Source organism: Bacteroides sp. MSB163 (assembly GCF_036416795.1).
Classification (GTDB): domain Bacteria; phylum Bacteroidota; class Bacteroidia; order Bacteroidales; family Bacteroidaceae; genus Bacteroides; species Bacteroides maternus.
In genome coordinates this window covers 5,350,025-5,407,695 of record NZ_CP143867.1, presented here as the reverse complement: position 1 = coordinate 5,407,695, position 57,671 = coordinate 5,350,025, and the positions used below count along the sequence as shown (strand labels likewise).

Here is a 57,671-nt window from a genome sequence, read left to right as displayed (position 1 = left end):
AAGAAACATATGGCGATGGCTGAAATTTTGGGTATTAGTAGTACAACTGCTACAATTGCAGCAATGGTAGCAACTATGGCTAACGCTTTTAAGTAATTTGGATTATGGGTGAAGAAAACAAACTGAATACACTTCCTCAACAACCAGAGGAACAGGAAATAGACTTGATTGAACTTGCCAAGAAAGTTTGGGCAGAGCGAAAATTGGTTTTTAAAGCGTGTGGATATGCTGCGTTAGTAGGATTGATTGTTGCATTTAGCATTCCCAGAGAATATTCCACTAGCGTAACGTTAGCCCCAGAAAGCACTGGGAAAACTTCAGGAGGTAGCATGGGGGCTTTGGCTGCTATGGCTGGAATCAATATGGGTTCTTCTGTTGGAGAGGATGCTCTTTATCCGGATCTTTATCCGGATATCGTAAGTTCTACTCCGTTTCTGACTGAGTTGTTTGATGTAAGGGTCAAAGATGATAAAGAAAAGGTAGATACTACGCTGTATGTTTACTTGGACGAACATCAGCGTGCTCCTTGGTGGGGCGCTATTATTTCTGCTCCTTTTAAAGTTTTGGGTTGGACCATCTCTTTATTTAAGGATGATGAAGTAGAAGGAACTGGCACACTGGATCCTTTTAGATTAACAAAAGACGAAGCAGACATTGCCGAAGCGCTAAGTAAACGTATTGCTGTCTCTGTTGATAAGAAGACAGGTGTTACTACCTTGACGGTAACAATGCAGGATCCTTTAATTTCTGCTTCATTAACCGATACAGTAATGCACCGTCTTCAGAATTATATAACTGAATATCGGACTAATAAAGCTCGTCATGATTTGGCTTTTACCGAGAAATTATATACAGAAGCAAAAGCTAATTATACGGATGCCCAAAGTAAGTATGCATCTTTTGTAGATGCCAATCAAAATATTATTTTGTTAAGTTACCGTGCTGAGCAGGAGCGTTTGCAGAATGAGATGAGTTTAGCATATAATGTATATACTCAAGTAGCCCAACAGTTACAGATGGCAAAAGCTAAAGTACAAGAAATTACTCCGGTATATACTGTTGTTCAGCCAGCGACGGTTCCTTTGCGTCCGTCTAAGCCTAGCAAGCCCATGATTCTGATAGGTTTCGTATTTTTGGCTGGTGTCGGTAGTGTTGGATGGATATTGTTTATAAAGGATTTATTAAAAGGATGGAAAAAGCAAACAACGATATGATGATGGATGAAAATTCGCGTAGCTGGTATGTATTGTACACAGCGCCAAGATTGGAACGTAAATTGATGCAACACCTTACTGTTGCCGGATATAAGACTTATTGTCCTATGCAAACAATTTATGTGAACTGGAATGGAAAGGCAAAGGAAATTATTGTTCCTTTTTTCTCCGGTTGTGTTTTTGTAGAGGGAGATCTTAAGGATATGACCCCTGTTGTAGCTTCTCAAAAAGCGGCATTTTTAGTGAATACTGATGGCAAAGAGCTTACCATAGTATCTGATAAGGCAAACCTTCCAGGAAAGTTTGCCCAATTATTGAAGTAATGATGAAGTTGATTTCAGAAGAACTGTTGGATAGTGTGTCCCATGAAGCACGAGAGAATTCTCGTTTGCGTATGAATTATAATTTTCATGAATCATTGGATGCACCTATTCATCGCTTGCTTAATGCATTAGAGCCGGGAACGTATCTTCCTCCTCATCGTCACACTGATAAAGAGGAGACTTATGTAGTATTACGTGGAAGTCTGTTGACTTTCTTTTATGATGATTTAGGTAATGTCATAGAAAAAGTTAACCTAAATCCATCGGTTGGAGTTTATGGGGTGGAGATTTCTTCCGCTACTTGGCATAGTATTATTGCTTTAGAGCCAGGCACTGTGATTTTTGAAATCAAAAGTGGCCCTTATAAACCACTTCCTCCCGAAGATATTGCGCCATGGGCGCCTGCACCCTCCGACTTGGAAGGTGCGGCTGTGTTTATGAAACGAATGTTGGAGGTCTAATTAGCACCTTCAAACATTCGGCTTCGTGCCAGCATGCATGCACCTACAATGCCGGCTTTATCTTTTAACTTGGATGTTGTGATAACTGAGTCTTTATTCACGAGGTTTAAGGAGTATTTTCGTACTGATGTTTTTATAGGTTGCGTAATGTAGTCTCCGGTTAGAGATAATGTTCCCCCGATTATTACTAACTCGGGATTAAAGATATTTATAAGACCGGCAATTTGTTTACCTAATTTTTGCCCGATTTCTTCAACAATTTCAATGCATAGCACATCTTCTTTGTTTACTGCTGCTATAATCTCATCTAATGTCAATGGGTTTTCCATATTAATCCGTTCGGATAAAATAGAATTTTCTCCTTTCTTTATTCGTTCCAGCAGAGTACGGTGTAATGCTGAGCCGGAAGCTTCTGTTTCCAGACAGCCTTTCTTTCCACAGTGGCAGATGATTTCATTATCAAATGTGCTGATATGCCCAAATTCTCCTGAGAATCCAGATTTTCCTTTGTAGATTTTTCCATCTATAATAATTCCGATTCCTAATCCCCAGCTGACATTTACGAAAATAATATCCTTTTCTCCTTTAACGCATCCTTGCATATATTCTCCGTAGGTCATTGCTCGTGTATCATTGTCGATTGTGACAGTATATCCTAGTCTTTCACTTAATACATCTGCAAGAGGACGTTCCTCAAAATTGAACTGGCTGAAACTATATCCGGATTCTGGGTTTACCCGACCTGATACATTGACATTGATATTAAGAATCTTTTCAGTGTCAATTGAAAGTTTCTTGATGAAATTGAGAATAAGACTACAAAGCTCGTTCATTCCTTCCAAAGAGTTCTCAAAATTATAAGGAATATCCATTTTGAGATCTACCATATCTCCTTTGAAATTGATTAATCCGATGTTGATGGAGAATTTTTTTATATCTACTCCAATAAAGTAACCGGATTGAGGATTCAAGCCGTATAGATGCGGGTGGCGTCCTCCACTTGTTTCCAGTTTCCCATAATCATTTATATAACCTTCATCGAACATTTCACCTATTAATTTAGTGACAGTAGGGATACTCAGATCTAACTCTTTAGAGAGATCAGGAATTGTAGAACTACCATTATATATATAATAGGTGATAATCCTTTTTTTTATAAGGGCGTTTTTAGACCCCATTTCTATTTCTTTTAGGAATTGCTGATACATACTCTTTGTTAATTTCATTATTGTCAACAAAGATACTTAATAATTTTATTAACATCAACCTTTCTGTGTGAAAAAGAATATTATTTCTTCTTTTTATCTAGTTGATAATTGCTGAACTCTCCTTTTTCTTATTTCTTTTTTGTCTTTAGTTAGCGTTTCTTTTCTTTTTTCTCGTTATTATCAATTAATAATATGACTGTATTTAATTAAATGTATAGGATAATGAGAATTTAATAATAAAATTATTTATTATCTATTGTTTATTTAATAAATATATCTATATTTGCACTGTGTTATAAGTATAATAACCTCTATAATAATAAAGGTTAAACTTAGAATTCAATAGGTTAACATATATATTATACAGAAGAAAGCTATGAAAACAAGCAGTCGCAGAGATTTTCTGAAAAAGGCCGCACTGGCAGGAGCTTCCGCCTTAGTAGCTCCTGGATTGCTGGCAACTGAAGAGAAAGAAGTGATATCTTTCTCTTCATCGCCCGGTGGTGAGACTGATGAATTTATTATTCCTAAGAATAATGGATTGAAAATAACAGGAACCTTCTTAGATGAGATTTCTCATGATATTCCTCATCAGAATTGGAGTGAAAGAGAGTGGGAGCAGGATTTTCGTCACATGAAAAATATTGGGATTGATACTGTTATTATGATTCGTTCCGGTTATTGCAAGTTTATTACTTATCCTTCTAAATATTTGCTTGGTAAAGGATGCTATATGCCATCTTTCGACTTAGTCGATATGTATCTCCGTTTGGCGGAGAAATATCAGATGAAATTTTATTTCGGTTTGTATGATTCTGGGAAGTATTGGGATACGGGTGATTTATCTTGGGAGATTGAAGATAATAAATACGTTATTGATGAAGTTTGGAAGCAATACGGTGAAAAATACAAGAGTTTTGGCGGGTGGTATATCAGTGGTGAGATCAGCCGTAAGACTAAAGGGGCTATTGATGCTTTCAGGGCAATGGGAAAACAATGCAAGGATGTCTCTGCAGGTCTTCCTACTTTTATTTCTCCTTGGATTGACGGAAAAAAGGCTGTGATGGGAACTGACAAGTTAACTAAAGAAGATGCAGTTTCAGTTCAGGAACATGAAAGAGAGTGGAATGAGATTTTTGATGGGATTCACGAAGTAGTTGATGCTTGTGCTTTTCAGGATGGGCACATTGACTATGATGAATTGGATGCTTTTTTTACAGTGAATAAAAAGCTGGCGGATAAATATGGTATGAAATGTTGGACGAATGCAGAAACATTTGACCGTGATATGCCAATCAACTTCTTACCGATAAAGTTTGATAAACTCCGGATGAAGTTGGAAGCTGCAAAACGGGCTGACTATGATAAGGCCATAACTTTTGAATTCTCTCACTTTATGAGTCCACAATCAGCTTACTTACAGGCGGGACACTTGTATGATAGATATAAAGAATACTTTAATATAAAATAAATATGAAGTCGACAATTAATTTTGGTTATTTAGTTTTCCTTTCGGTAGTAGCGGCTTTGGGCGGTTTTCTGTTTGGATATGATACTGCCGTAATTTCCGGTACCATTGCGCAGGTAACAGAACAGTTCGGGTTGGATGCTTTGCAACAAGGATGGTATGTAGGATGTGCATTGATCGGTTCTATCGTTGGGGTGCTTTTTGCCGGTATTTTGAGTGATAGGTTTGGGCGAAAATCTACTATGATCCTTTCAGCTGTTTTATTCTCTACATCGGCTATTGGTTGTGCCGTATCTGCAGACTTTAATCAACTGGTTATCTATCGGATTATAGGTGGTGTTGGGATAGGGGTTGTTTCTATCATTTCTCCACTTTATATTTCAGAAGTGGCTGTAGCGCAATATCGCGGACGTTTGGTTTCTCTGTATCAATTGGCGGTTACAATCGGTTTCTTAGGAGCTTATCTCGTTAATTACCAGCTTTTAGGCTATTCTATGAGTAATCCGGATGCTGGTACAGGATGGTGGAACCTAGTATTTGTATCGGAGGTGTGGAGAGGTATGTTAGGTATGGAAGCATTGCCTGCAATCATGTTTTTCATTATAATCTTTTTCATACCTGAGAGTCCTCGCTGGCTGATACTGAAAGGGAAAGAAGAAAAAGCTACAAATATTTTTGAGAGAATTTACACCTCTTCTAAGGAAGCTTTATTTCAATTGACAGAGACTAAGTCTGTATTATCATCCGAGTCTAAATCGGAATGGAAGCTCTTGTTGCAACCTGGTATAAGGAAAGCTGTTATTATCGGTGTATGTATTGCTATGTTGGGACAGTTTATGGGTGTGAATGCCGTTTTATATTATGGACCTTCTATTTTTGAAAATGCAGGTTTATCCGGAGGTGATTCTTTATTCTATCAGGTTTTAGTGGGATTGGTGAATACATTGACTACTGTATTGGCTCTTGTTATTATTGATAAAATAGGACGTAAAAAGTTGGTTTATTATGGCGTATCAGGTATGGTAATTTCTTTAATACTGATTGCAACTTACTTTATTTATGGTGAGTCCTGGGGTATCTCCAGCATTTTCCTTTTAGTATTTTTCCTTTTCTATGTATTTTGTTGTGCCGTGTCTATATGTGCTGTGGTATTTGTGCTTCTTTCTGAAATGTATCCGACCCGGGTACGCGGGCTTGCCATGTCTATTGCCGGCTTTGCTTTATGGATAGGTACATACTTGATTGGACAGTTAACCCCCTGGATGCTCCAGAATCTTACCCCCGCCGGAACATTCATTCTGTTCGCAATCATGTGTGTACCCTATATGCTGATTGTTTGGAAACTTGTTCCCGAGACCACAGGAAAGTCTTTGGAAGAGATTGAACGCCATTGGATGAAAAAATAAAAATTGACCTTAATATTATATATAATGAAGATTAGAAATTATTTATTGAGTAGCTGTCTTATAGCAGCATTGTGTTCGTGCGGTACTTCTCAAAAGGAGAACCTGAACCTCACCCTATCGAAAGACACGCTATTCGATAAGGTAAAAGGAGCTTGGGCCGGACAAATCTTAGGATGTACCTATGGGGGGGCAACAGAGTTTCAGTATTTGTCAACCATAATTCCTGATTCTGTGGTTATGCCATGGGGAAATGGGGAAATTAAGAAATGGTTTGATGGTGGAGGTGGTCTTTATGATGATGTTTACGTAGATCTGACATTTGTAGAGACTTTTGAAAGGTGTGGATTGGATGCTCCTGTCGATTCTTTTGCGGCAGCATTCTTAGCTAAAGAATATCCATTGTGTCATGCAAACCAGCAGGCTCGTTATAACCTGTTGCAAGGTTTGTCTCCCCATGCCAGTGGATATTGGAAAAACAATCCTCATGCCAATTGCTTGGATTTTCAGATTGAAGCTGACTTTGCAGGTATTATGTCGCCGGGTATGGTGAATAGTGCAGTGGATTTTTGTGACCGTATCGGACATATCATGGCTTACGGTGATGGATGGTATGGCGGAGTATACGTAGCTGCCATGTATTCTTTGGCTTATGTAAGCGATGATATTGAATACATCGTGACGGAAGGTTTGAAAGCGATCCCCCAGCAAAGTCGCTTCTATGCATGCATGACTGATGTTATAAACTGGCACAAGCAATATCCGGATGATTGGAAAAAGTGCTGGGAAGAGATTGAGAAAAAATGGGGAACTAATGATATTGCCTGCCCAGATGGTGTTGAAGTACCTTTTAATATTGAAACCTATGTAAACGGGGCCTATATCATTTTGGGATTGCTTTACGGTCAGGGCGACTTTGAAAAAACAATTGATATTTCTACACGTGCAGGACAAGATTCCGATTGTAATCCGGCTTCTTCCGGAGGCATTTTGGGGACCATGCTTGGTTATAATCGCCTTCCGGAGAAATATAAGGTCGAAATAGCAATTGTTGAAGATATGCCTTTCAATAATACTGTGAGCTTTAATAAAGGTTCTGAGTTGAGTTATGGACAGGCTTTGCAGATGATAGAAAGAGAAGGTGGAAAAGTTGGTGAGAATGAAGTTAAGATCAACTTTCAGAAACCAGTTCCTGCAAAATTGGAAATCAGCTTTGAAGGTTTAAAACTTGATAAGAAGGTGACTGTGGATAATTGGATTGCTAACTTTCCGACTGTAGAGTTCGACGGTATAGGAACTGTTATTAAAGGGGAACTCAAGGGTGATAATGTTCCTGAAGATTATGTTGCAGAATTAGAGGTCTATTTTAATGATAAACTAGTAGAAATCTGCAAGTTACCGTTGAAGTATAACCATCGCAAACATGAGCTGTTTTTTAATTACGAACAGCCTTACGGAAAATACAAAGTGACTTGCAAATGGACTAATCCAGTGAAAGGAGCAGATATTTGGGTAAGAGACGTCATTACTTATACAACAGATAAATAGGTATAAATATATTGAGGAACTGGTTTATATGCATGCCGGATAAAAAACGTTTCCAGTTTCTCATCTAAAAAATTAATGGAATTATGGATTTGAAGAAATTAGCGGATCAGTATAAGGATGAACTGTTGGATAATGTTCTTCCTTTCTGGTTAGAGCACTCCCAGGATCACGAGCATGGTGGGTATTTTACCTGTCTGGACCGGAAAGGGAATGTTTTTGACACAGACAAATTTATTTGGTTACAGGGTCGTGAAGTATGGTTGTTTTCAATGCTTTATAATAAGGTAGAGAAACGCCAGGAATGGTTGGACTGTGCTATTCAGGGAGGTGAGTTTCTGAAAAAATATGGTCATGATGGAAATTATAACTGGTATTTTTCTCTTGATCGTACAGGACGTCCCTTGGTGGAACCTTATAACATTTTCTCATATACCTTTGCTGTAATGGCATTTGGACAACTCAGCCTGGCTACGGGAAACCAAGAGTATGCGGATATAGCGATGAAGACTTTCGATATTGTACTATCGAAGACCAACAATCCTAAGGGAAAATGGAATAAACTTTATCCGGGTACACGTGAGTTGAAGAATTTTGCTTTGCCGATGATCCTATGTAATTTGGCTATGGAAATAGAGCATTTGCTGGATAAGGGTTGTCTGGAAAAGACGATGGAAGTATGCATCCATGAAGTTATGGAAGTTTTTTATCGTCCGGAACTTGGAGGCATTATTGTAGAGAATGTTCTGGCAAATGGAGAACTTTCCGATTCTTTCGAAGGACGCCAGGTTACTCCGGGCCATGATATTGAGGCAATGTGGTTCATTATGGATCTTGGGAAACGTCTGAACCGTCCGGATTTGATTGAAAAGGCGAAGAATATAACTTTGACGATGCTTGATTATGGTTGGGACAAAGAATTTGGCGGTATCTATTATTTCATGGATCGTAAAGGATGTCCACCCCAACAATTAGAATGGGATCAGAAATTGTGGTGGGTTCATATTGAAACTCTGATTTCATTGCTCAAAGGTTATCAACTGACCGGAGATAAGCAATGTCTCGATTGGTTTGAAAAGGTACATGAATATACATGGAGCCATTTCAAAGATAATGAATATCCGGAATGGTATGGTTATCTGAATAGAAGAGGTGAGGTGTTATTGCCCCTGAAAGGTGGAAAGTGGAAAGGTTGTTTCCATGTTCCCAGAGGACTTTACCAGTGCTGGCAAATTTTAGAAGATATAACTAAGGTCGTATGAAACGAGAATAACAATTCCTAATTTTAAATTTTGGTAATATGAAAAACAAGTATCTTTGTTTGCTATTTTTATTGTTCTCTCTAGTAAGTATGAGTGCACATGCTCAGATAAAGGTAGAGGGTAATGTGTTTGATGAGAATGACACTCCGTTGATTGGTGTATCAGTTGTTGCCGAAGGAGGGACAAATGGTGCTATTACTGATTTAAATGGTCATTTTTCACTTATGGTATCTAATGCGAATTCGCATTTGACTTTCTCTTATGTAGGTTACATCACTCAGAAAGTGCAGTTGAAAGGAAGAAAACTTCTGAAGATCATTCTGAGGGAAGATGCTAATTTGTTGGATGAAGTTGTAGTAGTAGGCTACGGTACACAGAAGAAAATAAATGTGACCGGCGCTATTGCACAAGTGGATAACAAGGAACTGAAGATGGCACCAAGCGGAAGTCTTTCCGGTATGCTGGCCGGCCGTTTGCCCGGTTTGATTTCCAAACAGAGCAGTGGACAGCCAGGTGCCGATGGTGCTAACTTGTACATCCGTGGTAATGGTGCCGGAGATGGTAGCCCATTGATTGTAATTGATGGTGTTATTACTGATTACTTTCCATCATTTTCTCCTGATGAAGTAGAATCTATCACTATTTTGAAAGATGCGACTGCAGCTGCTGTTTATGGTGTGCGTGCTGCTGCTGGTGTAATCTTGATTACGACGAAGCGTGGTGCTGTTCAGAAGCCTACCGTAACGTATAACGGATCACTTACATTGAGTCAGAATACTGATTTTCCGAAGTTCCTGAATGGACCGGATTATGCTTATTGGTATAATAAGGCTCAACTCTTGGATGGAGTTGCAGAGGAAAACCTGAGATTCTCACCTGAAGAAATAGACCGTATTACTAATCCGGGAGAGAATGAGCACATTTATGGAAATACAGACTGGTTTGATTTGTTATTCCGTAATACAGCTCCTACTTATACGAATAATGTTTCAGTTTCCGGTGGTACGGAAAAAATTAAGTTCTTTGCTTCAGTCGGTGCATACAATCAGGAGGGTATTATTAAACGTACTTCTTATGATAAGTATAATTTCCGCTCTAATATGGATGCAAAGATTACTGATAACTTTGATTTGTCTCTTGACTTGTCGGGTTATGTTTCTGAGCAAGATGAGCCAGGGGCTTCTGCAGGGGTTGGTTCTTATGCTTCTATTTTCCAGCAAGCGTTGTTATCGTATCCTTACTTGAAGCCTTATACGGCTGATGGAATGCCTATAGCCAGTATAAATACGGCTGGTAATGGAAATAACAATCCTATTGCGGCAAGAGATTTGTCTGGTAATAATAATGTTAAGAAGACATATTTCCAAGGCAATATTGCTATGAAATATCAGCTGCCTTTTGTGAAAGGACTATCTGTTAAGTTGAATGCTTCTTATCTGAAGAATTATACTATGCAGAAGAAGTACTTCTTGACTTATGATGTATACGGTTGGAATCAGACTACCCGGCAAGGTAATGTAGAGACTGGTCGAATTGCTAATAAAGTTTCTTTGAATCAGTGGTTCACGGAAAGTGAGGGTTATACGATTCAACCTGCTCTTGAGTACTCAAATAAATTTGGTAAACATGCCGTATCCGGATTATTCTTATATGAATTTTCCAGAACAGACGAGTCCAGTATGTCTGCCGGTAGAACGGATTTTCCTATAACTGATATCATGGATTTGAACTATGGTCTTGAGGTGAATAAAGACTTGGTAAAAGGCGGACACAGTCAGGCTAAACGTGCCGGCTATGTAATTCGTCTGAACTATTCTTATGATGATAAGTATTTGTTGGAGTTCACCAGTAGAATTGATGCTTCTACAGCACTTCCCAAAAAGTACAGATGGGGTGTATTCCCAGGTGTTTCAGTAGGATGGAGACTTTCTCAAGAAGATTTCTTTAAGGAAGCCGTTCCTTTTATGGAAAACCTGAAGATTCGCGCATCTGTAGGACGTTTAGGTAGCGATCGTGCCATTAGCAATACGATGACTTATTTCTCTACAGCCACTTTATCGGCTGATCCGACAGTATTATTCGGTACCAGTCCTCAGAAATATTTGGGATTGAGCAGCCCGGTAAATCCTTTTTTGAAGTGGCAGTTGACTGATACTTATAATGTTGGTATCGAATCTAGTATGTGGAATGGTTTATTGGGTGTTGAATTAGATGTGTTCTATATGAAGACCACCCGTTCATTGGAGTCTCAGTCAGCAAACTTCCCACCATCGTTGGGATCTTACTATCCAACGTATATCAATTATGGTTCTCATGATAACCGTGGTTTTGAGCTCGTATTGTCTCATAATAATCAGATAAGAGATTTTACTTATCGCGTAAGAGGTAATCTTTCTTGGGCTCGTAACAAAGTGTTGAAAATGACAGAAGATGCCAATGTGCCTGATTATAAACGTGCTACTGGTGGCCCGATGGGAAGATACTGGGGATTTGTTGCAGATGGTTTATTCCAGTCGGAAGAAGAAATAGCCCATAGCGCTGTTTTCGGTCCGACATTACCCGGTGATATCAAACTGAAAGATATTAATGGTGATGGTAAGATTACCTGGGATCAGGATATGGTTCCAATTGGTCGTAGCAATACACCGGAAATGATGTTTGGTTTGAATCTGGGTGCTGAATGGAAAGGTTTTGATTTCAATATGTTGTTGCAAGGTGCCGCTCTGTTTGATGTAAATTTATGCGGATTGTATAGTAGTGGAATTCGTGATGATACATTCTATACACGTCCTTTCTATGCTGATGGAAATACTCCTTATTATTTGGTGGAAGGTGCTTGGCGTCCCGATCATACCGATGCTAAATATCCTCGTTTAGGAATTGAGTCAAGATCAAATGGTGGAAAATTCTCTTCCTGGTGGGTAGTAGATGGTTCTTATGTACGTCTGAAATCTATTCAGTTGGGATATACCATACCAAAGAAATGGAGTAAAAAGGCTGGCTTTGAAAGAATTCGTGCTTATGTAGCCGGTGGTAACCTGTTTACTTTATCTCATCTGGAGCATATGGATCCTGAAATGCCAAGTGTAAATCAGGGATACTATCCTCAACAGCGTACGTATGAATTTGGATTAAATGTAACTTTCTAAAAAACTAATACAATGAAATCAGTAAATAAGATATTAACAGTATTTGCTTCTGCTTGCTTCACGCTGAGTAGTTGTGATATTGATCCTGTTCTGACAAGTAGTTATCCTGACGATATCACTTGGTCAAATGAAACGAATCTGCAATTGTATATTAATGGCTTTTATTCTTTGATCGGAGGATATTATTCAATCACTGATGATGCATGTGCTGATCTTTTGAAAGCCAACAATCCGGCTGCCAATACTAATTTGTTTGTATTCGGTTCTACTCCTATTACTTCTGCCAGTAATCTTTTTGACAACTGGAATAATAGGCATTCCTGGCAATTGACTTGTTGCCGTGCCTTGGAAGGATTGGAAAAACATCGTGAAAATTTTACCGATGATGTTGCCAAACGTGCAGAGGCGGAATTTCGTTTTTTCCGTGCAGTGGCTAATTTTGATTTGGCGAAGCGGTATGGAGCCAGTTTTATTCTGTACAAGCAGTTACCTGAACTTGGACAAAAGGAGCATGCGCGTTGTACGCCGGATGAATGTTGGGATTTCATAGCAGAGGACTTGGACTTTGCAGCTAAAAATTTGCCTCTGAGAGGTACTGTAGAGGCCGGTAAGTTGACAAGTGGTGCGGCTTATGGAATGAAAGCTCGTGCTATGCTCTATGCTGAGCGTTGGAAAGATGCTTCCGATGCAGCTGCCGAATTGAAAAAGCAAGGGTATGAACTGTATGAGGATTATGGAAAGTTGTTTCTGAATAGAAGAGCGAAACCGGTTGCAAATAATGAAAGTGTCATAGAGTTTGGCTATGTTTACGAGACGTTGGATTATTCTTTTGATTATTTCAATTGTCCGCCCAGTGATGGTGGTTATGCTGAAATCAGTCCGACAGAGACGTTGGTATCGGCTTATCAGATGGCTGATGGTAAAGAGTTTGACTGGAACAATCCTGAAATGGCTGCCAACCCTTATGAAGGCCGTGAACCACGTTTCTATGCTTCCATACTTTATAACGGTTGTCAATGGAAAGGAGAAACACTTTACACATACGAAGGTAGTGTGGATGGCTATGGTTTAGGTGGTGGTACTACTTGCACAGGTTACTATATGCGTAAGTTGTTTGATCCGGAAATTAGTAAGAGCCAAATGCGTAGAACTGACTTGACCTTCTATTACATGCGTTATGCTGAAGTCTTATTGATCTATGCGGAAGCAATGGCAATGCAAGATAAACTTACTGAAGCATTGGAAGCATTGAATGAAGTAAGAGACAGAGTTGATTTGCCGGCAGTATCAGCCAGTACAAAAACTGAATTCATGAAACTTCTTCGCCACGAAAGAATGGTAGAGTTAGCTTTTGAAGGACATCGTTTTTGGGATCTCCGTCGTTGGGGACTGGCAACTACAGTTCTGAATGGTACTCACATGGAAGGAGTGAAGCCGACAAAAGTAGGTGACGGATATGAATACGATGTTGTGGATTGTGATGCTGGTAAAACGCGTGTTTATCTGGAAAAATACAACCGTTTTCCTATTCCTATTGCAGAAATTCAGCAGAACTCTGCTTGTGAACAGTTTGACGAATGGAAATAATTAAAAAATGAAGCTATGAAAATACTTAATAGAATTGCAGCAACAGCGTGTTTGTTTGGGGCAGTGCTCTTGGTTTCCTGTGAGTCTCCTGACTTGAGCACAGCACATGAAAGCCAAGTGAATGGTCTACTTAATGTAACCATTCAGATACCTGATAATCCGACGGAGTTTTATGCTACCAAGAAAGGCCCTTATGAAGAGGGAGAAGAAATTACGGTGAAAGTGCCTACCACGGATGAAGACCCGCTCGATGTAAGCCGTCTGATTTGTACCGTAAGTGTGGAGCATAATTGTTATGTTGTTCCGGGAGTTGAGGGTGAAATGGATTTCACTGAACCTTATAAAATAACAGTAATCGATGCATTGGGAAATCGTCATAACAACACGATTCGTGTGGTACCGACACCGCCTAAAACCAAGTTTTCCAAAGTGTGGGAAAAGAACTGTACCGATCTGGGATTGGCAAGCCGCAATAATACAGGCTTAGCAATATACGGTCAATATCTGGCAGTTCAGGAATATAATGGTCCTATTTATCTGTATGACATGAAGACGGGAGCAGCGGTTAAGACTATAGATGCAGCAAGATCGTTTATGATGAAGGCTCGTACGGATGATGCCGGTCACTTGATTACTTCCCGTGAAAATATTTACGGTGCAGGTTTCATGGTCTTCTATTATTCTGAAGCAGATCAGGAACATAAGTTGTTGCTTGACTATACTGCCGGTGATGGTTGCCCGGGGGATTTGGGATATAACATGAGCGTGGCAGGTGATGTAACCAGCGGTACAGCTTATATTTATGGTACAGGTCCTAATGATATGACTATTTATTATTGGAAATTACAGGATGGTCAGTTAGTAACTCCTGCCAATCAGCCTAATAAATTGCGTTACGGACCGGCCGGAAGTTCTTGGACTGCCGCACCTGCTATACAGCGTGTTTCATTGGCCGACGATTCGGATCATTACATCAGTTACACGAAGTGGGTAAACGGAAACAGTGATGAGGCTTTGAAGAGTCGCTTCAATATCTTTACGACATCCATGGAAGTTACAGCTTTGAATGCGGATGCTCACGAATACCGCTTGCTTGGCTTCAATGTATTTAAGGTGGAAAATGATACCTATTTGGCACTCAATGACCAAGGTGCTGACCAATGGGCCGGTGGTGGTGCTACCCTCAAGGTATTCGACATTACCAATACCTCTAAGATGGAACTGGGACCGGACGATGACGGATATGGTGACTTCTGTGTATTTACAAGCGATATGTCCGCATGGGGTCAGAATTACTTTAGCTGGGGGGACGTTGCTGTCTACAAAGAAGCAACCTCAACCGGATATGATGTGTACATTGCAACCTCTGTTGTTGGCTTTGATTTATCACAGTCTATTGTAAGAATGTATAAGATGAGTTATTTCTGTCAATAATACACATTGATTAATTCAAATCGGGAGTGCCGCTAATCCGGCGGCACTCTTTTTTAAAACTAATGCCTTATGAAAACAACTGCTATATTGGTAAGTCTGTTCTGTTTTATTTTGGCTTCCTGTGGAAGTGATGATCATAACGGAGGAGGAAACGGTCAGGATGGTGACTATAACCTGCAAGAAGAGATACGTAAAATATTGAATAGCACGAAAGCTACTAAAAATATTAACCCTTTCGATGAATTGGGGTGCGAAATTTATCGTACTGGTCCTACCAGTGCCGAAGAACCTACCAAAGCCACTATTGACTATGATTTAGGTGATGACTATAAAGAAGGAGTGGGAAGTTTTAAGCTGAAATACAGTTTTTCCGGTAAGCCTATGACTTCAAACCCTGAGTATGTCTATTTCGAAGAAACATGGGGAGATTATCGCCCCGACCTGTCTTTCTATCCTTTGGGACTTTCCATTTGGGTGAAAGGTCAAAAAGCTAACAAAGGTGTTTTCCGCTTCATCATTATGGAAGATGAGAAGCAGTTCAGCGCCGACAAACCACATGACAGTACACGTAAGAGATGGCAATATTATGCTTTTGAAGACGAAGAAATATTATCCAAAGAAGGCTGGAACCGTCTGGTTATGCCCTACAGTGCGTTCAAATTGTATAAAAAGGGGCAGGGGACTACGGCTGACGGCTTATTGCTAAACCGTTTTGAAGGATTCAGGATTGAAATCGTAAATACAAAACATGAAGTCTGCACCGGCGAGGTAAGTATCGACGCATTGGAGCAATTGACCTCTTATGAACTGAAAAGCGGAAAGCCTAAGTTCTCCAGTATTTTTGTACAATTGAATACCGCTTATGTCAATGAAGACTGGGATAAACAGTTTCAGGATAGCCGTGCCATCGGCATTGACACTTGGATTATTCAGTATGCGGAGCAGTTTACAGACGGAGAAAACACCAGTATTTCGTTCTATAAGAATACCAACATGCCTTGGATTACCGAGAAGTATGACTTTGTCGACCAAATGTTCGAGGCTGCCGAGCGCAATGGCATAAAACTGATTGTAGGTCTTTATCCCGGTGATTACAGTAAAACGAATACGGCATCACCGGAGAAATATAATCTCAATTTAGAGAGAAATAAGATGGTGTTCGATGAGCTGTATGAGCAATTTGGCAATCACCCTTGCCTTGAAGGCTGGTATATAACAGAAGAATTTCATGATGGTTCTTATCCTGTAGGCTGGCAGCAAGAACCCTCTTTATCCATGTTGGCTAAATATCTTGAAGGAGTGGCCTCTTATATCAAGACAAAATCGGATAAGCCCGTTTCTATTGCTCCTGCTTTATGGCGAGGTATGCCAGCTGATCTTTGTGGCCAATGGTTCGGACGGATTTTCGCCCAGACGCCCAATATTGATTATTTATACATTCAGGATCTTGGCGGACGCTGCTTGGTGGATGTGGATGTAGACCTGCCCAATTGGTTTGCTGAGATTAAAAAAGCATGTGATGCCAACGGCGTACATTTTGGTGTTGATATAGAATCATTCCAGAGTTGCTGGTGTCCGAATGTCCCTTATCGGGAAAAGAACTGGAGTGAACTAAAGGAGCAATTATTCGTAGCTGGGTTGTTTACCGAATATATCACGAATTTCAGTTGGGTTACTTTTAAGAAGGGTACAAACAATTATACAAGTTATAAAAAGTATCTGGAAGACAATGGACTTTTGTAAATAATGAAGACTCTAATACCCGAAGGTGTAGTGGTAAACAGAAAAGGGCTACACCATAAGGGCGAAAGGGTGTAGCTATCCGAACAAAAGGGTGTAGCCTTAACACTGAAAGGGTGTAGCCCGTTTAAATAACCGCTACGACTATGTGTGAACGGGATAAGTAGACGGGATTTTTTATTCGGATATAAATAACGATTTTATGGATGTGTATATTTGTTATTGATAGAATAGGATGAAAAATGCAATCTTTATAGCAGGAATGCTTCTTAGCACCTTCGTCATGAGGGCCGGAGATATTTCGAAGTATGTGTTGGATAATTATCTGATTTCCGTGGGGCAGTCGGGGAGTGTAGTGGGGCGGATATATCCCACACCCTCCAATGTTCGTTTGTTGAGTGATACTTCTTCTCTCTTCCGGATTGATCTTAAAGAGAAATCAATCTGTCTGAAAAAGAATAGAGCGTTATCAGCTGGGCAGACGAGTTACAGATACGGCATAACTCTTTTGATTGACGGGCAGCAGTGTGAGTTTGAATTATTGAAAGACGGCTTCAGTAAGAACAGAGTGGTGGCTCATCGGGGTGCTTGGAGACAGAAAGGGGTGTTGCAAAATTCAGTTCGTTCTTTTCAGAATGCGGTAGAATTGGGATGTCAGGGATCTGAATTGGATGTTTGGTTAACTGCTGACAATAAAGTTGTTCTTTCTCATGATCCGCATGTATATGGATTGGAAGTTGAAAATATCACTTCATTGCAGTTATTTCAACAAACGATTCATGAGAAAGACCCGGTACCTTCACTTCAGGAGCTCTTGATAGCTGCAAGGGCGCAGAATAGTACCCATCCTATTATTGAAATAAAAGATTCCCAGAAAGGGTTGGAACGTACGTTGCAGTTGACAGACTCTGTGGTGAATATTGTTCATCGCATGAAAATGCAGGGGTATGTGGAATATATCAGTTTCAATTATGAGGTATTGAAACATATCCGCGAACTGGACCCTACAGCCAGAACTCTTTACTTATGGGAAGGTAAGAAGGAACTGAAGGACCTTGTGAACGACCGCATCTCAGGAATTGATTATTCTTACTATGCATACAGGCAAGATAAGAATCTGACTCAAAAAGCCAGGGAAGCCGGTTTGCTTACCAATGTCTGGACGGTGAATAATGCGGAAGAGCTGCAACAATATTATTTATTGGGAGTAGACTATATTACTACAGATGAACCTGAATTATTATTGAAGATTATAGATAGTTTAAAATAAAAGATATGATGTGTAAGAAAATAGCTTTATGCTTAATGGTATTATTCAATGCTCTTACGGTTTTGGGCCAGAAAGAAGTATTGAAGTTCAATCGTGACGGTAAGTTTAAGATTGTACAGTTTACGGATGTTCATTATAAATATGATGATCAGGCGAATTCACAAATATCTCTGGATCGTATTAACGAAGTATTGGATGCCGAACGTCCTGATTTCGTCATGTTTACGGGAGATGTGGTCGTTTCCAATGAAGTTTTCAAAGGGCTGGACATTGTTTTGGAGCCTTGCATTAGACGCAATATTCCGTTTGGAGTGGTATTTGGCAATCATGATGATGAGTATGATCGCACCCGGGTGGAATTGTATGATTATCTCTCGCAAAAGAAAAACAGTATGATGCCTGCCCGTGGGGGCGAAGTCGCTTCCGATTATGTTTTGACGGTGAAGTCGTCAAAGGATAAGAATAAAAATGCGGCTCTTCTATATTGCATCGATTCTCATGCATACACGCAGATAAAGTCAGTACCCGGATATGACTGGATTAAGTTTGATCAGATTGCCTGGTACAGAAATCAAAGCAAGGAATTTACGAAGCAGAATAATGATATCCCTCTTCCTGCATTGGCTTTCTTCCACATTCCCATACCCGAATACAAAGATGCTGTGATGGAAGATAAGAACAGATTGTTTGGAGTGAGAGGTGAAGGAGTTGCTTGCCCTACCACTAATTCAGGTCTGTTTACTTCTATCAAGGAGTGCGGAGATGTTATGGGGACATTTGTCGGTCACGATCATAACAATGATTATGCAGTTATGTATAAGGAGGTGTTATTGGCCTACGGGCGTTATACAGGTGGAAATACGGTGTACAATAATTTGGCTAACGGTGCCCGTGTAATCATATTGCAGGAGGGAGAACGCAAGTTCGATTCCTATATTCGTCTGGCTGGTGGCGAGATTGAATCACGGATTTCTTATCCGGGTAGTTTTAACTAATTCTAATTTAAAAAGATGATTATGAAACGTACTTTTTTACTTCTTTTTTCTTTGTTCAGTCTGGTAAGTTTGCAGGCAGAGAATAAAGTGAGCTTAACTTTAATACCTCCGGGAAAGATCACCAATAAGGTCGATCTGGATATCCGCGGTGGTATTGTGAACGAAAGTGCTTCACAACAGACTTATCAGGTAGCTTTGTATTGGAATAAAGAGAATAAGGATGCACTGTTATACGAAACGGTTGTGACAATCCCTGCCGGAAAGGCCGAAACGGTTAAGGTGGTTATACCTACCAAGGACCGGGTGGGGAAGAATAAAGTGATCTTCAAAGTGGCTAATGAAGGCAAGGCCTATCGGAAGACAAAAGATATAGAAGTGATTGAATCGGACATTCGCTCTATCCAACAGATATCCGGTGCCTGGACGGGCATCTATCACTGGAGCGAAATCGAAGGAAAACATTGGAATCAGGATATCAAGAAGATGACCGATGATCAATGGAGAGAGTTAATCCGTTCCATGAATAAGCTGGAAATGAATATGGTGGTCATTCAGGAAGTTTTCCGCAATGAAGAATATGTAGGCAAACATACTACCAATGTGGATAACTATGTAGGTAAAGCCTTCTATCCTTCCAAACTGTATCCCGGTCGTATGGAACTTACAGCCAAAGATCCGATTGAGGCCATCCTGACGGAAGCCGATAAACAGGGCATGAACGTACTGATGGGAGTGGGTATGTTTGCTTGGTTCGACTTTACCCCCGAATCTTTGGAATGGCACAAGCGGGTGGCTAAAGAACTGTGGGATATGTATGGTCACCATGAATCCTTTTATGCTTTCTATGTGTCCGAAGAGAGTGGCGGTGGTCTGGATAACTGGGAACAACGCCCCGAAATGCGTAAAAAGAGAAAAGACGATATTGTGAATTTCTTCAAAGAGTTTAAGGCTTACTGTAACGGATTTGCACCGGACAAACCGATCATGTTGGCTACCAACAGTTTTGAAGTTCCCAACGGAATGGATACGTATCCGGCACTCATGGAACATCTGGATATCTTGTGTCCATTCGGATTTGCCCGTATGCCGGATGGTGATCTGACCGGTAAGGAAGCGGCTAACATGTTGCAGAAAGTTTGTGATGAGGCTAAAGCTCATTTGTGGTTCGACCTGGAAGTATTTCTGTTCAATCCGGATAACTCCCTCTATCCCCGTCCGGTAGAAGAAATCATCCGTGACCTGAACCTGTTTGATAACTTCGAGAAGATTCTTTGCTATCAGTTCCCGGGTGTATTCAATGATCCGAAGATGTCTATCCGTGTGGGCGAAGCACGCACTATCGACTTGTTCAACGGATACATGAAATACCTGAAAGAATTGAAAGCTAAAAATAAGAAACGTAAATAAGGAAAATGATGAAACGTTATTGTCTATATCTGTTTATCCTGATAGGGATAAGTTGTTCTGCGGAACTGAAAGCTCAAAGAAACGGAACTGTTTACAAAGGGAATGATCCTGCCGTGCGGTATACCGGCAGAACATTGGTCTCTTCCGATGGTTCGGTAGCTTTCGACTGGGTAGGTACTTATCTGGAAACCCGTTTTACTGGTGGAAGGCTGTCAGTGAAAGTTTCTGAAACAGGAACGAGTTATTATAATGTATTTGTTGATGGCAACCTGCATAAAGTCGTGAAAGTATGCGGAACGGATACATTGATCCATCTGGTATCGGGCATAGATAAGCGCATTCATAGTTTGAAGATACAGAAACGTTCCGAAGGTGAATTCGGCAAGACAACTATCCATCAGTTTGTCTTGTCCGGTTCGGGACGCCTGGCGGAAGAGCCGGCAGTACGCACACGGCATATCGAGTTTATCGGAAACTCGCTTACCTGCGGATATGGCACAGACGGGAAACATCGCGATGAGCCTTTCCTGGTGGAGACGGAAAATTGTAATCTCACATTTGCCTCTATGGTAGCCCGTTATTATGATGCGGACTATACACTGATTGCCCATTCCGGTAGAGGAGCCGCTCGCAATTATGGTGATTCGGTACGCGTGTCGAAGGTTACGATGAAAGACCGGATGCTGAATACCTTTGACGAAGACCTTACTCATAAATGGAATTTTAAGGGATATCTTCCGGATCTGGTAGTTATCAATTTAGGTTCCAATGATTTCTCAACGGAGCCCCATCCTTACAAAAGCGAATTCACCAAAGCATACAAACAGATCCTTGCACAACTGCGTGAGCATTATGGAGATATTCCCATATTGTGCATTTACCCTGTAGCTATGCAAGCTCCTGTATTCAGTTATTATGAAGCGATAATAAACGAAGTGAATGATCCGAAAGTCTTTCTACTGAAACTGGATAAGAACCTCTATAACCGGACTACCGACCTGGGGGCTGCATGGCATCCCGGATATTCGGGACATAAGAAGATGGCGATGTGGATAATTCCTTATATCTCAACGATTATGGGCTGGGATCTGACGGATAAAGTGATTGAGTAAAGCCCGAAAGTAAAAACAAGAAATGAGTATGTCGAAAAGAAATCTAATATGGCTCCTGATGGCTTTCTTCTTTATAGCCGATCTGGCTGCCGCCGTTCATAAAGGAAATAAAGAAGTTGTTCTGTCCGAGCAGAGCCTGCGTGATAAAGTGAAGGGCGCATGGGCGGGGCAGACCCTGGGATGCAGTTACGGGGGACCTACTGAGTTTAAATTCTTGGGAACTATCATTCAGGATTATATTCCCATTCCCTGGGATAAGCATACGGTCAAGAATTGGTATGATACCTTTCCCGGTTTGTATGATGATGTTTATGTGGATCTGACTTTTGTGGAAGTCTTCGAAAGATGCGGGCTGGATGCTCCGATTGATTCTTTTGCGACGGCTTTCGGGCGGACAGAATATCCATTGTGGCATGCCAACCAGGTAGCCCGCTACAATCTGTTGCAGGGGATGAAAGCACCCCAGAGTGGTTACTGGAAGAATAACCCTCATGCACATTGCATCGACTTCCAGATTGAAGCGGATTTTGCCGGGATTATGTCACCGGGAATGCCTAATCAGGCCGCTGAAATCTGCGATAGGGTGGGGCATATCATGTCCTATGGTGAAGGATGGTATGGCGGAGTTTATGTGGCAGCCATGTACTCTCTGGCTTATGTCAGCAATGATATAGAATATATCGTAAAAGAAGCGTTGAAGGTGATACCGGAAGAAAGCGATTTCCACAAATGTATGTCGGACGTAATTCGCTGGCACAGGAAATATCCGAAAGACTGGAAACGAACCTGGTTCGAGTTGCAGAACAAGTGGAGCGAAGAAATCAGTTGTCCCGAAGGCATTCATAACTCCTTTAATATCGGTACGAAGATAAACGGTGCTTATATACTCCTGGGCTTGCTTTACGGACAGGGGGACTTCACAAAGACCATAGATATCGCCACGCGTGCCGGTCAGGACTCTGACTGTAATCCGGCTTCAGCCGCAGGCATCCTGGGAACCATGATAGGATACAGCAACATCCCCGAATCCTGGAAAGAAGCTTTGTATGAAGTAGAAGACATACCTTTCTCCCATACGGATATCAGTCTGAATAAAGCCTATGACATGACGTACAGACATGCCAGCGAGATGTTGCAGAAACATGGAAACGGGAAGGCAGGAACAGACTTCATAATCAGACGGGAGAACATCAGACCTGTTGCTTTGGAAGTAGCTTTTGAGAATCTGAAAGTGAGCGATAAACTTACAATAGAGAAATCCATAGATGATGTAAATCCCTTCTCTTTCGAAGGAACCGGACTGGTTGTAAAAGGATACGTGGCAGGTGGGCTTCCGGCGGACTATACGGCGGAGATGGATGTATATATCGATGGACAGTTCTATGAAACCACCGCCTTGCCCCAATATATCAATCACCGGAAGTGTGAATTGTTCTTCTGCTATGACCGTCCTGTAGGGAAGCACACTGTAACTTTTAAATGGAAAAATCCCGTATCGAACGGGAAAATATGGATAACCGAAGTAATAATCTATACAACGAAATAAATATGAAAAATATACTATCCCTAATCAGTATTTCTTCTCTGCTGCTTGTGTTGGCGGCTTGCGGGAGTAAGCAGGCCCCCACAGCAGAGGAGATAGTAGCGAAAGCACGTGCGGTAAAGACTTTGAATGCTTACGACGAGATGAGCTGTGTGGTGTACGAAATGAAAGGACTTCCCGAGTCACCGCAAACCTCGATAGACCGTTTTATCAGTGATGACTGTGTGGAGGGAACGGGAAGCTTCGAGCTTAAATACTCTTTTTCCGGCAATGCGTCCGGAACCGAATCCGTATATATCCAGCAGAGTGGGGGAGACTATCGCAGTGATTTGTCTTTCCATCCGCTGGGACTTTCCATCTGGGTGAAAGGTAATAAGAATAATAAAGGTACCTTCCGTTTCATGCTTATTCAGGATGTGGATCAGTTTACGCAGGATGCGCTTCATGACAAAGATCGCTGGCAGTTCTTCGAGTATGTGGATAAGGATGTACTGACCAAGGAAGAATGGACACGTGTAGTGATGCCTTATGAGGCCTTTACTTTTGTCAAAGGGCGTGATCTGAGCGAAAACAAACTGGTTTTGAACCGTCTTGAAGGTTATCGTCTTGAAATCACGAACGATGATAACAGCGCATGTACAGGTGAGGTTTGCATCGACAATCTGGAGCAGCTGACCTCTTATACTCCTGAATTCAAGGGAACTCCCAAGTTCTCCAGTGTTTTCATTCAGCTGAATGGCGTCTATAAAGAGACCGACTGGGACGTAGAATTCAAAGCAAGCCGTGAAGTGGGCATTGACACTTGGATTATCCAGTATGCCGAAGGTTTCAATGACCGCACGAATGAGAAATCTTCTTTCTATTCGCCGACAAATCTGCCGTGGGTGACCAAGCAATATGATATCATGAACCGAATGTTCGATGCTGCCGAGCGTAACGGGATGAAGCTGATTGTCGGACTATATCCCGGTGATTACAGCAAGGAAGATACTACAAAACCGGAACAATATGAATTTCTGGTGGAGCGTAATAAACAAGTATTCGATGAACTGTTTGCCCTTTGGGGGAATCATCCCAGCCTGGCGGGATGGTACATAACCGAAGAATTTCATGACGGCTCGTATCCGGTAGGCTGGCAGCAGGAACCCGCCTTGTCTATGCTGGCTAATTATTTGCAGACAGTGGCGGCTTATGTGAAGTCGAAGTCTCCGAAAGAAGTCTGCATAGCTCCTGCTTTGTGGAGGGGAATGCCTGCTGATCTCTGCGGAAAATGGTTTGGTAAGATATTTGCCCAGACTCCCGATATAGATGTACTTTATCTTCAGGATATAGGCGGACGTTGTCTGGTAGATTTTGATGTGGACCTGCCCAACTGGTTTGCCGAAATAAAGAAAGCCTGCGATGCTAACGGAGTGATTTTCGGAGTAGATATAGAGTCGTTCAAAGAGTGCTGGTGTCCGAGAATTACCATGCGGACCAAACCCTGGATCGAGCTGGAGGAACAGCTGAGAGTAGCCGGAATGTTTACCGATCATATCACGAATTTCAGTTGGGCCACCTTCAAGCCGGGAACAGATACCTATGAAGGGTATAAGAAATATCTTGAAAGAAAATAAGCAATCATACTAAAAGCAAAGTTTCACTTGGGGAAACTCTTTGTTCCAAGCGGTGAAACTCTCAGTATTGCCTAATGAAACTGAAAGAAACCAATGGTATGCTCAATCAGTAAACGGGAAATACTTGATTATGAATAAGTTTTTAGAAGAAATGTTTTGTCACGGCGATACATACATTTATTTATTATAAATATAGTACCATGAAGAAAATTATAGTAATTGGCAGTTCCAATATAGATATGGTGGTGAAGACCTCTCATCTGCCGGTTCCCGGTGAAACCATTCTGGGTGGTGAATTCTTTATGAACCAGGGTGGTAAAGGAGCCAATCAGGCAGTTGCAGTGAAAAGGTTGGGTGGTAATCTGATCTTTGTAGCGAAGTTGGGGAATGATATACTGGGACAGCAGTCAGTGGATTATTTCAAGAAAGAGGGAATAGATACAAAATATATCACTCTTGATGAAAACTCTGCTTCCGGAGTTGCTTTGATCAGTGTGGATGATCACGCAGAGAATAGTATAGTGGTGGCTTCCGGAGCCAATATGCTGCTGAACGAGCAGGATGTGGATAAAGTTGTGGAGGAAATGTGCGAAGGAGACATCTTGTTGATGCAACTGGAAATTCCGATTCAAACGGTGGAATATGCTGCCAGGAAAGCTTTTGAAAAAGGGGTGAAGGTAGTCTTGAATCCGGCCCCTGCACGGAGTCTTCCGGAAGAGTTATTCAGATACCTGTTTATGATTACTCCCAACCGGATTGAAGCCGAAATGCTCACCGGTATAAAGATTGTGAATGATGCTGATGCGGAACGGGTTGCAAAAGAAATCAGCGCGATGGGAGTACAGAATATAATTGTAACTTTGGGTTCGAAGGGCTGCTTGGTGAGAGAAGGCGATACTTCGTATTGTGTGGATGCTTTTAAAGTGGAACCTGTTGATACAACGGCTGCCGGCGATACTTTCAACGGTGCTTTATGTGTGGGACTGGCAGAAGGCATGAACTTGAGGCAATCTGCTGTAATGGCTTCTAAAGTTTCATCTGTTGCCGTGACAAGAATGGGAGCGCAGTCTTCTATTCCGTATCGTAAAGAACTGGACCTGAATGAATAAATTAACCTCTAAAAATACCGATTATGTTTATAGTTGAAAGCTACGGATTGGCAGTGGCGTTGTGTTGGGTTACGATGCTTTGCTGGGGATCGTGGGGAAATACTCAGAAGTTGGCAGCCAAGACCTGGCGCTACGAGTTGTTCTATTGGGATTACGTGATTGGCATCGTTCTTTTCTCTCTGATCTGGGGATTGACTTTAGGTAGTACGGGAGAGGCCGGGAGAGGATTTATACAGGACTTGTTGCAAGTGAGTCCGGAGAACTTTTGGAGCGCTTTCTTGGGTGGTGTGATATTCAATGCTTCTAATATTCTGCTATCGGCTTCTATGTCATTGGCAGGGATGTCGGTTGCTTTTCCTGTAGGGGTGGGGCTGGCATTGGTGCTGGGTGTATTTGTCAATTATTTCAGTGTTCCGAAGGGAGATCCCGTCATTCTTTTCCTGGGAGTTTTCCTGATTGTACTGGCTATTATTTTTAATGGAATAGCATCCGGAAAAGTTTCCAAAACGTCCGGTCAGAGCACTCGTAAGAAAGGTATCCTGGTTGCTGTATGCGCCGGTATCCTGATGGCGTTCTTTTATCGTTTTGTGGCGGCAGCTATGGACCTGGAAAATCTGGAAGCACCCACGGCAGGCATGATGACTCCTTATTCGGCTTTGTTCGTGTTTGCAATAGGTATCTTTATCAGTAATTTCCTGTTCAATACACTGGTGATGAAGAAACCTTTTATGGGAGAACCTGTGTCCTACGACCAGTATTTCAAAGGAAACTTCAATACGCATCTGGTGGGTGTGTTGGGCGGTATAATCTGGGCATTGGGAACTGCTTGCAGCTATATCGCTGCCGGAAAAGCCGGTGCGGCTATTTCCTATGCGCTGGGGCAAGGGGCAACGATGGTAGCCGCCTTGTGGGGACTCTTCATCTGGAAAGAGTTTAAGGGGGCTTCAAGGTCTACCAATCTGTTACTTACGCTGATGCTTATTCTTTTTATCTCCGGTCTGGTACTGATTATAGTGTCCGGAGGAAGTTGATAACTTAATATAGATTTATAAATGTGTACTATGAAGAAGAAATTTCAAATGATAGGATTTGCTCTGTCAGTTTTATTAGTTGCGTTACCGGTAGTTACGGTGGGTGCGGATAATGCCGCTTCCGACAAACAGAAAAAAGAGAAAACCACCGAGTCGGCTTTGGGTGTGAAACCTGTTACAGGTAGCTGGATCAACCTGGCATACAAGGATGTACGTAATAAATATACGAATCCTCAGAGCTTTGATAATATGGACCCGAAATTGTGGGAAGCTAAAGTACGTGAATTGTCGGCTATGGGTATCGAATATCTGGTACTCATGGAGGTTGCCAATGAAGGAAAATCTTATTATCCTTCGCAAATAATGCCTTGGTGGTATAATAAGGATAAGAAAAGTCCTGTGGATGCTATTCTGGATGAAGCAGCCAAACATAATATGAAGATTTTCATGAGTAGTGGCTGGGCAAAGGATCAGGATGATAATCTGCTTGATCCGGCAATTAAGGAACGGCAGCTCCGGATCATGGAAGAGTTGGCATCTCTTTATAAAAACCACAAAGCCTTTTATGGCTGGTATTTACCGGTAGAAGATTGCCTTTGTCCTATTTTTGCGGAGCATGCGGTGCAGTCGGTAAATACCTTATCAGAGAAGGCTAAAAAATTGGCTCCGGGCAAGAAAACCCTGATCTCTCCTTATGGAATCGGATTGTCAGAATTTGATAATCCGGAATATGAGAAGCAAATGCAGAAACTGAAAGTGGATATTATTGCCTATCAGGATGAAGTGGGGTGTGTACGCGATCAGTTCACACTTCCCCGTCTGAAGAAGAACTGGCAGAGATTGCGTGATATTCATAACCGCCTGAATATTGAAATGTGGGCAAATTGTGAGACTTTCACTTGGGAAGAGGGTACCAATGACCGTACTTCTGCCTTGATTCCGGCAGCCTATCCGAGGCTGCTGTCCCAGCAGGTTGCAGCATCTGCGGCGGGGGTTGATAAGATCATTTCATTTATGTTCTACGGTATCATTGAGAATCCTGAGTCAAAGTATCAGTTGGGACAACCTGTCTGGTCGAACAAAGTTTATGCTGACTATATGGACTGGAAGAACGGAAAGGAATATTGGAAACTGATGGAAGCAGCATTTATGGAGAAATTAGTCAATGGAGCGGCTCCGGAAATGATGCTTGGAAAGGCCGGTTTGCAACCGTTACTGGATGGTAAGGTTGCTGAAGAGGACAGTAAGGATGCCCGCTGGGTGAAGTTCGAGGCCGGCTATCATGAATTTGTAGTGGATCTGCAAAAGAAAACCCGTGTTCAGAAAGCTATGTTGCGTATGCTGAATTATAATCCGGAAAAAATAGGTATGCCGATGAAGACATATCTGTATACTTCAATAGACGGTAAAGAGTATAATCTGTCTTCCATAAAAGACGCCCCTTATTTCCCGAACAACAAGCATGATGCCTGGATTGAAAGCATATTGTTTGACCAGCTGGATGAAAATGTACGCTATGTAAAGGTCGCTTTTGAAGCTCCGCAACAGGTATATATAGATGAGTTGTTTATTAATCCGGTCCTGAAATAAAAAGCAAAATATTATGAAAACTGGGAAAAACGTAATTATTGCATTGGCTCTTTGGGCAAACTTGTGGTTTGTTTCCTCTTGTAATAACGGGCCGAAGCGTGAAGTCTGGTTGGATGAAGTTTATAAGGACTCCTGTTTTGTGCAGGATTGGGGAATACCGCAGATAAATCAGTCTGTGGTATGGACTCCGCTTACGGTAAATGGTGTTGTGTATGAGCGGGGTATCGGAGCTCATTCCATCAGCCGTATGCTGTATGATTTGGGGGGTAAAGCCGTTTCAGTAAGTGGCTTGGTTGGAGCGGATGATAACAACCTGTATGCCGGTAAATTGCAGTTCAAGATAATCGGAGATAAAAAAGAACTTTGGAAAAGCGGTGTGATGCGGAAGGGCGATCCCGTAAAAGAGTTCAATGTCAGCCTCTCCGGCATTGATAAAGTGTTGCTATTGGTTGAAGAATGTGGCGATGGCATTATGTACGACCATGCTGACTGGTTGAATGTGAAGTTTGTGACTCGTGGAGAGATTACCCCGATACCTGCCTGGCCGAAGCCTGTGGCTAAGGAGAAGTACATTCTGACACCGGAAGCTCCGGAAACTCCACGGATTAATAATCCTCTGGTATATGGCGCCCGTCCGGGAAATCCGTTCCTGATGACGATTATGGCAAGTGGTAACCGGCCAATGACTTTTGAAGCGTCAGGACTCCCTGCCGGACTGAAATTAGATACTTCCACCGGCTTTATTACGGGAAAAACCGAACTTAGAGGAGATTTCAAAGTGCTTCTGAAAGCCATGAACGAAAAAGGTGTAGCCGAAAAAGAAATTACCTTGAAAATAGGAGACCGGATTGCTCTGACTCCTCCGATGGGATGGAACAGTTGGAATTGCTGGGGACTTTCTGTAGATGATGAGAAAGTGCGCGAGGCTGCCCGCATGATGAATGAAAAGTTGCATGCATACGGATGGACGTATGTGAATATTGATGACGGCTGGGAAGCTGCCGAACGTACCAAGCAGGGAGAATTGCTTTCCAATGAGAAATTCCCTGATTTTAAAGGCTTGGCTGATTATATTCATTCTCTGGGATTGAAATTCGGTATTTATTCTTCACCGGGACCGACAACATGTGGTGATTATCTGGGCAGTTATCAGCATGAGGAAATAGATGCACGGACCTGGGGCAGATGGGGAGTAGATTATCTCAAATATGATCATTGCGGATATCATGCGGTTCAGAAGGATTCAGAAGAGAAAACAATCCGCGAACCCTATATTGTTATGCGTGATGCATTGGATAAAGTGGATCGGGACATTGTCTATTGTGTGGGATATGGTGCTCCCAATGTCTGGAATTGGGCAAGGGAGGCAGGAGGTGAGCTGTGGCGCACCACCCGTGACATTACTGATGAATGGAATGTGGTGACAGCCATCGGTTGTTTTCAGGATGTTTGTGCTCAGGCTACTGCACCGGGGAACTATAATGATCCCGATATGCTGGTGGTAGGAAAACTGGGTAAGGCTTGGAGAGAGAAGGTTCATGAATCGGCTCTGACTCCTGATGAACAATATTCCCATATTTCTCTATGGTGCATTCTTTCCGCTCCGCTGTTGATCGGTTGTGATATGTCCGATATAGATGATTTTACGTTGAGTTTACTGACAAATAATGAAGTGATTGCTGTGAATCAGGACCCGTTGGCAGCACCGGCCACAAAATTGCTGACTGATAATGGGCAGATATGGTATAAGAAACTATATGATGGATCGTATGCAGTAGGATTCTTCCAGATAGATCCTTATTTTATCTTGTGGGATCAGGATGAGGCTGAAGCTATCCAGATGAAGACGTATGATTTCGAATTAGCTCTCAAGCAACTGGGAATTACTGGCAAAGTATCTGTTCGCGATCTGTGGCGGCAAAAAGATTTGGGGGAATATAATGGGGAGTTCCGGACACAGGTTCCCTATCATGGAGTTTCTTTTGTGAAGATAACTCCTGTGGAGTAAATTGTGTGTATCTTAGAAAAAACCTCCTTTCTAATCTTGTCATGGGGATTGAGAAAGGAGGTTTTGTATTTTATGAATTAGCTGATTGGTTAATTAGCCAACTCCGGATTAGCCGCTATTGCTTCTCTCGGAATCTGAATTGTATAGCGTTGGTCATCCTGTTCCAGCACATAGGTTCCTCCTTTGAGAACTTTCTCGATGCGTGGGCGGGTTGTACGGCGCAGGTCAAACCAACGGTGTCCTTCGAAAGCGAGTTCACGTTTACGTTCGTTCAGGATTTCCTCTATCAATGCCTCTTTAGCCATGGCATTGACGGCGGTAGCTTTGGCTGCGTATGCCTCCGGTGTATAGCGTTTCTCCATTAACTCCAACAAACGGGTGCGTGCCTGAGGCAGTTTGTCCGATTGTGCAGCCGCTTCTGCTGAGTTCAGATACATTTCGCCTACACGGAAAGAACAACGGAAATCATCTTTTCCACTCTTCTGGCTAAAACGGTAGCCGTTCTTGTCAGCCGGTTTGAAGTAAGCATCCAGACGCAAATCCCCCTCTCCGTATGAAGCTGCCAAATCTTCGGACAGAACAGCCGCCTGCGTATAGTTGGAGGACATGCCGCGTTCCAAAGCCGTAATATTCTCTACGGACTGGTAGTTGTTTGGCAAAATGAACGCTTCGTCATTGAAATCTTCCAGTGTATTCTTTTCGGCAAGAACAGATTCGGCTGCTTTATACGCATCGTTCCATTGCCCCATATACAAATGTACACGGGCACGGAGGGCTTTTACGGATAAGGTGGTGAAACGATAAGAAAACTTCTGTTCCCAGGATTCCTTATTAATCAGTTTTTCTGCATCATTGATATCCGAAAGTACAGCCTCGTAAATCTGTGCGACTGTATTTTTCTTCAGAATTTCGTTGATATCGCTGTTCAGTTTCAGTGGCACTGCTTTCGTTTCTAACGCTCCCGGACAGGTATAAGGCTGTCCGTAGAGATTTACCAACAGGAAATGCATGTAGGCACGGAGCAGATAACATTCACCGATTAATTGGTCGATGTCCGCTTCGCTTCCTTCATTAATTGAATTCCGTTCTTCTATGGTATAGTTTGCGGTGAACATGATACTATAAAAGTTCTTCCATTCAAAGGAAGTAGTCTGTCCCGGTGCGCTGAAGTCATCCCAACACTCAATTTTTCCGTAACGGTCCAGCTCCCAACTATCATTTTTTACATACAGTTCATCAGAACGGAAGCAGGCGAGTCCTCTGGCATCGGGAACATTTTTATAAGCTGTGGCAATCAGCGCTCTGTACTCAGCTAAGGTCTGAGGTATCACTTTTCCCGTAGGCTGGATATCCAACATATCGCAAGCAGTCAGCAATACTACACTGCTCATCAATAACATGATATATATCTTTCTCATTGTTGTTACTCTCTATAAAATTAAAAAATCAGGTTCAGGCTTAAGGTCACGGACTTGGGAGCCGGTGTTGCATAAGCATTGGACATGGTTTCCGGATCGAGATAGTTTTTGTAGCTTGAGCCGAATACCAATAAGTTGCGTCCTTCTATGGCAACTGTGGCGGAAGTCATTCCCAACATGCGGCTGAAGTTAGTAGGCAATGTATAGCCCAGCCGAATATTTTGCAGTCTCACATAGTTCAGGTCTCTGATCCAAATATCCAGGTTACGGTATATTTCATTCTGATTTGAATACCACATATATTCGTCCAGACGTTCGTTCTGACTCAGCAGAACCGGGAAGATCGTTTCCGTATTTTCCGGAGTCCAACGATTCAGGATATCACGGTTCGTGTTACGTCCTTTGTCGAAATCAACGATAGAGTAGGTGGGTTGACTGCGTACCTTTCCACCGAAGTCGAAGCTGAAGTTGACACCCAGTTCAAAAGCCTTGTAGGTGAAAGTATTATTGAAACCACCTGTATAAGGGCAGTCAGCAGTACCGGCATACGTGTAAAGTTCACGACGCTCGCGGGCTGTCAGGTCGGTTGCTCCGAATCCCCATTCCTGAAGTTTAAAGAATTCCATGGCCGATACGGCTTTTCCGTCTTTGTCCTGGAACACCGGATAACCTTCTTCATCCAGCCCGGCTGTTTTCAAGGCAAACAAGGCTCCTACGGGATAACCTTCACGTCCCGGTTCCAAGGCATCTTCGCGCAGTGCTTCTTTCAGTACCTTATTGTTGTTGTATGCGAAGTTGAAGTTAGTGGTCCACATAAAATTCTTGGTGTGGACATTGCGTGTGCTGAGAGCGACCTCGACACCTTGATTTCGCATGCTGGCCCAGTTGACGGTCAGCATTTCGAAACCTGTTTCCAGAGGTAACATCTGGGTTCCGATCAAATCTACACCTTTTCTGTAGTAGTAGTCTACACTCAGGTTGATAGCCTGATTCAATACAGCAAAATCAAATCCTGCATTTACAGAATGGGTTTTCTCCCAACGCAGTTTTTTTGTTCGGTGCGCCGGAAACGTCAATCATATCTTCTGAACCTCCCGGCAGGATATTCTCAATTCTGTAATTTCCCAAAAGGAAAGGAGAGGTGTTTTTATCTATGTTTCCCTGCAAACCATAGGATGCACGGACTACCAGATTATCTATCCATTTGGCACTTGCCATAAAAGGTTCTTGGGAAATACGCCACAAACCACTGACTGAATATAAGGGCAGATAGCGGTACTTTTTGTCTACACCGAAAAGGTCGGAACCATCGAAACGGATACTTCCTCCCAATGTATAGCGGTTCAATAAAGAATAAGACAGGGTTGAGAAAGCGGACACGTATGCGTTCTCCACATGACCCTTTTCATGTAACTTGAATGCCTGGCTCTCTTCCGGGAAGATAATAGGCTTTGTTGTCAATGTTTTACGGTCAAATCCATAACCGGCACTGTATAGCTTTTCTTCCCATGTCTTCCGGATTTCCGTTCCTACCATTGCTTCGAACTCATGGATGTCGTTGTAGGTATCGCGATATTCTCCCATCGCTTTCCAGGTGAGTTGGGACAATGAATTTTCGTTGGCCTTATGGAATCCTCCCGCAGGTAGGTAAGTTACACCATTGCTGCGGTGATTCTTTTTTTCCTTACGCATGGCAAAAGATTCTTCATCGGCAATCTTCTCGATGGATGTTTTATCAAGTTGTAAACCGAGCTGGGTGGTAAACTTGAATCGGTCGTCAAAACGTAACTCTGCATCAAAGATAGATGAGAGCCCATTGATAGTGGTTTCGTTGGTGGTGTTTTTTAGTTCTTCAAAAGGGTTGAATCCAAAGTCCATATCCACATCATTCTCCACATCAATGTCGTAGTTGTAATTACCGTTTTCGTTGTATGGCGTGAAGTAAGGGTTAGCCAGACGAGAGTAGAATATCGGATTGGTTAAACCATCCGAATCTGGCAGATAACTTGAATTCTTACGGCGGTTGGCAAACATAGAGGCACCTACTTTCAGAATGCTGTTCACTTTATAGCTGGTCTTCATCACTAAGTTCAGACGTTCGGCAGATACATTCGGAATGTTACCATTCTCTTTCATATATCCGAAAGAAGTATAGTAAGTTGCCTTTTCACTACCACCGGAAAGAGACAGGTTATACTCTTGTGTGAATGCGTCGCGGAAGAGAATATCACTCCAGTCTGTGTTTGTTGCCTTCAGTTTATTTATTGCGCTTTGAGCATTGGATGACAAGGCGTTCCAGCCTCCGTCTTTGAAATTGCTGAGTTCTCCCAACCCGGAGATAATGCGGTATACCTCGCCTTTGGTTTCCCTGTAAGGATAGCCGGCTGCCAGTAAGTCAAGTTCCAGACCTACCTTCTCTTCTGAGTTCAACAGGTTCAAACGGTCTATATTCAACTTCGGAGAATAGGTCAGTTTAGTGGAGAAGTTAATAACCGGTTTGCCCACTTTACCTTTCTTGGTAGTAATCACGATTACACCATTGGCAGCACGGGCACCGTAAATGGCAGTTGCGGCAGCGTCTTTCAGAACGGTGATATTATCGATGTCGGCAGGATTCAGACCGGCAATAGCGGTTTGACCTATGTTATCGATGTCTTTCAATACTTCCATATTAGGAATGTTCGTTCCTTCCAATGGAATACCGTCCAGCACCCACAAAGGGTCTTGCGTACCATTCAGAGAGGATGTACCGCGAATACGGATTTTGGCAGGAGCGCCCGGAGTACCGGAAATGTTGCTCACGGAAAGTCCGGCAATCTGTCCGGCCAATGCCTGGTCTATGCTCTTGGTTGCACCCATCATCTGGTCCGAGATATCGATCTTCGATACGGCGGCCGTTAACTTGCGGCGTTCTACAGTCTGATATCCCGTCACAACTACCGCATCGAGCATGTGGGCGGAAGGTTGCAGGGTGATGTCATATTTATTCTTGCCCGGTACGAGCTTTACTTCCAGTACATCATAGCCGACATAACTACAATAAAAACGGGTAACTCCCTCCGGAATGGAGATGGAAAATTGACCGTCAATATTAGTAATGACACCAATGGTGGACTGATTATTCCCAACTTTCTTCAAATCACCGGCTGTCACATAGACAGAAGCGCCGATGAGAGGCAAATTATCCTCAGAAGAGATGACTACACCCTCTACCTGCCGGTTTGCGGCAAGGGCGTATGTGAACGTTCCTATTAGTAATAGGAATGCGACAGATAAGCGTCTTTTCATCCGTTAAAATAATAAAATTAATACTTAAATTGAAAACTGGTTTAAATTCCTAATGCCGTGTTGATACGGAGAATCATGTCTTTATAATGATATTTGGTTGCCACATCTGATATTCCCAGGCGGCTTTGAAGCAGATCCTTGATCCGCAACAATTCGCCCCGTTTCACGGAAATGGCATCTGAGATGCGGTTCAGTTGTGAGCCGTAGAAATTCAATTCGCGGCGGGCACCCATCCGGTCTGCATCCAACGAGCGATGAGCATGTTCATCACAACTGCAAAGCGGTAACTGGTTATCCAGCAGGAAATGATTGTCCATTAACTTCTTGTTGATTTTTACTCCTTCGCTTTCGGCAGCGGCCGTAATCAAGGCATCCAGGAAGTTTTTCTGCAAGGTGCGTGTCATGACGTCAGGCAATGCTCCCCGTTCCGTTGTGGCAAAAATGCTACGATGTAAACCATCCATCAGTTCTACGGCAGTAAAAGCCTTTTTACCATTTACCGCTTCGTTTTCAAGCATACGTACCAGGCGGTTGTTGGATAAAAGATCCCACAGGATATAGGACTGGGCATTCTTCAATATCTGCGTCGGTGCATTTTCTACAACACCCAGCGGAGTGTTACGAAGCAGATAGGTATATTCACCTACTTCTGTGTCGAATAACCACTTCGGATAAGTCAGCACTTCATCCAGTAAGAACTTCAGGGCAGCTTGTTGCTTTTCTTTTTCTACAAAAGTATAAGTCTTCTGTCCGTCACCCACAGTTGTATTTTCTATATAGATACCACCGATGTTGGCGAGTACATGGTACAGATAATTATTCCATTGATTGATTACGGCATAGTATAAGCGGGAAGCTTCTTCATAAGTCTGTCCTTTTTCTCCGGTCGTCGTCCATTTTATAATTTCGGGAACGATCCGCTTCAGGTTTGCAATACCATATTGGGAAGAACGTACGGTGTCATCACCCAGATCTTCGTTCTGTGCACGGGGATCTACGGCATCGCGTACATCCTGCGCTTCGCTGTATTTATACAGGCGGTCGGTATGGCGGCTCAGGAAATCATAAAGTAAATCCTTTTCTTCTTCCGGATTTTCTTTTCCATACCAACGGTAACCGTATTCGATGGCGAAGATATCGTAAGGACCGATATGCGGTGAAAGAGCGGTTATTCCGTCACCGGGTTGTGCCACGTAGTTGAAACGGGCATAATCCATGATGGAAGAAGAGGTCGAATTCATCCGGTCGGTGAATGACTTGGAGCGCAAGGAATCGGTGGGGAATGCCCATGATCCCATCATATTGTGGCGTAACCCTAAAGAGTGACCTACTTCGTGGCAGGCTACAAAACGCATGGCGTCTCCCATCAGTTCATCGGACAGCTTGATGCCGCGGGCTTCCGGGCGTACAGTACCTGTTTGTACGGTGATCCATTCCTGAAGCATATTTAGTACATTGTGCCACCACATAATGTCCGCTTCCAGGATTTCCCCTGATCGGGGGTCCAGAATAGACGGCCCCATAGCGTTTGCTTTGGTGGAGGCTGCATAGGTCAGTACGGAGTAATTCACATCATCCATATCTACCGTCATGCTGTCGGTGATTTCTTTGGCGATAATGGCATTCTTGAATCCGGCACGTTCAAATGCCACCTGCCAGTCTTCAATACCTTGTTTGATATACTTGCGCCAACGATACGGAGTAGAGTTTTCTATATAAAATACAATCGGCTTGGCCGGCTCCACCAATTCGCCCCGCAGATACCGTTCGCGGTCTTCCGGTTTAGGCTCCAGACGCCAGCGGGTAATGAACTGTTGCTTGCTGACCCGTTGTTGTCCGTCGCTGTAACTGAGCAAAGGATTGGTAAAATACCCTACACGGGCATTATCCAGTCTACCGGTCATAGGTGTTTCCGGCAGTAACATCAGTGAAGAACTGACTTCAACGGTTACGTAGACGGAAGTCGTTCCTTCGGTCACTTTCGTTGTCAGCTCGGACGTGGCCACCACATTATTCTCGAATGCTTTGATGGAAAGGATACGTGAAAGGTTTTTGATGGAAGACGTTCCCAGGTTGATATTGGTAAATACGTTGTTGATACTCGTCTCTGTTCCATCATAAATATCATTCACCTTGATAACCATCGTCGTAGAGTCATTATTGAATGCCTCAATCTTGAAGCCGGCTATCAATGGTGAGATGTAGTTGTCACGTACTGACTGGCTGATTGCGTCTCCGGCAGGAGCGAGGGGGAGAGGGCGGCTTTGGCGGATAAGCAACTTATTCGTCGCCTTATCCTGTTCGAAGCGTACCATTTGGTTTTCATAATTCGTACCACGGTTCACTCCGGCCTCGTTCAGTTCGGAAGGAACGCGTTGGAGCTTGTTCACTACCAACATATCCCTGCCCAGTAAGTCCACCGGTACCTCAAAATAATAATCGTTCTTTTTCTGGTACACATTGAACATACCACGGTGAATGATGCTACCGTCTCCGGTCAGTTTCTCGTACTCGTTTTTGGATTTAACACTGTCGTTTGGTTCACTCTTCTTTTTCTTTCGGAACCATCCCATAGAATCGGGTGTGGAATCTACAGCGTATGCCATAACAGGTTCACATATCAAGGTGCCTGTAGCCACTGTAGTTAGCAGAATTGTTTTTAGTCTCATCAGTTATATCAATTATCATCAGGTTACCTATTCTACTCATAGAATTAAGTGTCGGCAAAGATAGTAAAACTATACTATGCTACCAGATGAATGGGATTAGTTTTGACGTTTTTTCTTTTATAACGCAAAAAATCTTTCAATTATAAAAAAAACAGTATCGTTTAAAACGGAAAAGAAATGAGGTAAATGATTTTAGCCTATGTATTCAATCTCTTAGACGCAGATGACACGGATGAGACGGATTTAAAGGCTGCGCTGTCACATCAATAAATAAAAAATCTGCGTCATCCGTGTCATCCGCGTCTAAAAAATAAATCATCACTTCATTCAAAACCCGTATAGACATGAATCCATTTTCAGTTTAAAGTCAGTTTAGTCAAACAAACTCTTGAACTTCTTGAAAATCTTTTCCTTAATCGAAGTATTGGGCTTGAAGTTATCCGAGCTTTCCATTTCTTCAAGTGCTTTTTTCTCGTCTTTGTTAAGCGCTTCCGGTACATATACGCTGACATTTACCAATAAATCTCCCGTACCGTATCCGTTTACACTTGGCAGACCTTTTCCGCGTAGGCGGAGCACTTTACCCGGCTGTGTACCCGATTCGATCTTGACCTTCACCTTTCCGTCAATGGTTGGTATTTCTACCGCACCGCCTAAAGCGGCTGTCGGGAAGCTGAGAAGCAGGTTGTAAATCAAGTCATTTTCGTCGCGAATCAGATCTTTGTCCTGTTCCTCTTCTACAAGAATCAGCAAGTCGCCCGGAACACCGTTGTGTTTTCCGGCATTTCCTTTTCCGCTCATAGAAAGCTGCATACCTTCCATTACGCCTTTAGGAATATTTACGCTTACCACTTCTTCGCCGTAAACGATACCTTCTCCGGCACATACTTTACATTTATTCTTGATGATTTTGCCTTCACCGCCACAAGTCGGACAGGTAGTACGTGTCTGCATCGTGCCAAGAATTGTCTGTTGGTTACGGATTACCGTACCGCTACCTTTACAGGTCGAGCAGGTTTCCGAACCGCCGTTACCCTCAGCCCCTGAACCGTGACAGTGATCACATGCAACGTACTTTTTCAGTTTGAACTTCTTTTCTACTCCGGTAGAAATCTCTTTCAGATTCAGTTTCACTTTTACGCGCAAATCCGAACCGCGGAAACGCGGGCGTTGTGAACTTCCGCCTCCGAAACCGCTGAATCCGCCTCCGAAGCCACCGCCATGTCCACCGAAAATATCTCCGAACATAGAGAAGATATCATCCATAGACATGCCACCGCTAAAACCGCCGAACGGTCCACCATTTCCGGCAGCACCACTCATTCCGGCATGACCGAACTGGTCATAACGGGCACGCTTGTCCGCATTGCTTAGTACATCGTAGGCTTCTGCCGCTTCTTTGAATTTTTCTTCCGCCACTTTGTCACCTGGGTTCTTGTCAGGATGATATTGAATGGCTTTTTTGCGGTAGGCTTTCTTAATTTCTTCTACCGATGCTGTCTTTTCGACTTCCAGTACTTCGTAGTAATCTCTTTTTTCCATATATATTATGTTATTCTCCTACCACCACTTTGGCATGGCGGATTACTTTGTCGTTTAGCGTGTAGCCGGTCTGTACGCAATCCAGGATTTTCCCTTTCAGGGATTTGTCCGGTGCAGGGATAACGGCGATTGCTTCGTGAAAATCGGTGTCAAGAGGTTTGTCTTTGGTCTCAATCACCTTCACGCCGTCCTGTCCCAATACAGACATGAACTTATTATAAATCAATTCCACTCCTTCTTTCACGGCTGCTACGTCTGTGGCAGTTTCCATGTTTTTCAGGGCGCGTTCGAAGTCGTCTACAATAGGAAGAATGCTGCTGATGGTTTTTTCGGCACCGTTCAGAATCAGCTCGGCCTTTTCCTTCATGGTGCGTTTGCGATAGTTGTCAAACTCGGCGGAGAGGCGCAGATATTTATCTTTTTGGTCTTCTATCGTTTTGTTAGCCTCTTCCAGCTCGTTGGCAAGTCTTTCTTCTTCTGTCAGAGGAGTTTCCTCCTGCGTTTCTTCTTCACGAACTTCTTCATTATTCTCCGCGGCTTCTTCCTGAGCAGCTTCGGACATTAACTCTTCTTCGTTGATGTTTTCTTTTTCTTTCGGGTCCATATTTCTATTCTTATTATACTTATAAAAAGGATTTGTTTTCATTGCTGTCAAGGGTTTAAGTTAGTATATCGCTCTACTAACAAAAACTTTGCCAAATAGGCAACATTTGTCTAAAACGCCGCAAAGGTAATACTTTTATGTCAGATTGACAGCGCATTTCTACGAGTATTCATGGAAAAATGCCTATCTTTGCACCCTGTGGTGAATAAAAAAGCGACTCATTCGTATAAATTGTAAATCGATAAATAGTAAATAAATCAATGATTACAGTCTCTAATGTTTCCGTACAGTTTGGAAAAAGGGTGTTATTTAATGATGTAAACCTGAAGTTTACAAGTGGAAACTGCTATGGTATTATCGGTGCCAATGGTGCCGGAAAATCTACCTTCTTGCGTGCTATATCCGGTGATTTGGACCCTACGACCGGTTCTATTATGTTAGGTCCGGGTGAACGCCTCTCCGTATTAAGTCAGGACCACTTTAAGTGGGATGCACTTACGGTAATGGATACCGTGATGATGGGGCATACTGTTTTGTGGGATATCATGAAACAGCGCGAAGTGCTTTATGCCAAAGAAGATTTCACGGATGAGGACGGTTTGAAGGTTTCCGAATTGGAAGAAAGATTTGCGGAACTGGACGGCTGGAATGCAGAAAGCGATGCGGCGGCTTTGTTGAGCGGTCTGGGCATTAAAGAAGATAAGCATTATGTGCTGATGGGTGACCTCAGCGGCAAGGAGAAGGTACGTGTGATGCTGGCACAGGCTTTGTTTGGTAATCCGGATAACTTATTGCTGGATGAGCCTACCAATGACCTGGATATGGAAACCGTGATGTGGCTGGAAGATTATCTGGCTAATTTTGAACATACGGTGTTGGTTGTGAGTCACGACCGTCACTTCCTCGACTCTGTCTGCACGCACACAGTAGACATCGACTATGGTAAGATTAACCTGTTTGCCGGTAACTATAGTTTCTGGTATGAATCAAGCCAGTTAGCCCTCCGCCAGCAACAGAACCAGAAGGCTAAGGCAGAAGAGAAGAAGAAAGAGTTGGAAGAATTTATTCGCCGTTTCAGTGCCAATGTGGCGAAGAGCAAGCAGACTACCAGCCGTAAGAAGATGTTGGAGAAACTGAATGTGGAAGAAATCAAGCCTTCTTCGCGTAAGTATCCGGGCATTATCTTTACTCCCGAGCGTGAACCGGGTAACCAGATTCTGGAAGTTTCCGGACTGACCAAGACTTTGGAAGACGGTACTGTGCTTTTCCGCGATGTAAACTTCAATATAGAGAAAGGGGATAAGGTGGTGTTCCTTTCCCGCGATCCCCGTGCCATGACTTCATTGTTTGAGATTATAAATGAAGAAATGAAGCCGGATGCAGGAACTTTCAGTTGGGGTGTCACTATTACTACGGCATATTTGCCGCTGGATAATACCCGGTATTTCAATACGGATCTGAATCTGGTGGACTGGTTGAGCCAGTTTGGTGAGGGAAATGAAGTTTATATGAAGAGCTTCCTGGGTCGTATGCTGTTTTCCGGTGAAGAGGTTTTGAAGAAAGCAAGTGTGCTGTCGGGAGGTGAAAAGATGCGTTGTATGATTGCCCGTATGCAGTTGCGTAATGCCAACTGTCTGATTTTAGATACTCCTACCAATCATCTTGATTTGGAGTCCATCCAGGCATTCAATAATAACTTGAAGACGTATAGAGGTAATATCCTGTTCTCTTCTCATGACCACGAGTTCATACAGACCGTTGCCAATCGTATTATCGAGCTGACTCCGAATGGTATTATTGATAAGATGATGGAATATGACGAATACATCACTTCTGACCATATTAAGGAATTAAGAGCTAAAATGTACAATTAAGCTACGAGTGACGAGCTACAAGCTACGAGTTGCTGCGCTATAATGCCGAAAGGTACTTGTAGCTCGTAGCTCGTAGCTCGTAGTTTATCGCTTGTCACTTATAAATCAGCTTATTCCTTCCGTCTTCTCCGAACAGGCTATCCCCCAAAGTCGTAATCTTGTTTCCTGTAGCTACTACATAACGCAAGTTGTCACATCCCATAAACGCGCCATATTCGATGGCAGTCACTCCGGCTGGCAATTCAAGCGTACCGCACAAGCGACCGCATCCGCTGAATGCACGTTGTCCGATACTTTTCAAACCTTTGGGAAGCTGGATGCGCAACAGATATTTTTTCTGGGTAAAAGTATATTCGGGAATAACCGTAGTGTTACTTTTGCTCAGATCAACAGCCACAAGATTGGGCATATAATCACGTATTACGGTGAAGTCAGCTTCGTCCAGTTTCCCTTCTACGGTCAGGAAATTCACATCTTTCGGTTGCAAGCCCGCAGCCACTAATTCACTGGCGAGACTTCCCATTAAGCCTACCTGTACGAAAGCTTCTACAGGTTCTCCTTCTATCACGGCAAAGGTTTCCCAATGCTTCTTGCCACGGTAGGAGTCGCTGCTACCCAACGGAACGAAAATGGCCGTTATGCTATCCGCCAAAGCGGCCGGTAATAGGTTGGGAGCAGTCTTTTTTCTCAACTGGCATATTTTCAGATTTTCGCAACCCTTGAAGGCCGCGTCTTCTATGTTCTTGATTTTCTCTGAAAGAATAATTTTCTGGAGAGTTGCTTTTCCGGTGAAAGTACTGTCGCTGGTCTGCTGGCAGAATGCATAAGCCGGTACACAGTTGGGCGGATAAATATAGAAACGGTCGGGGTAAGTGCCGCTTTTGCCTGCGTATGTACTGATGGATGCGTTGGAGATATCCAGCACTTTCAGATTCTTGAATTCATCGCGCAGATGTTTGAAGTCAATGGCATTTAGTTTTCCGGTCAATGTAAGATGGGTGACGCTGTTGGCTTCATCCTCAGTGAGCATGGATACCAGAGTGCCAGGCTTGGCTACAAAAAAAGTTTTATTATTAGCTGGTGTACCTGCATTTTGTGCAACTGCTGCGTAAGTACATGCAGCCAGCATTATAGTGGCTAATGTTCGTTTTAGTTTCATGACAGTAATAGATATGTTTAGACAAATATACGCTTTTTGTAGGAATTTGCTTTCTATTTTTAATTTTATAGGTATTTTTGCCGGGGTATTAACATATAGAAACTAAGGATATGGAATCAATGAACGAAGATATAAATATTGCCCCGCAAGAGTCGAAACTTGTCATTTATCTGGTTGTTGCGGCAAAAGTTATCGTTTATATACTTTTGATGCTGGGATTTGCCGGAGTATTGGGAACTGTTTGCATCAAAGCGGTCTCTTTTTTTAAGATAGATGGAATTTTGAAAGAAGTTGTCATGCAAAGTAGTTTTCTGGCGGGAACTTTCCTGGCGGCCTGGGTTCTGCTGAAGAATTGGGACCACCTTCCGATTACAGACTTGGGCTTATCCTTGAAAGGGCGGGCTAAAGACATCTTTTGGGGTACATTCGTTGCTTTGGCTATCTATGCTGTCGGATTTGGAATATTATATGGGTTGGGAGAGGTTGAAATTGCTGCCGTACACTTTAGCGCATACGATTTTCTGCTGTCTTGGATATTAATGTTGCTGGTTGCTCTTGCAGAAGAGATTGCCTTTCGCGGTTTTGTCCTGGGGCATTTGCTGACCGCAGGTGTCAATCGTTTTGTGGCATTGTTTCTTTCGTCTGCATTGTTTTCCCTGATGCATATTTTTAATCCTAACTTTTCTCTGATCGCTTTTCTGAATATATTGTTGGCGGGGATTATGATAGGTTCTACCTACATATATACGCGTAATTTGTGGTTTCCTATCGCTCTTCATCTTTTCTGGAATTGGCTGCAAGGTCCGATTCTTGGTTTCGAAGTAAGCGGAGGACGATTAGGCGGTACTTTATTGTCTTTAGAATTACCGGAAGAGAATATCATCAACGGCGGTGCATTCGGTTTCGAAGGTTCCATCCTGTGCACCGCGTTGATGATTATTGTTATTGTGATTATTCTGAAATCAGCTTCAAGGCAATCCGCTTGCGATCCATATCCACACTCAGCACCCTGACCCGGACATGCTGGTGAATAGAGACAATCTCATTCGGGTCTGAAACGAAACGGTCGGCCAGCTGCGAAAGATGGATCAGACCATTCTCTTTTATACCTATGTCGACAAATGCGCCAAAGTTGGTGATATTGCCTACGATGCCGGGGAGTTCCATACCTTCGTGCAGGTCGTTGATGGTGCGTACATTCTTGTCGAACTCGAAAATCTTTATCGGACCTCTCGGGTCGCGTCCGGGTTTTTCCAATTCTTGCAGAATATCTTTCAGTGTCGGCATACCCACGGTAGGAGTGAGGTATTTCTCCGGTTTTATTTTCAGGCGGAGCTCCTTGCTGGCGATAAGTTCTGCTACGCTGCATCCCAGGTCTTTTGCCATCTGCTCTACGATGCAATAACTCTCAGGGTGTACGGCCGTATTATCCAAGGGGTTTTCAGCCTGTGGAATACGAAGGAAACCGGCGCATTGCTCAAATGCTTTGGCTCCCATACGCGGTACTTTCATCAGTTGCTTGCGGGAGGTAAATGCACCGTTTTCCGCACGGTAGTTCACGATGTTTTGTGCCAGCTGAGGGCCTAGACCGGAAATATACGTCAGCAGGTGGCTACTTGCCGTATTCAGATTTACACCAACCAGATTTACGCAGCTTTCTACGGTCAGATCCAGTGATTTTTTTAATTTCGTCTGATCCACATCATGCTGGTATTGTCCCACGCCAATGGACTTCGGATCTATTTTCACTAATTCCGCCAATGGGTCCATCAGGCGGCGGGCGATAGATACGGCTCCACGTACCGTGACATCGTATTCGGGAAACTCATCCCGGGCGATTTTGGATGCGGAATAAATCGAAGCACCCTGTTCGCTCACCACAAATACCTGAATATCCTGTCTGAAAGTTTGGTGTTTCAGAAATTCTTCGGTTTCACGGCTTGCGGTTCCGTTGCCTACGGCGATGGCTTCTATCTGATAAGCTTCCACCATCTTTTGTATTTTGGATACAGCCTCTGCGGTTTTGTGCACCGGAGCATGCGGATAGATGTTCTCATTGTGGAGCAGATTGCCTTGTGCGTCCAGGCATATTACCTTGCAGCCTGTACGGAAGCCCGGATCAATGCCCATTACCCGTTTTTGCCCCAGTGGGGAGGCGAGCAATAGCTGGCGCAGGTTCTGGACGAATACCCGGATGGCTTCTTCATCGGCCTGCTCCTTACTTTGTGCGGCAAACTCAGTTTCGATGGACGATTTCAACAGGCGTTTGTAGGCATCCTGTACGGCCTCCGCCACTTGTTCTCCGCAAGCGTTGTTGCTACGGACAAAGCGGCGTTCCAGACGTTCTACACATTCCTCGTCATCAGGACTTATGCTGACTTTCAGCAGACCTTCGGCTTCGGCACGACGGATGGCAAGCAACTGGTGCGAGGTACATTTCTTCAGTGGTTTGCTGAATTCGAAATAATCCCGGTATTTATCTGCTTCGGTTTCTTTTCCTTTCACTACCTTGGCGGTGATGACGGCTTGCCGGGAGAAGGCGAAACGCACGGTGTTGCGTGCCTGTTCGTCTTCACTGACCTGTTCGGCAATGATGTCCCGTGCCCCTTTCAATGCGTCTTCGGCATCTTTCACTTCTCCTTTGACGTATGCTTCCGCACGTTTCTCGGGGTTGGGTTCCCGTTGCAGCATCAGCAATGTCGCCAGTGGTTCCAGTCCTTTCTGGCGGGCTACTTCCGCACGTGTGCGGCGTTTGGGTTTATAAGGTAGGTAGATGTCTTCAAGAATGGTGCTGTCCCATGTTTCATCAATACGTTTTTGCAGTTCGGGAGTCATTTTCCCCTGCTCGTTGATGGTGTTGATGATAGTCTCTTTCCGTTTGGCTGTTTCGTTCAGCTTCTCATAGTGTGTTTTGATGGCTTCAATTTGCACTTCATCCAGTCCGCCGGTAGCTTCTTTGCGGTAGCGACTGATGAAGGGAATGGTAGCTCCGTCTTCCAATAAATCAAGTGTATGGCCGATTTGCTTCTCGGAAATGCCGAGGGCGGCGGAAATCATGCGATGGAATAACTGTATCATGTTGAGTTGTTTTTGAATAATGAGGGCCAAAGATACAAAAAAAGAATAAAAGATATCTCTGTAGCCGAAAAACATATTATTTGTCTATCCGGAGTTTATGCACACTTTTACCTACACGCTTACACTCACCTTCTGCATCGCCCTGTTCATCGGCAATAGAGTGGAGTGTAGGTAAGTGTAGGAAGAGTGTAGGCAAATTTACCTACACTCCACCTATATCAGAGATATATCTTTGATTATCTTTCCGTTACCCCTCTTTTTTGCCTACACTATTCGTTTTTACACCCTTTCATTTCAGGCGTTTTTCCTCCTACTTTTGTCCATCCAAAGCAGGGATTGTAAGTGTCAATCCCTTATGTCCATTGCGCAAACTACGCATGTATACTCTGTTGACATAGAGTGTTTTAGATGTGACCACGATTGTAAACATCGTGACTCACAGTAGTGATATACATGCTTTACAACCGTGAAGCACGTGCATTACAACTGTAAGCACATCTAAATGCAGCATTCTAAAACAAAGGAGAAAGGATCTGAATCCAAAGAAAAAGCTATGTAATAACAAGTAAAAGGGCATGTAATTCATAAGGAAGTAGGTACAAAGCGTTCATCAACAGACTATTGTAGCAGTGTATTTCAGCAGATAAACGTTTATAAGGCTATTGAGGTAAATAATGATTTAACTATGCATTTTTTTTAATAGACCTTTCTTACTTCTTCAATTTTAGTAATTGTATTCTTCGGTAATATCTATTAATGTCTGCATTAATAGCTTTATGTTTATTATTATTGTTTATAGATATTCCTTTTTTGCACAAGAAATGTGTAATCACAGTCAATCTGTTTTTCCATAGATGTACACAGGAGATTCGTTGTGTATAGCTCTATTAAATTTGTTTTTTACCATACTTCTATGATTTTTAATGTCTGAATTAGTGATGGAAAAATATTTTCAAGCTACGAAGATTAGTGTAAAAAAGAAAGAGTGAGTAAGAATCTTAGAATAATATTGATTATATATACTGATTTACGACGATTAATTGGCTGATATATAATTTATTGGAGTAAGAATGGATAGGTGTTCAAAAAACGTTCGTTTAATGGGCGCAAAGGTAAAAGGTATTTTTTGAATGACCAAAATGTTTGATAAAAATATTTTCTCAGACCCTCTTTTTTAATGTAAGTATCTCATGTGTAAGATTTTACATTCTGAAAAAATATCATTAATATCTATTCAACTTAATGTTTTTATAAGAGACATTTTCTTTACAAATATTGGTGTCCATTAAACGAACGATTAAAAGACAACTAATCTTCTTTAATCACCCGTTTATAGCTTTTGACTCCAGAAGCTCCACATAGATGTTTCACAGCTTCTTTTTCCGCGATGGTAGGAAGTTCTGAAATGAAATGAATGCAGCATAAGTTATTTAAAATAATCGCATTACATAACTTGACCGGTAGGTATTTCACTACTCCGGTGTCCCTAAAAAATATCCTTACGCAAAGTTGCTTTGCGAAAATATCATGACTGAAAGTACTCACTCTCAGCTTTCAACTTTCAACTCTCAAAATCTCCATTGGTTTGCTGTTCGTGTCTCTTATAGTCGTGAACTGACTCTTAAGTCTATTCTTGATAAGGAGAACATAGAGAGCTTTATTCCTATGTGCTATGGAATGGTGATGAAAGGTGGTAAGCGTGTCCGTAGATTGGTGCCCGCCATACATAATCTTGTCTTCGTTCATTCTACGCGCAAACGTATTGATGCTTTGAAGGACGAGCTTGAGGGAACGATGCCTATACGTTTCATTATGAATCGTGAACATTGCCGTCCGGTAGTTATTCCTGATGCGCAGATGCGCAGTTTTATTCTGGTAGCGGGTAGTCACGATGAGCCAATTCTTTATATGGAAGCAGCCGAACTGAATTTGGTAAAAGGTCAGAAGGTTCGTATCACTGATGGTGTTTTCAAAGGTGTAATCGGTGAGTTTGTCCGTATTCGCCATGACCGCCGTGTGGTAGTCAATATTGAAGGTGTCATGGCTGTAGCTACTACCTTTATCCCGCCTTCGCTTGTTGAGCCGTTAACTGTTGATTGACATTACCGTTGATAATAATCGTTAGTTGATACATAGTATTGTGTCCTCTTAAGTCTTTCGAAGTATCTTCTCTTTTTGAAATAAAACATTTAATAATATGAATTCTAATTCTTCATCATTATTTTCCTTAGCCCATGATCTTCTAACCTACGGGCTTGATGGAAGTCCCATTTATGCGGACCAATTTACACGTTTGAACCGTGATGTTTACGAACGGGCTATCGAACTTTACAACATTCATGGAGCTACGGCCGAAGAGGAGGCTGAACTTTGCCTTGGTTTGTTAGTGGCTTTCGCTGCAACGATTTATGATAATGGCTGCAAACAGGAATATATTCAGAATGTTCTGGATCGTAGCTGGGAGGTGCTTCCGAAGCTTTCTGCGTCATTGCTGAAGGTGCGTTTGTTAACTTATTGTTATGGGGAGTTCTATGATGAGAGTTTAGCAAAGGAGGCTCATGAAATTATCAATACTTGGGATAAGGCAGGGTTGAGCCTGGAGCAGGCGGAGATTGCAGAGGAGTTGAAGGGATTTGAGGAGAATCAGTATCCGTTTGAGGAGGTAGAAGAATAAATAATCTACATATAGGTATTTTAAGTTCATAGTACATGTGATTGCAAGGGCTATTGCTGTGAATGAAAAGGTGCATTTGTCTGCTGTTTTGTGGTACGCTTACCTATGAATTATTATAAATATGCAAATGAAAAAGAAATTAGCAATAATAGGTGGAAGTTATTTGCAATTACCTGCAGTATTGAAGGCAAAAGAATTGGGGTATGAAGTCCACTGTTTTGCATGGCGAGATGGAGCGGTTTGTGAAGCTTACGCTGATTATTTTTATCCAATTTCAATAGTTGAAAAGGAGGAGATATTGAAGGAATGTATGCGTATCGGTATCGATGGTATCACTTCCATAGCCAGTGATGTAGCAGTGCTTACGGTGAATTATGTAGCATCTCGTATGGGATTAATTAGTAATCCGGATGAATATTCAGAGATTACAACCAATAAATATTTGATGCGTGAGTGCTTTACAATGAATAAGATTCCTTCACCCCGCTATACTATAGCATCTAAAGACGATGCTTATAACATTAAGGGGTTTAATTTTCCGCTTATTGTGAAGCCTACTGACCGTTCCGGAAGTCGTGGTGTTGAAAAAGTGCTTGATCCTGTACAGCTTGGAAAGGCTATTTCTCGTGCACAGAAAGATTCTTTCAATGGTGCTGCTATTATCGAAGAATATGTTACAGGGTGTGAGATAAGTGTTGAGTCTATTTCTTATGAGGGATGTCATTATATTCTTCAAATCACCGACAAGGTGACTACGGGAGCACCTTATTTTGTGGAGTTGGAACATCATCAGCCGTCTGCGCTTTCTCCGCTTGTTCAAGAGCAAGTAAAAGATATTGTTTTACGTGCTTTGGATGCACTTCATGTAAGGTACGGTGCGTCACATTCAGAATTAAAGATTACTGAAGATGGTGATATCCGTGTCATTGAGATTGGCGCTCGTATGGGAGGTGATTTTATCGGCTCTACACTTGTTCGCCTTTCTACAGGGTATGACTTTTTAGAAGGAGTTATCAAAGTAGCGATGGGTGAATTTGTCGAGCCCCAAATTACAGAGCATAACTACTCTGGTGTTTATTTTCTCTGTAAAGAAACGGAAAGTCTCAAAGCGATCATTGAAAATAAAGCAGACTATCCTGAGATAGTAGAAGCGGAAATCACAGATCAGACATTGCGTAATATTGAATGCAGTGGGGATCGGAGCGGGTATTTTATATATAGGAGTAATACAAAATTTGTTATTTAAAATGAGAAGAATTGCGATAATCGGTTCTGCGGCTTTTGGACAGCAAATAGTGGACACTATTGAAAATGATTCAATAGAATCTTTTGAGATTGCGGGCTATTTTGATGATTTTGCTGTAGTAGGTTCTAAAATCAAAGGTTATCCGATTTTGGGTAAAATAGATAGTATTGTTGAGCTGTATCATCAAGATAGATTTGATTGTGTATTTATAGCGATTGGGTATAAGCATTTTGCTTTTAAAGAAACAGTATACAACAAGATTAAGAATAGAATACCTCTTGCGAATATTATTTGTAAAACGGCTTTTATACATCCAACATCTAAAATTGGAGAAGGTGTGCTGATAGCAAGTTTTGCAATAGTTAATAAGAATGCGACAATAGAAGATGATGTGTGTATAACTTTAAGATCCATTGTTAATCATGATTGCTTAGTTGATAAACATACATTCTTTTCAACTAGTGTTTCAACTGCGGGTAATGTTAAAATCGGAAAAAGGTGCTTTATAGGTATAGGCTGTATTCTTTCTGATGGAATTTCGGTTGCTGATGACGTATGGCTCTCACCAGGAGTAGTGTTGGGAAAAGATATAAATTCTTCCGGTCACTATATTGGTTATTCCATGAAAGTTACTAAGTTGTAAAACACGGTAATTGGTCTTTATATTTGGAAGGTGAATATTATTTTTAGATTAAAACGATATTAAAAAAGTGGAATTATGAATATACAAGATTTTATAGAAAAATTTGCTGAAGCAGTAGAAGTGGATTCTGCCGAGGATTTGAATGAAAATACAAAGTTTAGAGAATTGGATGAGTGGAGTTCTTTGGCGGTTCTTTCTGTTATAGCTATGCTGGATGAAGAATACGATACTCAGATAGAGAATGCGGATTTTAAGAAATTGCAAACAATAAGTGATATTGTTCAATTTATTGAGTGTCAGAAATAATTATGGCATTTTTGGAATATTACGGGGTTGGTATATCTGCATTGTCAGCGGCAGTTCCCCGAACTGTTATTAATAACTATGAATATACTCAATATTTTCCCAAAGAACAAGTCAAAGAGGTAGTTGATAAGGTGGGAATTTATGAACGTCGTTTTGCTGATGAGAACACATGCTCTTCTGATTTATGCTTTGTTGCGGCTGAAAAACTGATAGCAGATAATAATATCAATCGCGAAGAGATAGATTTGCTGGTTTTTTTGTCACAAACTCCTGACTATAGGATGCCTGCAACATCTATTTTATTGCAAGACAGATTGGGTTTATCTCACTCGACCATTGCTTTTGATATTACTTTGGGATGCTCAGGATTTATATATGGTTTGAGTGTTATTTATGCATTAATGCAGCAAAAGGGGCTTAGAAAAGCTTTATTTCTTGATGGGGAGACTCGTTCGAAAGTTTATTCTCCTAAAGATAGACGTTCCGCATTTTTGTTTGGTGATGGTGGCGTTGCTGCTTTAATAGAACGGGATGAAAAATTTGGAAAAAGTTGTTTTTCATTGAATTCGGATGGGAGTCGTGGAAATTTGATCATGATTAAAGGCGGAGGATACCGTAATCCTAGTTCTATTGAGACACTGAAGGAGAAAGTCGTAGATGAATATGGAAATATTCGTAATGATGAACAGGGATATATGCAAGGAGCTGATGTTTTTAATTTTGTGATTCGCGAAATACCCAAAGATATTAAAAGGATTTTTGAGTATTCAGGTACTGAGGCCGCTTCGTTGGATTACTATATATTTCATCAAGCAAATAACTTTATCAATTCTTATCTTGCCAAAAAGCTGAAGTTAGATATTTCGAAGATTCCTTCAACAATATCTAAATATGGTAACACTTCCTCAGTGAGTGTTCCTTTGACTATTGTAAGTGAATTGCAAGGGAAGTTTGATACCCCTAAAAAGTTACTTTTAAGTGCTTTTGGTGTTGGTATGACATGGGCTACAGGCATTATAACATTGGATGGTTGTAAAATCAGTGAAATAGTGGAGGTGTAAAAATGTATAATCCATTTTCTCTATCTGGAAAAAAGATTATTATTACTGGTGCATCTTCTGGTATAGGCCGGCAATGTGCGATTGACTGTAGTAAAATGGGGGCTACAGTCATTCTTGTTGCTCGAAATGAAAAGCGGCTGAAGGAGACACAGAAAGAGATGCAACAATCAGAAAGGCATTCTTATTACTCAATTGATTTGGGACAACCGGATAGGATAAAAGAATTAGTGGAAACTATAGTTATAACTCATGGTAAGCTAGATGGTTTTATTCATGCTGCCGGGATAGAGAAAACTCTTCCAGTGAAGTTGTTGTCTATAGATGATTATGAAACTTTATTTCGTGTAAACACTTTGAGCGCTTTTGAGTTTATTCGCTGCTTTAGTAATAAGAAATTTTTCAATGATAATGGACGTATAGTTTTGCTTTCTTCTATAACTTCTATTATTGGGCGTGGAGGAGTAGCCGCTTATGCTGCTTCAAAGGGGGCTATGGTAAGTGCTGTTCGCTCTATGGCATTGGAACTTGCAAGAAAAGGTATTTGTATAAATTGTGTTTCACCTGGTACAATTCTCACTCCCATGATGCAGGATTTCTTGTCGACTCTTTCTGAAGAAGATTATAAGAAACGTATTGACGGTTTTCCATTAGGGTTGGGTGAAGTGACTGATGTGTCACAGCTATGTCTTTTTCTTCTTTCGAATGCATCACGTTGGATTACGGGGCAAAATATAGTAATAGACGGAGGATATACTTCTCGGTAATTGATAGGCATTAATAGTTGGAATAGTAAATTCCTATAAATCTTATGGCTATCGTTTCAAGATTTCTTCAAAAGGAATAAAAATCGAAAATCAATAATTATTAGTTTATGATTCCATTTAATAAGCCTTTCCTTACAGGCAAGGAAGCTCATTACATGTATCAAGCAGTTTACACAGGTAAACTTTCTGGTAATGGTGTGTTTACTAAAAAGTGTCAGGCATTTTTTGAAGAACGCTATGGTTTCAAAAAAGCATTGATGGCAACATCTTGTACCGATGCTTTGGAAATGGCTGCTATTCTTTGTGATATAAAATCTGGTGATGAGGTAATTGTGCCAAGCTATACTTTTGTATCGTCGGCACTAGCTTTTGTACGTCAGGGTGCTAGTATTGTATTTGCAGACTGTTGTTCGGATAATCCGAATATTGATGCAGATAAGATTGAAGCTTTGATTACAGAGAGGACAAAAGTGATTGTTCCTGTTCACTATGCTGGTGTAGCTTGTGATATGGATAAAATTATGGAAGTTGCAGAGAAGTATAATTTGCTCGTAGTGGAAGATGCCGCACAAGCCATAGATTCTTTTTATAAAGGACGTCCGTTGGGAAGCATCGGTCACTTGGCAGCTTTTTCGTTTCATGAAACGAAAAATATAATTTCCGGTGAAGGAGGTTTGCTTGTTATTAACGATGAGCAATTCATCCGTCGTGCGGAAATTATTTGGGAGAAGGGTACTAACCGTTCTGAATTCTTTCGTGGTGAGGTGAATAAATATGGTTGGGTGGACATAGGTTCTTCTTTTCTGCCTTCAGAAACTGTTTCTGCATTTCTTTATGCGCAACTTGAGAATTTGGATATGATTCAAGATCGCCGCAAAGCTATTTGGGAACAATATTATGAAGGATTGAAGCACCTTGAAGATAAAGGTTTTGTTCATCTGCCGAATCTGCCGGAATATGCAACTAATAATGCTCACATGTTCTATTTGGTATGCCGATCGCTTGAGGAACGCACTACGCTTATAAAATACCTGAAGGATAATGGTGTACTGTCTGTTTTTCACTATTTAAGTTTGCATCTTAGTGGCTATTACAAAGCAAATTATACAGAAATTCCCAACTTGCCGTTCTGTGATCGTTTTGCAGATTGTCTGTTACGTTTACCTATGTTCTATGAGTTGAAGGATGAGGAGATTAAGATAGTTGTTGATTTGATTGATGAGTTTTATAAATCAAGAGGGTAACGACGAATGATTGATTCGAAAAGGATAGCAAAGAATACCGGTTTTCTCTATATCAGAATGCTGCTTATCATGGCAGTAACCCTTTATACATCGAGAGTTATTCTCAATGCTTTGGGGGCTGATGATTATGGTTTGTATAATTTGGTAGGGGGAATAGTCAGTATGCTTGCATTCTTAAATGGCACATTAGCTACTGCCACTTCCCGTTTTCTTACTTTTGATATTGGCATTGGTGATTTTAAGAGATTAAAGCAGACATTCAGTACTTCTTTCTTTTCTCATTTCGCATTAGGCTGCATCGTGGTGCTGCTGATGGAAACGGTTGGTTTGTGGTTTATTCTTAATAAGGCAATTATACCGGTCGAACGTCTTGAGGCTACATTGTGGGTATTTCATATTTCAGTAGCTACTGTCTTGGTTACATTTACGCAAGTTCCTTATACTTCGTTGATTATGGCGCATGAGCAAATGAAAGCGTTTGCTTATATCAGTTTACTTGAGGCTTTATTAAAGTTGGCTATAGCTTTTTTAATAGTAATATCGCCTATTGATCAATTGGTATTTTATACCATATTGATGTTTGCAACTCAATTTTCAATAGCGATGATTTATCGTTATTATTGTTACAGGCGTTGGGATGAATCACATATCACAAAAGACTTTAGTATCTCAACACTGAAAGAGATGATGAAATTCTCTGGGTGGAACATTATATCTCATTGTGCTGAGACTCTTCGTGTGCAAGGTTTGGTGATGCTTTTCGGTATGTTTTTTCAGCCTGTTGTGGTTGCGGCACAAGCTGTTGCTACTCAGTTATCACACGGTATTACGCAATTTACAAATAATTTCCGGACTGCTATTAATCCGCAGATTATTAAACTATATGCAGCAAGGCAATATGATGAGTCAAGAAAGTTAACTCTCGAGTCTTCTATTTATGTTTTTGAGTTGTTTTTGCTTATTGGAATTCCAGTTCTTCTTCTTACTGAACCTATTATGAAATTATGGTTAAAAGAAGTTCCGGAATATGCCGTTGCATTCTCTCAGTGTATAATCGTTTCTGCTATGATGGGAACATATAGTAGTGCATTTTATACTCCGCTTACTGCTGCAGGCAAATTGAAAGGGAATTCGTTAGCGGCTCTTTTTGTTTGTGGTGGACAATTTATATTAGCTTACATGCTATTAAAATGTGGTTTTAGTGTGATGTGGGTTCAGTATAGTTACATTGGTGTTTCCTTTCTATTCGCTTTTATTATAAAACCGTATCTTTTGGTGAAGGAGATGGGATATAAAGTCTCTGAATTTGCAAGATGTTTTCGTAAGAGTTTTTTTGTTTTAATACTTTCATCGGTTATTCCTTTTGTAGTTGCTCAGTATGTGGATAGGAGTAGTTTCTTGGGCTTTACTACCATAGTTTTTATCAGTGTGCTGAATGTGCTTGTTGTCGCTTGGATGTTTTTGTCTAGAGGTATGAAAGAAAGAGTGTTATTAGTAATAAAGTCAAAGTTTGCATAAGTCTAATTGAATAAGGGTAAGTTATATGAAAACATATATCTTTTTAAATAATTCCATCCGACAAATGGGAGGAGCGCAGATGTATATTCGTAATAAGATGCTGGCATTGGAGAAGGAAGGTTGGCATGTAGAAGTCTTTTATTTTTTAGAAGGAAAAATTCTTATTCCTGAATTGAAAAAATTTAAAGATAATCGTATTGAAAATTTGCGTTTCCCTATATTTTCATTAAGTGAAAATGCAAGAAAACAAGTACTGAATATAATTTCTAATCGTGTTACAAAATCAGATGATGTAGTAATTGAATCGGTAACTTTTGGATTTAGACATTGGGGTGAACTGATTGCCGAGCATCTTTCCGGATTAAATCTTTTATTTTTTGTTAATGAGACTTATCCCAAACTTTCTAAAGCTGAGGAAGATTACCTTCTTTGGAAACAAAAAAGAGGGGAATACTTAAATCATATAAGCGTTAAGAAAAAAGCTTCGATAAGAGTTGCTTCTGAACATAACGATAAGTATGAATTTATTATGACACCATATAATAATGTTGTATCTTCGGAAAGTATTAATTTTGAATTTGATAAATCATTACCTGTAATTACTAGTATAGGTCGCTTAGAAAAAAATTACATTCTAAAAATGGTCTTGGAAGTAATTAAATTTGCAGAGGAAAATGATACTAAAGTAAATTTATTCTTTATTGGTGGAGCCTCTGAAAAAGGCTATATTGATAATATTAAAGCAGAACTATCCAAAACAAATATGGTAATACCACATTTCTTTGGATATTTATTTCCTATTCCAGTGAATGTTCTGGATGTTACAGATGTTGTGATAGCGGTATCAGGATCCGTCTTAGTAGGAGCTTCAAGAAATATTCCGACAATATCAATAGATGTGAATGATTCCTATCCTTTGGGAGTTTTTGGACATACGACACATAGTCGTTTATTTAGGAGTAATGAGCCTATTGTGCCAACATCAAAAATTCTCAAGGATATAATATTGGATAATAAATATAAAGAGGCGGTTAATTATATAGACCCGGATGTTGATGTAATAAATCGGCATAATTCAGATCTGATAAATAAACTTTTAAATAATAATAAAGTTTATTACAATGTTATGGTAATAAGTTCCTTTAAAGATAAGCTGAGTTATTACATGAAGAGTAGTTTAAGGAATATCATCGGTGATGCTAAGATAGAAAAAATTAGAAGAAGAATATTTGGATAGTATAAAGTTTGTTCTTTGTGGATAAAGAGAATGTTTATCCCTAATGAAATACTTATTCAATGATTTTGTTATATGCTTTTGTCTAAAAATAGTAATTCTATAATTGTAACGTTACTGTTATTGTTATATCCAATACTATATACTTATGGTTGGGGATTTTTTAGTTTTGGTTTTATCCCTACTATTCTATTAATGATAAGTTACTGGATATTCAATAGACATCTGTATTTGCAATATCCCAAAGTCCTTTTTCTATATATAAGTTATTTTTTGATAGCAAGGGTTCTTTGTGCTACTTCCTTATCTACCCTCATTGCACCAAGTACCACATCAATGATGGTTGTACTTGGCTTTTTTTTATTTTGTTTAAGAAATGCAGATATAAAGCTATTTCTCAGGTGTTATCGTATTATAGCTTTTACATGTATCATTTTTTTCTTTTTTCAGGAATTAATGTATTACACTATAGGTTATCGTTTTTCAGGTATATTAACTGTTTTCCCTTTAACATTAGGAGGTGTAGATGGAATAGATGCGAGTGTGTGGGAAATGGCTAGAATGAGTGCAGAACGTTCTTCTTCTTTTTTTAGTGAACCTGCTCATTTTGTGCAATTTTTATTGCCACTATTGATATTGGAGTTTTTGTTCGTATCAAAAAAGAGAGCATATTTAAGAGGATCGGTTATTGCCATAACCTTACTCGCATTACAATCCGGTAATGCTTTAATAGGGCTTGCTGTGTTTTCTGTTTTTTTTCTATGCTTTTTATATTCAAAATTTAATCATGCGATATTTTTAGGGAGTTTATTATTGATTTTAGCATTAGGTATATTTGCTACGAGGGCAATGTTGAATACTGAACAAGGAGAAA

Annotated in this window: 42 protein-coding genes and 1 pseudogene (2 of these 43 running past the window's edge); 35 read left to right on the top strand and 8 right to left on the bottom strand. The window is 41.5% G+C overall.

Features of this window, described 5'->3' with window-relative positions; all coding sequences use genetic code 11:
• The 4 genes in view from VYM24_RS21205 to VYM24_RS21190 are tightly spaced (at most 8 nt apart) and all read left to right on the top strand, a layout consistent with a single transcriptional unit that may run on beyond the window.
• On the top strand, positions 1-96 hold the 3' end of the coding sequence (locus VYM24_RS21205) for an SLBB domain-containing protein (protein WP_291552901.1). It extends 2,355 nt beyond the left edge of the window; only the last 96 of its 2,451 coding nucleotides appear in the window; the start codon falls outside the window, past its left edge; it ends in the stop codon at positions 94-96.
• Positions 97-104: 8 nt separating this feature from the next.
• On the top strand, positions 105-1,214 hold the full coding sequence (locus tag VYM24_RS21200; RefSeq protein ID WP_291552898.1) for a Wzz/FepE/Etk N-terminal domain-containing protein: 1,110 nt from the start codon (positions 105-107) through the stop codon (positions 1,212-1,214).
• Positions 1,190-1,537, top strand: coding sequence for a UpxY family transcription antiterminator (locus VYM24_RS21195; RefSeq protein ID WP_291552896.1), 348 nt, complete (start codon positions 1,190-1,192; stop codon positions 1,535-1,537). The genes VYM24_RS21200 and VYM24_RS21195 overlap by 25 nt, the downstream gene beginning before the upstream one ends.
• The gene (locus VYM24_RS21190; RefSeq protein ID WP_330940857.1) at positions 1,537-1,998 is read left to right on the top strand and encodes a WbuC family cupin fold metalloprotein; all 462 of its coding nucleotides are present in this window, start codon (positions 1,537-1,539) and stop codon (positions 1,996-1,998) included. The genes VYM24_RS21195 and VYM24_RS21190 overlap by 1 nt, the downstream gene beginning before the upstream one ends.
• On the opposite strand, the gene VYM24_RS21185 is transcribed toward VYM24_RS21190, so the two are convergent.
• Positions 1,995-3,206, bottom strand: a complete 1,212-nt coding sequence (locus VYM24_RS21185) for an ROK family transcriptional regulator (RefSeq protein WP_291552892.1) — start codon at positions 3,204-3,206, stop codon at positions 1,995-1,997. The genes VYM24_RS21190 and VYM24_RS21185 overlap by 4 nt on opposite strands.
• Positions 3,207-3,582: 376 nt before the next feature.
• On the opposite strand from VYM24_RS21185, the gene VYM24_RS21180 reads away from it, so the two are divergent.
• From VYM24_RS21180 to VYM24_RS21095, 18 genes are all read left to right on the top strand, one after another.
• Positions 3,583-4,677: a DUF4434 domain-containing protein gene (locus VYM24_RS21180; protein ID WP_330940856.1), complete on the top strand. Its 1,095-nt coding sequence runs from the start codon at positions 3,583-3,585 to the stop codon at positions 4,675-4,677.
• Between the two features lie 2 nt (positions 4,678-4,679).
• Positions 4,680-6,080, top strand: coding sequence for a sugar porter family MFS transporter (locus VYM24_RS21175; protein WP_291552888.1), 1,401 nt, complete (start codon positions 4,680-4,682; stop codon positions 6,078-6,080).
• Positions 6,081-6,104: 24 nt separating this feature from the next.
• Positions 6,105-7,625: an ADP-ribosylglycohydrolase family protein gene (locus VYM24_RS21170; RefSeq protein WP_330940855.1), complete on the top strand. Its 1,521-nt coding sequence runs from the start codon at positions 6,105-6,107 to the stop codon at positions 7,623-7,625.
• An 83-nt stretch (positions 7,626-7,708) separates the two neighbouring features.
• The gene (locus VYM24_RS21165) at positions 7,709-8,884 is read left to right on the top strand and encodes a n-acyl-d-glucosamine 2-epimerase (protein ID WP_291552884.1); all 1,176 of its coding nucleotides are present in this window, start codon (positions 7,709-7,711) and stop codon (positions 8,882-8,884) included.
• Positions 8,885-8,973: 89 nt separating this feature from the next.
• On the top strand, positions 8,974-12,033 hold the full coding sequence (locus VYM24_RS21160) for a SusC/RagA family TonB-linked outer membrane protein (protein WP_330940854.1): 3,060 nt from the start codon (positions 8,974-8,976) through the stop codon (positions 12,031-12,033).
• A 12-nt stretch (positions 12,034-12,045) separates the two neighbouring features.
• The gene (locus VYM24_RS21155) at positions 12,046-13,620 is read left to right on the top strand and encodes a RagB/SusD family nutrient uptake outer membrane protein (RefSeq protein WP_291552880.1); all 1,575 of its coding nucleotides are present in this window, start codon (positions 12,046-12,048) and stop codon (positions 13,618-13,620) included.
• 15 nt (positions 13,621-13,635) lie between these two features.
• Entirely contained in the window at positions 13,636-15,054 is a 1,419-nt protein-coding gene (locus tag VYM24_RS21150) for a DUF5018 domain-containing protein (RefSeq protein WP_330940853.1), read from the top strand.
• A 69-nt stretch (positions 15,055-15,123) separates the two neighbouring features.
• Positions 15,124-16,797 carry a DUF4434 domain-containing protein gene (locus tag VYM24_RS21145; protein ID WP_330940852.1) on the top strand — a complete coding sequence of 558 codons (1,674 nt, stop codon included), beginning with the start codon at positions 15,124-15,126 and terminating at the stop codon, positions 16,795-16,797.
• Positions 16,798-17,029: 232 nt separating this feature from the next.
• Complete coding sequence (locus VYM24_RS21140; protein WP_330940851.1) at positions 17,030-18,064, top strand: glycerophosphodiester phosphodiesterase; 1,035 nt, start codon at positions 17,030-17,032, stop codon at positions 18,062-18,064.
• A 5-nt stretch (positions 18,065-18,069) separates the two neighbouring features.
• Positions 18,070-19,059 carry a metallophosphoesterase family protein gene (locus VYM24_RS21135; protein WP_330940850.1) on the top strand — a complete coding sequence of 330 codons (990 nt, stop codon included), beginning with the start codon at positions 18,070-18,072 and terminating at the stop codon, positions 19,057-19,059.
• 21 nt (positions 19,060-19,080) lie between these two features.
• Complete coding sequence (locus VYM24_RS21130) at positions 19,081-20,466, top strand: DUF4434 domain-containing protein (RefSeq protein ID WP_291533384.1); 1,386 nt, start codon at positions 19,081-19,083, stop codon at positions 20,464-20,466.
• 5 nt (positions 20,467-20,471) lie between these two features.
• Positions 20,472-21,578 (top strand): SGNH/GDSL hydrolase family protein, encoded by a 1,107-nt coding sequence (locus VYM24_RS21125; protein ID WP_330940849.1) that lies wholly within the window; start codon positions 20,472-20,474, stop codon positions 21,576-21,578.
• Between the two features lie 22 nt (positions 21,579-21,600).
• The gene (locus tag VYM24_RS21120) at positions 21,601-23,124 is read left to right on the top strand and encodes an ADP-ribosylglycohydrolase family protein (RefSeq protein ID WP_117692646.1); all 1,524 of its coding nucleotides are present in this window, start codon (positions 21,601-21,603) and stop codon (positions 23,122-23,124) included.
• 2 nt (positions 23,125-23,126) lie between these two features.
• Positions 23,127-24,737: a DUF4434 domain-containing protein gene (locus VYM24_RS21115; protein ID WP_330940848.1), complete on the top strand. Its 1,611-nt coding sequence runs from the start codon at positions 23,127-23,129 to the stop codon at positions 24,735-24,737.
• Between the two features lie 200 nt (positions 24,738-24,937).
• Positions 24,938-25,846 carry a ribokinase gene (gene rbsK, locus VYM24_RS21110; protein ID WP_330940847.1) on the top strand — a complete coding sequence of 303 codons (909 nt, stop codon included), beginning with the start codon at positions 24,938-24,940 and terminating at the stop codon, positions 25,844-25,846.
• A 23-nt stretch (positions 25,847-25,869) separates the two neighbouring features.
• Positions 25,870-26,877, top strand: coding sequence for a GRP family sugar transporter (locus VYM24_RS21105; RefSeq protein ID WP_330940846.1), 1,008 nt, complete (start codon positions 25,870-25,872; stop codon positions 26,875-26,877).
• Between the two features lie 30 nt (positions 26,878-26,907).
• Entirely contained in the window at positions 26,908-28,467 is a 1,560-nt protein-coding gene (locus VYM24_RS21100; RefSeq protein ID WP_291552852.1) for a DUF4434 domain-containing protein, read from the top strand.
• 13 nt (positions 28,468-28,480) lie between these two features.
• Positions 28,481-30,475 carry an NPCBM/NEW2 domain-containing protein gene (locus VYM24_RS21095; RefSeq protein WP_291552850.1) on the top strand — a complete coding sequence of 665 codons (1,995 nt, stop codon included), beginning with the start codon at positions 28,481-28,483 and terminating at the stop codon, positions 30,473-30,475.
• Positions 30,476-30,564: 89 nt separating this feature from the next.
• Here VYM24_RS21095 and VYM24_RS21090 read toward each other — a convergent pair whose 3' ends face one another.
• The 5 genes and pseudogenes from VYM24_RS21090 to VYM24_RS21070 all read right to left on the bottom strand — a co-directional run bounded on the left by VYM24_RS21090 (position 30,565) and on the right by VYM24_RS21070 (position 40,038).
• Positions 30,565-31,893, bottom strand: a complete 1,329-nt coding sequence (locus VYM24_RS21090; RefSeq protein ID WP_330940845.1) for a RagB/SusD family nutrient uptake outer membrane protein — start codon at positions 31,891-31,893, stop codon at positions 30,565-30,567.
• Between the two features lie 20 nt (positions 31,894-31,913).
• Positions 31,914-35,181, bottom strand: a pseudogene (locus VYM24_RS21085) (SusC/RagA family TonB-linked outer membrane protein).
• 41 nt (positions 35,182-35,222) lie between these two features.
• Positions 35,223-37,850, bottom strand: a complete 2,628-nt coding sequence (locus VYM24_RS21080) for a zinc-dependent metalloprotease (protein ID WP_330940844.1) — start codon at positions 37,848-37,850, stop codon at positions 35,223-35,225.
• 372 nt (positions 37,851-38,222) lie between these two features.
• Positions 38,223-39,392: a molecular chaperone DnaJ gene (dnaJ, locus tag VYM24_RS21075; RefSeq protein ID WP_291552841.1), complete on the bottom strand. Its 1,170-nt coding sequence runs from the start codon at positions 39,390-39,392 to the stop codon at positions 38,223-38,225.
• A 10-nt stretch (positions 39,393-39,402) separates the two neighbouring features.
• The gene (locus VYM24_RS21070) at positions 39,403-40,038 is read right to left on the bottom strand and encodes a nucleotide exchange factor GrpE (protein ID WP_291552839.1); all 636 of its coding nucleotides are present in this window, start codon (positions 40,036-40,038) and stop codon (positions 39,403-39,405) included.
• A 218-nt stretch (positions 40,039-40,256) separates the two neighbouring features.
• Here VYM24_RS21070 and VYM24_RS21065 point away from each other — a divergent pair, with 218 nt between their 5' ends.
• Positions 40,257-41,870, top strand: a complete 1,614-nt coding sequence (locus VYM24_RS21065) for an ABC-F family ATP-binding cassette domain-containing protein (protein WP_330940843.1) — start codon at positions 40,257-40,259, stop codon at positions 41,868-41,870.
• Between the two features lie 94 nt (positions 41,871-41,964).
• Here the strand turns inward: VYM24_RS21065 and VYM24_RS21060 are convergent, their stop codons facing one another.
• The gene (locus VYM24_RS21060; RefSeq protein WP_118403489.1) at positions 41,965-43,029 is read right to left on the bottom strand and encodes a leucine-rich repeat domain-containing protein; all 1,065 of its coding nucleotides are present in this window, start codon (positions 43,027-43,029) and stop codon (positions 41,965-41,967) included.
• Positions 43,030-43,139: 110 nt separating this feature from the next.
• On the opposite strand from VYM24_RS21060, the gene VYM24_RS21055 reads away from it, so the two are divergent.
• The gene (locus VYM24_RS21055) at positions 43,140-44,042 is read left to right on the top strand and encodes a CPBP family intramembrane glutamic endopeptidase (protein WP_330940842.1); all 903 of its coding nucleotides are present in this window, start codon (positions 43,140-43,142) and stop codon (positions 44,040-44,042) included.
• On the opposite strand, the gene VYM24_RS21050 is transcribed toward VYM24_RS21055, so the two are convergent.
• Entirely contained in the window at positions 43,981-46,107 is a 2,127-nt protein-coding gene (locus VYM24_RS21050; RefSeq protein ID WP_299088294.1) for a Tex family protein, read from the bottom strand. The genes VYM24_RS21055 and VYM24_RS21050 overlap by 62 nt on opposite strands.
• Positions 46,108-47,634: 1,527 nt before the next feature.
• On the opposite strand from VYM24_RS21050, the gene VYM24_RS21045 reads away from it, so the two are divergent.
• From VYM24_RS21045 to VYM24_RS20995, 11 genes are all read left to right on the top strand, one after another.
• Complete coding sequence (locus tag VYM24_RS21045; RefSeq protein ID WP_034753688.1) at positions 47,635-48,207, top strand: UpxY family transcription antiterminator; 573 nt, start codon at positions 47,635-47,637, stop codon at positions 48,205-48,207.
• Between the two features lie 97 nt (positions 48,208-48,304).
• The gene (locus tag VYM24_RS21040) at positions 48,305-48,781 is read left to right on the top strand and encodes a UpxZ family transcription anti-terminator antagonist (RefSeq protein ID WP_195424647.1); all 477 of its coding nucleotides are present in this window, start codon (positions 48,305-48,307) and stop codon (positions 48,779-48,781) included.
• A gap of 127 nt (positions 48,782-48,908) precedes the next feature.
• Entirely contained in the window at positions 48,909-50,027 is a 1,119-nt protein-coding gene (locus tag VYM24_RS21035) for an ATP-grasp domain-containing protein (protein ID WP_330940841.1), read from the top strand.
• Position 50,028: 1 nt separating this feature from the next.
• Positions 50,029-50,670, top strand: a complete 642-nt coding sequence (locus VYM24_RS21030; RefSeq protein WP_330940840.1) for a PglD-related sugar-binding protein — start codon at positions 50,029-50,031, stop codon at positions 50,668-50,670.
• Positions 50,671-50,745: 75 nt separating this feature from the next.
• Positions 50,746-50,976: an acyl carrier protein gene (locus VYM24_RS21025; RefSeq protein WP_007217831.1), complete on the top strand. Its 231-nt coding sequence runs from the start codon at positions 50,746-50,748 to the stop codon at positions 50,974-50,976.
• A 2-nt stretch (positions 50,977-50,978) separates the two neighbouring features.
• The gene (locus tag VYM24_RS21020) at positions 50,979-52,037 is read left to right on the top strand and encodes a 3-oxoacyl-ACP synthase III family protein (protein ID WP_330940839.1); all 1,059 of its coding nucleotides are present in this window, start codon (positions 50,979-50,981) and stop codon (positions 52,035-52,037) included.
• A 2-nt stretch (positions 52,038-52,039) separates the two neighbouring features.
• Positions 52,040-52,801: an SDR family NAD(P)-dependent oxidoreductase gene (locus tag VYM24_RS21015; protein ID WP_291552823.1), complete on the top strand. Its 762-nt coding sequence runs from the start codon at positions 52,040-52,042 to the stop codon at positions 52,799-52,801.
• A 107-nt stretch (positions 52,802-52,908) separates the two neighbouring features.
• Positions 52,909-54,045: a dTDP-4-amino-4,6-dideoxygalactose transaminase gene (gene rffA, locus VYM24_RS21010; protein ID WP_330940838.1), complete on the top strand. Its 1,137-nt coding sequence runs from the start codon at positions 52,909-52,911 to the stop codon at positions 54,043-54,045.
• Between the two features lie 69 nt (positions 54,046-54,114).
• Positions 54,115-55,563, top strand: coding sequence for an MATE family efflux transporter (locus VYM24_RS21005; RefSeq protein WP_330940837.1), 1,449 nt, complete (start codon positions 54,115-54,117; stop codon positions 55,561-55,563).
• Positions 55,564-55,588: 25 nt separating this feature from the next.
• Positions 55,589-56,800, top strand: coding sequence for a glycosyltransferase family protein (locus tag VYM24_RS21000; RefSeq protein WP_330940836.1), 1,212 nt, complete (start codon positions 55,589-55,591; stop codon positions 56,798-56,800).
• 333 nt (positions 56,801-57,133) lie between these two features.
• Positions 57,134-57,671 carry the 5' portion of a hypothetical protein gene (locus VYM24_RS20995; protein WP_330940835.1) on the top strand. It continues 443 nt past the right edge of the window, so 538 of the gene's 981 nt are visible here — the first part of the coding sequence; it begins with the start codon at positions 57,134-57,136; its stop codon lies beyond the right edge, outside the window.

Bases quoted from the DNA above. Each gene is read 5' to 3' on its own strand.
- VYM24_RS21190 (WP_330940857.1), top strand. From the start codon at position 1,537: ATGATGAAGTTGATTTCAGAAGAACTGTTGGATAGTGTGTCCCATGAA.
- VYM24_RS21100 (WP_291552852.1), top strand. From the start codon at position 26,908: ATGAAGAAGAAATTTCAAATGATAGGATTTGCTCTGTCAGTTTTATTA.
- VYM24_RS21045 (WP_034753688.1), top strand. From the start codon at position 47,635: ATGACTGAAAGTACTCACTCTCAGCTTTCAACTTTCAACTCTCAAAAT.
- VYM24_RS21030 (WP_330940840.1), top strand. From the start codon at position 50,029: ATGAGAAGAATTGCGATAATCGGTTCTGCGGCTTTTGGACAGCAAATA.
- VYM24_RS21000 (WP_330940836.1), top strand. From the start codon at position 55,589: ATGAAAACATATATCTTTTTAAATAATTCCATCCGACAAATGGGAGGA.
- VYM24_RS21115 (WP_330940848.1), top strand. From the start codon at position 23,127: ATGAAAAATATACTATCCCTAATCAGTATTTCTTCTCTGCTGCTTGTG.
- VYM24_RS21120 (WP_117692646.1), top strand. From the start codon at position 21,601: ATGAGTATGTCGAAAAGAAATCTAATATGGCTCCTGATGGCTTTCTTC.
- VYM24_RS21065 (WP_330940843.1), top strand. From the start codon at position 40,257: ATGATTACAGTCTCTAATGTTTCCGTACAGTTTGGAAAAAGGGTGTTA.
- VYM24_RS21090 (WP_330940845.1), bottom strand. From the start codon at position 31,893: ATGAGAAAGATATATATCATGTTATTGATGAGCAGTGTAGTATTGCTG.
- VYM24_RS21025 (WP_007217831.1), top strand. From the start codon at position 50,746: ATGAATATACAAGATTTTATAGAAAAATTTGCTGAAGCAGTAGAAGTG.
- VYM24_RS21180 (WP_330940856.1), top strand. From the start codon at position 3,583: ATGAAAACAAGCAGTCGCAGAGATTTTCTGAAAAAGGCCGCACTGGCA.
- dnaJ (WP_291552841.1), bottom strand. From the start codon at position 39,392: ATGGAAAAAAGAGATTACTACGAAGTACTGGAAGTCGAAAAGACAGCA.
- VYM24_RS21145 (WP_330940852.1), top strand. From the start codon at position 15,124: ATGAAAACAACTGCTATATTGGTAAGTCTGTTCTGTTTTATTTTGGCT.
- VYM24_RS21060 (WP_118403489.1), bottom strand. From the start codon at position 43,029: ATGAAACTAAAACGAACATTAGCCACTATAATGCTGGCTGCATGTACT.
- VYM24_RS21140 (WP_330940851.1), top strand. From the start codon at position 17,030: ATGAAAAATGCAATCTTTATAGCAGGAATGCTTCTTAGCACCTTCGTC.
- VYM24_RS21175 (WP_291552888.1), top strand. From the start codon at position 4,680: ATGAAGTCGACAATTAATTTTGGTTATTTAGTTTTCCTTTCGGTAGTA.
- VYM24_RS21130 (WP_291533384.1), top strand. From the start codon at position 19,081: ATGAAACGTACTTTTTTACTTCTTTTTTCTTTGTTCAGTCTGGTAAGT.
- VYM24_RS21005 (WP_330940837.1), top strand. From the start codon at position 54,115: ATGGCAGTAACCCTTTATACATCGAGAGTTATTCTCAATGCTTTGGGG.
- VYM24_RS21050 (WP_299088294.1), bottom strand. From the start codon at position 46,107: ATGATACAGTTATTCCATCGCATGATTTCCGCCGCCCTCGGCATTTCC.
- VYM24_RS21125 (WP_330940849.1), top strand. From the start codon at position 20,472: ATGATGAAACGTTATTGTCTATATCTGTTTATCCTGATAGGGATAAGT.
- VYM24_RS21020 (WP_330940839.1), top strand. From the start codon at position 50,979: ATGGCATTTTTGGAATATTACGGGGTTGGTATATCTGCATTGTCAGCG.
- VYM24_RS21160 (WP_330940854.1), top strand. From the start codon at position 8,974: ATGAGTGCACATGCTCAGATAAAGGTAGAGGGTAATGTGTTTGATGAG.
- VYM24_RS21040 (WP_195424647.1), top strand. From the start codon at position 48,305: ATGAATTCTAATTCTTCATCATTATTTTCCTTAGCCCATGATCTTCTA.
- VYM24_RS21095 (WP_291552850.1), top strand. From the start codon at position 28,481: ATGAAAACTGGGAAAAACGTAATTATTGCATTGGCTCTTTGGGCAAAC.
- VYM24_RS21135 (WP_330940850.1), top strand. From the start codon at position 18,070: ATGATGTGTAAGAAAATAGCTTTATGCTTAATGGTATTATTCAATGCT.
- VYM24_RS21185 (WP_291552892.1), bottom strand. From the start codon at position 3,206: ATGTATCAGCAATTCCTAAAAGAAATAGAAATGGGGTCTAAAAACGCC.
- rbsK (WP_330940847.1), top strand. From the start codon at position 24,938: ATGAAGAAAATTATAGTAATTGGCAGTTCCAATATAGATATGGTGGTG.
- VYM24_RS21165 (WP_291552884.1), top strand. From the start codon at position 7,709: ATGGATTTGAAGAAATTAGCGGATCAGTATAAGGATGAACTGTTGGAT.
- rffA (WP_330940838.1), top strand. From the start codon at position 52,909: ATGATTCCATTTAATAAGCCTTTCCTTACAGGCAAGGAAGCTCATTAC.
- VYM24_RS21035 (WP_330940841.1), top strand. From the start codon at position 48,909: ATGAAAAAGAAATTAGCAATAATAGGTGGAAGTTATTTGCAATTACCT.
- VYM24_RS21155 (WP_291552880.1), top strand. From the start codon at position 12,046: ATGAAATCAGTAAATAAGATATTAACAGTATTTGCTTCTGCTTGCTTC.
- VYM24_RS21080 (WP_330940844.1), bottom strand. From the start codon at position 37,850: ATGAGACTAAAAACAATTCTGCTAACTACAGTGGCTACAGGCACCTTG.
- VYM24_RS21195 (WP_291552896.1), top strand. From the start codon at position 1,190: ATGGAAAAAGCAAACAACGATATGATGATGGATGAAAATTCGCGTAGC.
- VYM24_RS21055 (WP_330940842.1), top strand. From the start codon at position 43,140: ATGGAATCAATGAACGAAGATATAAATATTGCCCCGCAAGAGTCGAAA.
- VYM24_RS21015 (WP_291552823.1), top strand. From the start codon at position 52,040: ATGTATAATCCATTTTCTCTATCTGGAAAAAAGATTATTATTACTGGT.
- VYM24_RS21200 (WP_291552898.1), top strand. From the start codon at position 105: ATGGGTGAAGAAAACAAACTGAATACACTTCCTCAACAACCAGAGGAA.
- VYM24_RS21150 (WP_330940853.1), top strand. From the start codon at position 13,636: ATGAAAATACTTAATAGAATTGCAGCAACAGCGTGTTTGTTTGGGGCA.
- VYM24_RS21170 (WP_330940855.1), top strand. From the start codon at position 6,105: ATGAAGATTAGAAATTATTTATTGAGTAGCTGTCTTATAGCAGCATTG.
- VYM24_RS21105 (WP_330940846.1), top strand. From the start codon at position 25,870: ATGTTTATAGTTGAAAGCTACGGATTGGCAGTGGCGTTGTGTTGGGTT.
- VYM24_RS21070 (WP_291552839.1), bottom strand. From the start codon at position 40,038: ATGAAAACAAATCCTTTTTATAAGTATAATAAGAATAGAAATATGGAC.